This window comes from Sedimentitalea sp. XS_ASV28, from assembly GCF_041224545.1.
GTDB lineage: Bacteria > Pseudomonadota > Alphaproteobacteria > Rhodobacterales > Rhodobacteraceae > Sedimentitalea.
Map to the genome: position 1 here is coordinate 55,784 of NZ_JBGFGP010000163.1, position 54,836 is coordinate 110,619.

At 62.8% G+C, this 54,836-nt stretch carries 60 protein-coding genes, 1 tRNA gene and 1 riboswitch (2 of these 62 running past the window's edge); of the genes, 32 read left to right on the forward strand and 29 right to left on the reverse strand.

The features are described 5' to 3' along the window. The 4 genes from AB9K34_RS18330 to AB9K34_RS18345 form a co-directional block, all read right to left on the reverse strand. Positions 1–510 carry the 5' portion of a 50S ribosomal protein L11 methyltransferase gene (locus tag AB9K34_RS18330; RefSeq protein WP_369955872.1) on the reverse strand. 363 nt of this gene lie to the left of the window's left edge, so only the first 510 of its 873 coding nucleotides appear in the window; the start codon lies at positions 508–510; its stop codon lies beyond the left edge, outside the window. After that, positions 510–1,904 (reverse strand): MATE family efflux transporter, encoded by a 1,395-nt coding sequence (locus tag AB9K34_RS18335; protein ID WP_369955873.1) that lies wholly within the window; start codon positions 1,902–1,904, stop codon positions 510–512. Before AB9K34_RS18335 ends, AB9K34_RS18330 begins: the two co-directional genes overlap by 1 nt. A 9-nt stretch (positions 1,905–1,913) precedes the next feature. Further along, positions 1,914–3,146: an MFS transporter gene (locus tag AB9K34_RS18340; RefSeq protein WP_369955874.1), complete on the reverse strand. Its 1,233-nt coding sequence runs from the start codon at positions 3,144–3,146 to the stop codon at positions 1,914–1,916. A gap of 90 nt (positions 3,147–3,236) precedes the next feature. Continuing rightward, positions 3,237–5,573, reverse strand: coding sequence for a primosomal protein N' (locus tag AB9K34_RS18345; RefSeq protein WP_369955875.1), 2,337 nt, complete (start codon positions 5,571–5,573; stop codon positions 3,237–3,239). Positions 5,574–5,698: 125 nt separating this feature from the next. Between AB9K34_RS18345 and AB9K34_RS18350 the strand changes: the two genes are divergently transcribed. The 3 genes from AB9K34_RS18350 (at position 5,699) to AB9K34_RS18360 (ending at position 8,104) form a co-directional block, all read left to right on the forward strand. Continuing rightward, on the forward strand, positions 5,699–6,406 hold the full coding sequence (locus AB9K34_RS18350) for a DUF484 family protein (RefSeq protein ID WP_369955876.1): 708 nt from the start codon (positions 5,699–5,701) through the stop codon (positions 6,404–6,406). Next, the gene (locus tag AB9K34_RS18355) at positions 6,403–7,323 is read left to right on the forward strand and encodes a tyrosine recombinase XerC (RefSeq protein WP_369955877.1); all 921 of its coding nucleotides are present in this window, start codon (positions 6,403–6,405) and stop codon (positions 7,321–7,323) included. The genes AB9K34_RS18350 and AB9K34_RS18355 overlap by 4 nt, the downstream gene beginning before the upstream one ends. 70 nt (positions 7,324–7,393) lie before the next feature. Then, complete coding sequence (locus AB9K34_RS18360) at positions 7,394–8,104, forward strand: phosphatidylcholine/phosphatidylserine synthase (RefSeq protein WP_369955878.1); 711 nt, start codon at positions 7,394–7,396, stop codon at positions 8,102–8,104. A 12-nt stretch (positions 8,105–8,116) separates the two neighbouring features. Here AB9K34_RS18360 and AB9K34_RS18365 read toward each other — a convergent pair whose 3' ends face one another. The 7 genes from AB9K34_RS18365 to AB9K34_RS18395 all read right to left on the reverse strand — a co-directional run bounded on the left by AB9K34_RS18365 (position 8,117) and on the right by AB9K34_RS18395 (position 16,252). Next, on the reverse strand, positions 8,117–8,581 hold the full coding sequence (locus tag AB9K34_RS18365) for a hypothetical protein (protein ID WP_369955879.1): 465 nt from the start codon (positions 8,579–8,581) through the stop codon (positions 8,117–8,119). An 84-nt stretch (positions 8,582–8,665) separates the two neighbouring features. Beyond that, positions 8,666–9,118, reverse strand: a complete 453-nt coding sequence (locus tag AB9K34_RS18370; RefSeq protein ID WP_369955880.1) for a methylated-DNA--[protein]-cysteine S-methyltransferase — start codon at positions 9,116–9,118, stop codon at positions 8,666–8,668. 104 nt (positions 9,119–9,222) lie between these two features. Further along, on the reverse strand, positions 9,223–12,147 hold the full coding sequence (gene ileS / locus AB9K34_RS18375; RefSeq protein ID WP_369955881.1) for an isoleucine--tRNA ligase: 2,925 nt from the start codon (positions 12,145–12,147) through the stop codon (positions 9,223–9,225). A 339-nt stretch (positions 12,148–12,486) separates the two neighbouring features. Further along, positions 12,487–13,317, reverse strand: coding sequence for a class I SAM-dependent methyltransferase (locus AB9K34_RS18380; protein WP_369955882.1), 831 nt, complete (start codon positions 13,315–13,317; stop codon positions 12,487–12,489). A gap of 81 nt (positions 13,318–13,398) precedes the next feature. Then, positions 13,399–14,394 (reverse strand): YcjF family protein, encoded by a 996-nt coding sequence (locus tag AB9K34_RS18385; protein ID WP_369955883.1) that lies wholly within the window; start codon positions 14,392–14,394, stop codon positions 13,399–13,401. Next, on the reverse strand, positions 14,391–14,840 hold the full coding sequence (locus tag AB9K34_RS18390; RefSeq protein WP_369955884.1) for a GNAT family N-acetyltransferase: 450 nt from the start codon (positions 14,838–14,840) through the stop codon (positions 14,391–14,393). Before AB9K34_RS18390 ends, AB9K34_RS18385 begins: the two co-directional genes overlap by 4 nt. Further along, entirely contained in the window at positions 14,837–16,252 is a 1,416-nt protein-coding gene (locus tag AB9K34_RS18395) for a YcjX family protein (RefSeq protein WP_369955885.1), read from the reverse strand. Before AB9K34_RS18395 ends, AB9K34_RS18390 begins: the two co-directional genes overlap by 4 nt. A gap of 97 nt (positions 16,253–16,349) precedes the next feature. On the opposite strand from AB9K34_RS18395, the gene truA reads away from it, so the two are divergent. Further along, on the forward strand, positions 16,350–17,117 hold the full coding sequence (truA, locus tag AB9K34_RS18400; protein ID WP_369955886.1) for a tRNA pseudouridine(38-40) synthase TruA: 768 nt from the start codon (positions 16,350–16,352) through the stop codon (positions 17,115–17,117). 102 nt (positions 17,118–17,219) lie between these two features. On the opposite strand, the gene gcvP is transcribed toward truA, so the two are convergent. From gcvP to gcvT, 3 genes are all read right to left on the reverse strand, one after another. Continuing rightward, positions 17,220–20,069: an aminomethyl-transferring glycine dehydrogenase gene (gene gcvP, locus AB9K34_RS18405; RefSeq protein WP_369955887.1), complete on the reverse strand. Its 2,850-nt coding sequence runs from the start codon at positions 20,067–20,069 to the stop codon at positions 17,220–17,222. Between the two features lie 103 nt (positions 20,070–20,172). Further along, positions 20,173–20,532, reverse strand: a complete 360-nt coding sequence (gcvH, locus tag AB9K34_RS18410; RefSeq protein ID WP_369955888.1) for a glycine cleavage system protein GcvH — start codon at positions 20,530–20,532, stop codon at positions 20,173–20,175. Positions 20,533–20,552: 20 nt separating this feature from the next. After that, positions 20,553–21,677 (reverse strand): glycine cleavage system aminomethyltransferase GcvT, encoded by a 1,125-nt coding sequence (gene gcvT / locus AB9K34_RS18415; protein WP_369955889.1) that lies wholly within the window; start codon positions 21,675–21,677, stop codon positions 20,553–20,555. A gap of 149 nt (positions 21,678–21,826) precedes the next feature. Next, a riboswitch (glycine riboswitch) is annotated at positions 21,827–21,916 on the reverse strand. Between the two features lie 137 nt (positions 21,917–22,053). Between gcvT and AB9K34_RS18420 the strand changes: the two genes are divergently transcribed. Together AB9K34_RS18420 and AB9K34_RS18425 are read left to right on the forward strand one after the other, a co-directional pair. Next, positions 22,054–22,554: a hypothetical protein gene (locus AB9K34_RS18420; protein ID WP_369955890.1), complete on the forward strand. Its 501-nt coding sequence runs from the start codon at positions 22,054–22,056 to the stop codon at positions 22,552–22,554. Between the two features lie 204 nt (positions 22,555–22,758). Continuing rightward, positions 22,759–22,947 carry a hypothetical protein gene (locus AB9K34_RS18425; protein ID WP_369955891.1) on the forward strand — a complete coding sequence of 63 codons (189 nt, stop codon included), beginning with the start codon at positions 22,759–22,761 and terminating at the stop codon, positions 22,945–22,947. Between the two features lie 9 nt (positions 22,948–22,956). Here the strand turns inward: AB9K34_RS18425 and AB9K34_RS18430 are convergent, their stop codons facing one another. The 3 genes from AB9K34_RS18430 to phnF all read right to left on the reverse strand — a co-directional run bounded on the left by AB9K34_RS18430 (position 22,957) and on the right by phnF (position 24,482). Then, complete coding sequence (locus AB9K34_RS18430; protein WP_369955892.1) at positions 22,957–23,232, reverse strand: DUF1467 family protein; 276 nt, start codon at positions 23,230–23,232, stop codon at positions 22,957–22,959. Between the two features lie 30 nt (positions 23,233–23,262). Continuing rightward, positions 23,263–23,667 (reverse strand): methylmalonyl-CoA epimerase, encoded by a 405-nt coding sequence (gene mce / locus AB9K34_RS18435; RefSeq protein WP_369955893.1) that lies wholly within the window; start codon positions 23,665–23,667, stop codon positions 23,263–23,265. A 92-nt stretch (positions 23,668–23,759) separates the two neighbouring features. Beyond that, positions 23,760–24,482 (reverse strand): phosphonate metabolism transcriptional regulator PhnF, encoded by a 723-nt coding sequence (gene phnF / locus AB9K34_RS18440; RefSeq protein WP_369955894.1) that lies wholly within the window; start codon positions 24,480–24,482, stop codon positions 23,760–23,762. A gap of 81 nt (positions 24,483–24,563) precedes the next feature. Between phnF and phnG the strand changes: the two genes are divergently transcribed. Genes phnG through phnN form a run of 7 tightly spaced genes read left to right on the forward strand, consistent with a single transcriptional unit; the run spans position 24,564 to position 29,503 of the window. Next, the gene (phnG, locus tag AB9K34_RS18445) at positions 24,564–25,004 is read left to right on the forward strand and encodes a phosphonate C-P lyase system protein PhnG (protein WP_369955895.1); all 441 of its coding nucleotides are present in this window, start codon (positions 24,564–24,566) and stop codon (positions 25,002–25,004) included. Continuing rightward, positions 25,004–25,567: a phosphonate C-P lyase system protein PhnH gene (gene phnH / locus AB9K34_RS18450; RefSeq protein WP_369955896.1), complete on the forward strand. Its 564-nt coding sequence runs from the start codon at positions 25,004–25,006 to the stop codon at positions 25,565–25,567. Before phnG ends, phnH begins: the two co-directional genes overlap by 1 nt. After that, entirely contained in the window at positions 25,567–26,652 is a 1,086-nt protein-coding gene (locus tag AB9K34_RS18455; RefSeq protein ID WP_369955897.1) for a carbon-phosphorus lyase complex subunit PhnI, read from the forward strand. Before phnH ends, AB9K34_RS18455 begins: the two co-directional genes overlap by 1 nt. Then, the gene (locus AB9K34_RS18460) at positions 26,649–27,500 is read left to right on the forward strand and encodes an alpha-D-ribose 1-methylphosphonate 5-phosphate C-P-lyase PhnJ (protein WP_369955898.1); all 852 of its coding nucleotides are present in this window, start codon (positions 26,649–26,651) and stop codon (positions 27,498–27,500) included. Before AB9K34_RS18455 ends, AB9K34_RS18460 begins: the two co-directional genes overlap by 4 nt. Further along, positions 27,497–28,267, forward strand: a complete 771-nt coding sequence (gene phnK / locus AB9K34_RS18465; RefSeq protein WP_369955899.1) for a phosphonate C-P lyase system protein PhnK — start codon at positions 27,497–27,499, stop codon at positions 28,265–28,267. The genes AB9K34_RS18460 and phnK overlap by 4 nt, the downstream gene beginning before the upstream one ends. Before the next feature lie 10 nt (positions 28,268–28,277). After that, entirely contained in the window at positions 28,278–28,961 is a 684-nt protein-coding gene (gene phnL, locus AB9K34_RS18470; RefSeq protein ID WP_369955900.1) for a phosphonate C-P lyase system protein PhnL, read from the forward strand. Further along, complete coding sequence (gene phnN / locus AB9K34_RS18475; protein WP_369955901.1) at positions 28,958–29,503, forward strand: phosphonate metabolism protein/1,5-bisphosphokinase (PRPP-forming) PhnN; 546 nt, start codon at positions 28,958–28,960, stop codon at positions 29,501–29,503. The genes phnL and phnN overlap by 4 nt, the downstream gene beginning before the upstream one ends. Here phnN and AB9K34_RS18480 read toward each other — a convergent pair. Further along, positions 29,485–30,156, reverse strand: a complete 672-nt coding sequence (locus AB9K34_RS18480) for a DUF1045 domain-containing protein (RefSeq protein ID WP_369955902.1) — start codon at positions 30,154–30,156, stop codon at positions 29,485–29,487. The genes phnN and AB9K34_RS18480 overlap by 19 nt on opposite strands. 49 nt (positions 30,157–30,205) lie before the next feature. Here AB9K34_RS18480 and AB9K34_RS18485 point away from each other — a divergent pair, with 49 nt between their 5' ends. Next, a complete protein-coding gene (locus AB9K34_RS18485; RefSeq protein ID WP_369955903.1) occupies positions 30,206–31,348 on the forward strand; it encodes an alpha-D-ribose 1-methylphosphonate 5-triphosphate diphosphatase in 1,143 nt (380 codons plus the stop codon). A gap of 9 nt (positions 31,349–31,357) precedes the next feature. Here the strand turns inward: AB9K34_RS18485 and htpX are convergent, their stop codons facing one another. The 3 genes from htpX to AB9K34_RS18500 all read right to left on the reverse strand — a co-directional run bounded on the left by htpX (position 31,358) and on the right by AB9K34_RS18500 (position 34,101). Then, positions 31,358–32,275, reverse strand: a complete 918-nt coding sequence (htpX, locus tag AB9K34_RS18490; protein ID WP_369955904.1) for a zinc metalloprotease HtpX — start codon at positions 32,273–32,275, stop codon at positions 31,358–31,360. Positions 32,276–32,414: 139 nt separating this feature from the next. Further along, positions 32,415–33,377: an acetyl-CoA carboxylase carboxyltransferase subunit alpha gene (locus AB9K34_RS18495; protein WP_369955905.1), complete on the reverse strand. Its 963-nt coding sequence runs from the start codon at positions 33,375–33,377 to the stop codon at positions 32,415–32,417. 130 nt (positions 33,378–33,507) lie between these two features. Then, positions 33,508–34,101 carry a LysE family translocator gene (locus AB9K34_RS18500; protein ID WP_369955906.1) on the reverse strand — a complete coding sequence of 198 codons (594 nt, stop codon included), beginning with the start codon at positions 34,099–34,101 and terminating at the stop codon, positions 33,508–33,510. Positions 34,102–34,390: 289 nt separating this feature from the next. Between AB9K34_RS18500 and AB9K34_RS18505 the strand changes: the two genes are divergently transcribed. The 8 genes from AB9K34_RS18505 to parE all read left to right on the forward strand — a co-directional run bounded on the left by AB9K34_RS18505 (position 34,391) and on the right by parE (position 42,816). After that, a complete protein-coding gene (locus tag AB9K34_RS18505; RefSeq protein ID WP_369955907.1) occupies positions 34,391–35,191 on the forward strand; it encodes a hypothetical protein in 801 nt (266 codons plus the stop codon). Between the two features lie 16 nt (positions 35,192–35,207). Further along, positions 35,208–36,374, forward strand: a complete 1,167-nt coding sequence (locus tag AB9K34_RS18510) for a D-alanyl-D-alanine carboxypeptidase family protein (RefSeq protein WP_369955908.1) — start codon at positions 35,208–35,210, stop codon at positions 36,372–36,374. Beyond that, positions 36,371–37,009, forward strand: coding sequence for a dTMP kinase (gene tmk, locus AB9K34_RS18515; protein ID WP_369955909.1), 639 nt, complete (start codon positions 36,371–36,373; stop codon positions 37,007–37,009). Before AB9K34_RS18510 ends, tmk begins: the two co-directional genes overlap by 4 nt. Then, a complete protein-coding gene (locus AB9K34_RS18520) occupies positions 37,006–38,133 on the forward strand; it encodes a DNA polymerase III subunit delta' (protein WP_369955910.1) in 1,128 nt (375 codons plus the stop codon). Before tmk ends, AB9K34_RS18520 begins: the two co-directional genes overlap by 4 nt. Before the next feature lie 16 nt (positions 38,134–38,149). Then, the gene (locus AB9K34_RS18525; protein WP_369955911.1) at positions 38,150–38,956 is read left to right on the forward strand and encodes a TatD family hydrolase; all 807 of its coding nucleotides are present in this window, start codon (positions 38,150–38,152) and stop codon (positions 38,954–38,956) included. After that, on the forward strand, positions 38,956–39,753 hold the full coding sequence (locus tag AB9K34_RS18530) for an MBL fold metallo-hydrolase (RefSeq protein ID WP_369955912.1): 798 nt from the start codon (positions 38,956–38,958) through the stop codon (positions 39,751–39,753). Before AB9K34_RS18525 ends, AB9K34_RS18530 begins: the two co-directional genes overlap by 1 nt. Before the next feature lie 76 nt (positions 39,754–39,829). Continuing rightward, positions 39,830–40,762: an AEC family transporter gene (locus AB9K34_RS18535; RefSeq protein ID WP_369955913.1), complete on the forward strand. Its 933-nt coding sequence runs from the start codon at positions 39,830–39,832 to the stop codon at positions 40,760–40,762. Between the two features lie 98 nt (positions 40,763–40,860). Further along, entirely contained in the window at positions 40,861–42,816 is a 1,956-nt protein-coding gene (gene parE / locus AB9K34_RS18540) for a DNA topoisomerase IV subunit B (protein WP_369955914.1), read from the forward strand. Positions 42,817–42,823: 7 nt separating this feature from the next. On the opposite strand, the gene AB9K34_RS18545 is transcribed toward parE, so the two are convergent. Next, positions 42,824–43,633, reverse strand: coding sequence for a DUF3800 domain-containing protein (locus AB9K34_RS18545; RefSeq protein WP_369955915.1), 810 nt, complete (start codon positions 43,631–43,633; stop codon positions 42,824–42,826). Positions 43,634–43,845: 212 nt separating this feature from the next. Between AB9K34_RS18545 and AB9K34_RS18550 the strand changes: the two genes are divergently transcribed. The 3 genes from AB9K34_RS18550 (at position 43,846) to AB9K34_RS18560 (ending at position 45,520) form a co-directional block, all read left to right on the forward strand. Further along, positions 43,846–44,133, forward strand: coding sequence for a hypothetical protein (locus AB9K34_RS18550; RefSeq protein WP_369955916.1), 288 nt, complete (start codon positions 43,846–43,848; stop codon positions 44,131–44,133). Next, positions 44,130–44,711 (forward strand): hypothetical protein, encoded by a 582-nt coding sequence (locus AB9K34_RS18555; RefSeq protein WP_369955917.1) that lies wholly within the window; start codon positions 44,130–44,132, stop codon positions 44,709–44,711. The genes AB9K34_RS18550 and AB9K34_RS18555 overlap by 4 nt, the downstream gene beginning before the upstream one ends. A gap of 74 nt (positions 44,712–44,785) precedes the next feature. Further along, the gene (locus AB9K34_RS18560) at positions 44,786–45,520 is read left to right on the forward strand and encodes a VWA domain-containing protein (protein WP_369955918.1); all 735 of its coding nucleotides are present in this window, start codon (positions 44,786–44,788) and stop codon (positions 45,518–45,520) included. A 9-nt stretch (positions 45,521–45,529) separates the two neighbouring features. Here the strand turns inward: AB9K34_RS18560 and AB9K34_RS18565 are convergent, their stop codons facing one another. After that, positions 45,530–45,769 carry an Lrp/AsnC family transcriptional regulator gene (locus AB9K34_RS18565; protein ID WP_369955919.1) on the reverse strand — a complete coding sequence of 80 codons (240 nt, stop codon included), beginning with the start codon at positions 45,767–45,769 and terminating at the stop codon, positions 45,530–45,532. A 306-nt stretch (positions 45,770–46,075) separates the two neighbouring features. Here AB9K34_RS18565 and hisB point away from each other — a divergent pair, with 306 nt between their 5' ends. After that, positions 46,076–46,663 (forward strand): imidazoleglycerol-phosphate dehydratase HisB, encoded by a 588-nt coding sequence (gene hisB / locus AB9K34_RS18570; protein ID WP_369955920.1) that lies wholly within the window; start codon positions 46,076–46,078, stop codon positions 46,661–46,663. A gap of 4 nt (positions 46,664–46,667) precedes the next feature. Next, entirely contained in the window at positions 46,668–47,306 is a 639-nt protein-coding gene (hisH, locus tag AB9K34_RS18575) for an imidazole glycerol phosphate synthase subunit HisH (protein WP_369955921.1), read from the forward strand. Positions 47,307–47,315: 9 nt separating this feature from the next. On the opposite strand, the gene AB9K34_RS18580 is transcribed toward hisH, so the two are convergent. Beyond that, a complete protein-coding gene (locus AB9K34_RS18580) occupies positions 47,316–47,702 on the reverse strand; it encodes a DUF2147 domain-containing protein (protein ID WP_369955922.1) in 387 nt (128 codons plus the stop codon). A 130-nt stretch (positions 47,703–47,832) separates the two neighbouring features. Between AB9K34_RS18580 and hisA the strand changes: the two genes are divergently transcribed. Both hisA and AB9K34_RS18590 read left to right on the forward strand, forming a co-directional pair. Next, positions 47,833–48,555, forward strand: coding sequence for a 1-(5-phosphoribosyl)-5-[(5-phosphoribosylamino)methylideneamino]imidazole-4-carboxamide isomerase (gene hisA, locus AB9K34_RS18585; protein ID WP_369955923.1), 723 nt, complete (start codon positions 47,833–47,835; stop codon positions 48,553–48,555). Beyond that, complete coding sequence (locus AB9K34_RS18590; RefSeq protein WP_369955924.1) at positions 48,555–49,028, forward strand: DUF2867 domain-containing protein; 474 nt, start codon at positions 48,555–48,557, stop codon at positions 49,026–49,028. The genes hisA and AB9K34_RS18590 overlap by 1 nt, the downstream gene beginning before the upstream one ends. A gap of 8 nt (positions 49,029–49,036) precedes the next feature. On the opposite strand, the gene AB9K34_RS18595 is transcribed toward AB9K34_RS18590, so the two are convergent. Next, positions 49,037–49,489, reverse strand: coding sequence for a DUF302 domain-containing protein (locus AB9K34_RS18595; protein ID WP_369955925.1), 453 nt, complete (start codon positions 49,487–49,489; stop codon positions 49,037–49,039). A 122-nt stretch (positions 49,490–49,611) separates the two neighbouring features. Here AB9K34_RS18595 and hisF point away from each other — a divergent pair, with 122 nt between their 5' ends. Both hisF and AB9K34_RS18605 read left to right on the forward strand, forming a co-directional pair. Then, a complete protein-coding gene (hisF, locus tag AB9K34_RS18600; RefSeq protein ID WP_369955926.1) occupies positions 49,612–50,373 on the forward strand; it encodes an imidazole glycerol phosphate synthase subunit HisF in 762 nt (253 codons plus the stop codon). Continuing rightward, positions 50,370–50,690 carry a phosphoribosyl-ATP diphosphatase gene (locus AB9K34_RS18605; protein ID WP_369955927.1) on the forward strand — a complete coding sequence of 107 codons (321 nt, stop codon included), beginning with the start codon at positions 50,370–50,372 and terminating at the stop codon, positions 50,688–50,690. Before hisF ends, AB9K34_RS18605 begins: the two co-directional genes overlap by 4 nt. Before the next feature lie 181 nt (positions 50,691–50,871). Here the strand turns inward: AB9K34_RS18605 and AB9K34_RS18610 are convergent, their stop codons facing one another. Further along, a complete protein-coding gene (locus tag AB9K34_RS18610; RefSeq protein ID WP_369955928.1) occupies positions 50,872–51,501 on the reverse strand; it encodes an outer membrane protein in 630 nt (209 codons plus the stop codon). Between the two features lie 1,037 nt (positions 51,502–52,538). On the opposite strand from AB9K34_RS18610, the gene AB9K34_RS18615 reads away from it, so the two are divergent. Then, a tRNA-Arg gene (locus AB9K34_RS18615) sits at positions 52,539–52,615 on the forward strand. Positions 52,616–52,859: 244 nt separating this feature from the next. On the opposite strand, the gene AB9K34_RS18620 is transcribed toward AB9K34_RS18615, so the two are convergent. The 3 genes from AB9K34_RS18620 to AB9K34_RS18630 form a co-directional block, all read right to left on the reverse strand. Then, on the reverse strand, positions 52,860–53,090 hold the full coding sequence (locus AB9K34_RS18620) for a glycine zipper 2TM domain-containing protein (RefSeq protein ID WP_369956009.1): 231 nt from the start codon (positions 53,088–53,090) through the stop codon (positions 52,860–52,862). 278 nt (positions 53,091–53,368) lie between these two features. Next, positions 53,369–54,571 (reverse strand): winged helix-turn-helix domain-containing protein, encoded by a 1,203-nt coding sequence (locus AB9K34_RS18625; RefSeq protein WP_369955929.1) that lies wholly within the window; start codon positions 54,569–54,571, stop codon positions 53,369–53,371. Next, positions 54,568–54,836: the final stretch of a LacI family DNA-binding transcriptional regulator gene (locus AB9K34_RS18630; RefSeq protein WP_369955930.1), read on the reverse strand. Its footprint extends 757 nt past the window's final position; only the last 269 of its 1,026 coding nucleotides appear in the window; its start codon lies beyond the right edge, outside the window; the stop codon is at positions 54,568–54,570. The genes AB9K34_RS18625 and AB9K34_RS18630 overlap by 4 nt, the downstream gene beginning before the upstream one ends.

Consider the following 54,836-nt stretch of genomic DNA (forward strand, 5'->3'; position numbering starts at 1 on the left):
CCACACCCGCGCCGCCGCCATCGCCAGAACGGCCGTGCCGCATCCGATATCCGCGACGCGCTTTGCGTTGACACCATCTGCGATCAGGGTCTCAAGCGCCTTCAGGCATCCCAGCGTCGTGCCGTGATGACCCGTGCCGAATGCCATCGCCGCCTCGATCAGCAACGGCTCCACGCCTTCGGGCACCTTGTCCGCATCATGGCTGCCATACACAAAGAAGCGTCCTGCCCGAACCGGGGCCAGTTCGCGGCGCACATGGGCGACCCAATCGGTTTCCGGCAGCTCGGACACCACGAAAGGGTTCGCGCCAAAGGCGACGGCCAGCACCGCAAGCGCAGCCGCATCGGGCGCCCCCTCGAAATATCCCCCCACTTCCCAGAGACCGGACCCGTCCTCGACTTCGAACACCCCGACCCCGGTCGGCTCCGGCGACAGACGTTCCATCGCTTCGCCGAGGGCTTCGGCGTCTTTCTTGCCCTGCAAGGTCGTCAGCGCGGTAAAGGTTGGCATCATCGTCTCCTGAATCGATCCGCATGCGCGTAGGGGCGCGGCGGCGCGAGGTCAAGCGGCGGAACGGTGCGCCGCTGCAAGCCGACCACATAGCGCCATCCCCAGAGCCCTGCAAACAGACCGACAATCGTGCTTGCCGCAGCTTGTGCATAGATCACGCCATTCGCCCCGAACCACGACGCAAAGAGCAGCGCCATGGGCAGGGTCATCACCCCATCCCGTACCCAGTTGGTCAGCGTCGAGCGCGTCGGCTTGCCCAGGGAGTTGAAGGCCGAATTGGCGACAAACAACGCAGAGCCAAGCACGTAACCGCCCGCCCCGATGCCGGTAAAGGCGAGCACCACCTCGATCCCTTGCGGCGTCAGTTCGAAGAGCCCGGCGATGTGGTGGCCAAGGGCGGCCAGTATCGCCCATGTCACCAAGGTATAGCACACTCCGAATACCAGCGCGTCGCGATAGGTGCTGCGCACCCGGTCGTAGGCGCAGGCTCCGAAGTTCTGGCCGAAAATGCCCCCGATCGCCCCCGCGAGCGAGAATATCCCGCCAAAGGCAACAACCGTCAGCCGGCCAACCACCGCCCAGCCCGCCATCGCATCGTCGCCAAACGGGGCCATCACCGTCGTGGCAAAGAAATTGCCCACCGGTGTCGCCAGTTGGGTCAGGATCGCGGGCACGGCAATCGCAAGATAGGGGCGCATGGTATCGCGGATATCACCCATTGCCGGACGGGCCATAAGGTCGTGGGTGCCGATCGCGAACTTCAGCGCAAGCGCCAGCATCACGAGGCGGAACAGGGTGATCCCGTAAGCCGCCCCGTCAAGCCCGAGGCCCATCCCGTAGATCAGCACAGGGTCGACCACCATCGCCACCGCGCCGGACAGCAGCGTCACCAGCATCGAGCGCCGCCCGTCCCCCTCGGCGCGCAGCGCGCCATTGGCGATCAGGCTGACGGCCATGATCCCCAGCGACGGCAGTGAGATCGCCAGATACCTCGCGGCAAGCGCCGCCGTTTCTCCGGTCGCGCCGATCATCGCAACGATGTCATGCCGGAACAGGATGATCAGGGCGGCCACGATGAATTGCCACATCCCGGCAATCATCGCGGCGCTCGTCGCCTGCCGCCGCGCCATGTCGCGACGTCCGGCCCCGATGCTGCGCGAGATCAGTGCCGTCGAGGCAATCATCAGACCGATCCCCGAAGAGACCGAGAAGAACTGCACCGCAAAGGCGAAACCCACGGCGGCGAGCAGTTGCGGATCGCCCAGCTTGGCAATCCAGTAGAGGTTCGCCGCGTCCACCACAAAGACAAAGGTGATGCCCATGGCCCCGGCCATCGTCATGCGAACCACATGCCCCATGGTCGATCCGGTCAGAAAACGCCCCTTGCTCGCCAAGCCCGTCGCCTATTCCGCAGGCGCGGGCAGGCCGCGCGCAAAGATTGTTTCATTTCCGGGTTCGGGGTCGCGCGGGATCATCAGCGCCAGGCACAGCGAGATCATCGCCATTGCCGCCGCAAGGCCAAACACCGCCGCCGGCGAGACCACCCAGAGCAGGCCCAGCAGCACCGGCAGGAACACCGCCGCAATGTGATTTATGGTGAAGGCGACGGCCGCCGTCGGGGCGATGTCGCTCGGATCGGCGATCTTCTGGAAATAGGTCTTGAGCGCCAGCGCGAGGCCGAACAGGATGTGGTCGACAACATAGAGCGTCGCCGCCAGCGCCACGCCCCAGCCGAACCAGTAGAGCCCGCCATAGAGCGTGAAGACAATAGTCAGCCCGACATATTCCCAGATCAGCGTGCGGCGTTCACCGAACCGGCCGACCGCCTTGCCCAGGAACGGCGCGACCAGCATGTTGACGATCAGGTTGATCAGGTAAAGCCCGGTCAACTCGTGCACCTCGAACCCGAAGCGTTCGACCATCATGAAACCGGCGAAAACCATGAAGATCTGGCGCCGCGCACCCGACATGAACTGCAAGGCGTAATACAGCCAGTAACGACGGCGCAGCACCATCTTCTTGATCTGCGGATGCGGCGCCTCGAATTGCGGATAGGCAATCAGACACAGAACGGCCAGACCGAAAGTCACGCCGCCCGCAACCATGAAGACAAGGTTGTAGGTCAGGCCCAGCGGCTCCCACATGATCACGATCAACACGAAAACCAGCAGCGTGACTGCCGATCCGGCCGCCATGAGCCAGCCCAGGATCTGGGGCGCGCGCCCCTTTGGCAACCATTGCAATTGCAGCGACTGGTTGACCGTTTCGTAATAGTGAAAGCCGATGGAACTCAGCAGGGTCAGGAACAGCAGACCGCCCAGGCTCGGAAACCACGCGGTGAACGCCGTGGCCACCCCGAGTAGCGCCAGCGACACCAGGGCCAGAACCTGCTCGCGTACGAATATGATGATCGCGATGACCCCGACGGCCAGGAAACCGGGGATTTCGCGCACCGTATGCAAGAGTCCGATGTCCGCACCATCGAAACCGGCGATCTCGACAACAAAATTGTTGAGCAGCGCGTACCACGTATAGAATGACACGGGCATTGTCATCGCCATCACGAAAAGCAATGTCGTCGGGCGTCGCCAGAACGGCATCTGCCGCGCCTCGGATATCGGAACGTAGCTGGCCATGGATTTGCCATACGCCCGTTCAGCGGGATTGGCGAGACCAAATCCGCATGGCCGATCCGAGTGCGGTGGCACGGTGCAGGCGCGGATGCCTCAGTAAAAGCTCTGTGGGTCGATGTCGATGCTGAGGCGCAGATCACCCTTGAGGCGCAAGGCGCCGGTCCATCGCGCCAGGGCGTCCTGCAACGGCGCGCCCTTGGCGGCCTTGACCAGCAATCGCACCCTGTGCCGTCCGCGTATCCGTGCGATCGGCGCGGGGGCAGGCCCAAAGACCTGCGCCCCGATTTCGCGCAAGGGGGCGTCCGACCGCGCCAGCGCATTTCCAAGATCGAACACCTGTGCAACGTCCGTGCCCGACAGAATGATCCCTGCCATGCGTCCGAACGGCGGCACACCCGCCGCCTCGCGCTCTGCCGCCTCGGCCCGCCAGAACCCGTCCTCGTCACCGGACAGGATGGCGCAAATGACGGGATGCTCTGGCTGAAAGGTCTGCAACAGCGCGCTGCCGGGTTTGTCGGACCGCCCGGCCCGGCCGGCCACCTGACGCATGAGCTGAAATGTCCGCTCGGCGGCGCGCAGGTCGGATCCTTGCAGACCCAAATCGGCGTCGATGACCCCGACCAGTGTCAGCAGCGGAAAATTGTGCCCCTTGGCAACCAGCTGCGTGCCGATGATGATGTCGGCCTCGCCCCGGGCGATCTTTTCGATCCCCTCCTTGAGAGCGCGGGCGCTGGCGAACAGGTCCGAACTCAGAACCGCGATCCGGGCCTCGGGAAACAGCGCCGCCGCCTCTTCTCCCATGCGTTCCACGCCGGGTCCCACCGGCGCGAGCTTGTCCGCGACCCCGCAAGAGGGGCAGGTCGTGGGAATCGGCGTGGTCTCGCCGCACTGGTGACACATCAGGCGTTTCAGGAACCGGTGTTCGACCATGCGCGCGTCGCATTGGCGACAGCCGATCTGCTGCCCGCAGGCCCGGCATAACGTGACCGGGGCAAAACCGCGCCGGTTCATGAACAGCATCGCCTGTTCGCCCCGGGCGAGCCGGTCGGCAATGGCCGCTTGCAACGTTGGCGAGATCCAGCGCCCCGCCTGCATCTGTTCCGCACGCATGTCGATTGCCCGCATGTCGGGCATCACCGCCGCGCCGAACCGCGACGTCAGTTCGACCATGTCGTATTTGCCCGCCTGCACGTTCGACCAGCTTTCAAGGCTGGGTGTCGCGCTGGCCAGAACCACACGCGCACCACAGATCGCGGCCCGCAACACCGCCATATCGCGCGCGTTGTAGAGCACACCGTCTTCCTGCTTGTAGGAGGTGTCGTGCTCTTCATCCACGATGATCAGGCCCAGATCGCGAAACGGCAGGAACAGCGCCGACCGCGCCCCCACGACCAGTTGCGCATCGCCCTGCCCGACCATTTTCCAGATGCGCCGCCGCTCGGTCATTGTGACGCCGGAATGCCACTCGGCCGGACGCGCGCCGAACCGTGCCTCAACGCGGGTCAGGAACTCGGCAGTCAGCGCAATCTCGGGCAGCAGCACCAGCGCCTGTCGTCCGCGTTTCAGGGTTTCGGCCACGGCTTCGAGATAAACCTCGGTCTTGCCCGACCCGGTGACCCCCTTGAGCAGCGTCGTGCCATAGCGCCCGTCGTCGATAGCCGCGCCCAGATGCGCGGCGGCCGCCGCCTGATCCTTGGTCAACGCCTTGCCCCGCCGCGTCGGGTCCAGACCCGGCAAGGGCAGATCGCGCGGGCTGTCCTCTTCGCGCACCGCATCGAGCTTGACCAGCCCCTTGACGACCGATGGCGTGACGCCTGCCGTCTCGGCCAGTTCCCCGAGCGTGAAGGACAGACCGCCATAGTCGGACAGCGTATCCAGAACCCGTCGGCGGGCGTCGGTCATCCGCCCGGCCACACCGTTGCCCAACCGGTACACCTTGCGCATGGACGGCGGATCGCTCAGCCCCGGCGCCCGCGTCGCCAGCCGCAACATCGCCGACATGGGGGTCAGCGTATAATCCGCCGCGCGTCCGAGGAAAACCTGCATCTCCTCGCGCATCGGGGCAACATCGAGAACCCGGATCACCGGGCGGACCCTGCTGCGGTCGTAATCGCCGCTGCCCGCGCCCCAGACCACGCCCATCACCTTGCGCGGGCCCAGCGGCACCTCGACATAGGCACCGGCGAAGCAGCCCCCTTCGGGCGCCTTGTAGTCAAGCAGCCGGTCCAGTGGCTGCGTCGTCAGGACCGCAACCAGTTCACCCTGATCAAAAAAACTCCTGGTGGCCTTGGGGGGCGGCAACGGTTCCAACCTCGCTTGCGATTGCGCGGTATCGGGCCCGGAAGCCGACCGCATCACTGAATACGAGGTAAGGCCAAGCCACGCCAGCGCCAACCCGTCAAAAGCAAGCGATGGGTTTTTCTTTGCCATTCTGCGGCAGGGTCCGGGAAAACACCTTGGCCACAGTGCAAGAAATTTCGCCGAAATCAGGGCATTTTCACCCCATCACGGTCCGCGCCCGTGATATACGCGATAAAAAAACCGACGAGGCAGACATGAGCAGCACCCCAAAGCTGGAAGAAACCCTGCGCGATGCGATCATCGCCGAACCCGATGCGATTCTCGATGATCAGGCGGTGATGCAGGCGCTGATCGCAGCGGACGACCGATCGAAAGGCGACAACATCATCGACCTGCGCGGCGTCGCCATGGAGCGGCTGGAGGCGCGGCTTGACCGGCTCGAAGACACACATCGCAGCGTGATCGAAGCGGCCTACGAGAACCTGTCGAGCACCAACCAGGTGCATCGCGCGATCCTCCGTATGCTCGATGCGACCGAGTTCGAGACCTTTCTGCGCGATCTTGGCGGCCCGGTTGCCGGCATCCTGCGGGTCGAGGCGATCACGCTGGTGCTTGAAACCACGCAGAGCGATCACGACACCGCAGGCCGGCACCTAAACGGCACGCTTGTGCTGGCCGAACCGGGCTTCGTCGACAGCTATCTCGCACGGGGACGCAAAGGTGCCCCGCGTCAGGTCAGCCTGCGGACCGTGCGCGACGCCGATGTCAGGGTCTATGGCGACAAGGCCCCGGACATCGGCTCGGAAGCCTGCATGAAGCTCGATTTCGGACCCGACAAGCTGCCCGGCCTGCTGGTCATGGGCGCGGCGGAACCGACCCATTTTGCGCCGCAACAGGCGACCGATATCCTGGCGTTCTTTACCGGGGTATTCGAGAGAACCATGCGGCGCTGGCTGTCATGACGCTGATATCGCCGGCGTGTCGCGATGCGCTGCAAACCTGGCTTGACGGGCAACGGGCACTTGCAGGGGCGTCGGAAAACACCATCGTTGCCTATCGCGGCGATGTGGGGGATTTCCTGTCTTTCATGACGACGCATCACGGCAGTCCGCAAGGGTTGGGCGCGCTGGAGCGGATCTCGATTTCGGATATGCGCGCCTGGATGGCCCAAACCCGCGCCGATGGCGTCGGCGCCCGGTCGCTCGCCCGCAAACTCTCGGCGGTCAAGAATTTCTACCGCTGGCTGTCCGAGCGCGCGGGTTTCGAACCCACGGCCGTGCTCTCGACCCGTTCTCCCAAGTTTCAGAAGAAACTGCCAAGACCGCTGGCGGAGGACGCCGCAAAGGCGGTGCTGGACACGATCGAGTTGCAATCGGCGCAGGGCTGGGTCGGGGCGCGCGACGTGGCCGTGGTGACAATGCTTTACGGTTGTGGGCTGCGCATATCCGAAGCGCTCGGCCTCAGGGGCGCGGACAGCCCGCTGCCCGCCTCGCTGCGGATCGTCGGCAAGGGCGGCAAGGAACGCGTGGTTCCCGTGCTGGATGCCGCCCGCGAGGCGGTTGACACCTATGTCCGGCTTTGTCCCCACGCTCTCGAACAGGACGCGCCGCTGTTTCGCGGCGTGCGCGGCGGCCCTCTGCACGCGAGACTCATCCAGGGCGTGATGGCGCGCACCCGCATGCAGCTTGGCCTGCCATCCACCGCGACGCCGCACGCGCTGCGCCACAGTTTTGCCACCCACCTGCTGAGCGCCGGGGGTGATCTGCGCGCGATACAGGAACTGCTCGGGCACGCCTCGCTGTCAACGACCCAGGCCTATACCGCCGTCGATACCGCGCGCCTGATGGAAGTTTACGACCGCACCCACCCAAAGGCATGAAGGATCACAGCCGGAAAATATCGCAGGTTTTGCTTTGCATCGTCGCAACACATCCGGCACAAGCAGTGCCATGACTCCGAATATTCGCGCCCTTCTCGTTCACCTTTTCACCGCAACAGGTGCGGTTTTCGCCATGCTCGCGATGCTCGCCGCGGCACGGACCGAATGGAGCCTGATGTTCCTGTGGCTGGTGGTGGCCTTTGTCGTCGATGGGATCGACGGACCGCTTGCCCGCCGATATCAGGTCAAACATTATGCCCCGGAGTTCGACGGGGTGCTGCTCGACCTGATCATCGACTATCTGACCTATGTGTTCATCCCGGCCTTTGCATTGTTCCAATCCGGATTGATGGATGGCTGGACGGGCTGGTTCGCGATCATCGTCATCACCTTTACCAGCGCGTTGTATTTCGCCGACACGCGCATGAAAACCAAGGACAATTCCTTTTCCGGTTTTCCCGGATGCTGGAATATGGTGGTGCTGGTCATCTTTGCGCTTCATCCGAATTTCTGGGTCATCCTCGCCATTGTCACCGCACTCGCCATCACCATGTTCACGCCGCTGAAATTCGTTCATCCGGTGCGCACCGAGCGTTGGCGGTCGGTCACTTTGCCGATGGCTCTGGCGTGGACATTCTTTGCCGGCTGGGCGGCCTGGGTCGATTTTCATCCGCAGAGCTGGGCGCATTGGGGATTGGTTGTCACCTCGCTCTACCTGTTGTTCGCAGGTATCGCGCAGCAGATCATTCCCCCAAAATCCGACCACAACACCAACCCGTAGCCGCGCACCCCGTCACATCACGTCGTCCAGCGTGATCTCGCTCCCGTTGAAGGTAAAGCGATCACCTTTTCCCAGTCCGTCGATTGCCTTGTAGATGGGGCTCTGAGTCGAAATTCCCATATATGTCACACCATTGCATTCAAATTTGGTCGTTGACACCACGACGACGAAATGTCGCCCGTTGAATGAGACCACCGCGCCGGGTCGCACCCTGTCCGTTACCGAAAAATCGGTGTTTTCGATCACGTCGATCTTGGCGTGATGCGCATGAACCGGGTGATCGAACGCAGCCGCCAGATCCGCGTTTTCGCGTGCATCCGCGATATCGTCCTTGTCATGCGCCTCGCGGTCGTCGAGTTGCGCTTCGCGCAGGAAACTTTCGTAATGCGCTTTGGCTTCGGCCAGCTCGCCCTCTTCCAGCGTCATCAACTTGTCGCGCAGGGCCTTTTTCAACGCGGCCGGGTCTTGGTTGTTCATCGTCGGTTTCCTCTTGCTGAAAGGCATTCACGATAAAGTGGTCATCGTGGCGGCAACTTGCAATCGAAACAACGTGGCGGCCCGTCAGATAAGCAAACCCGCCGCCCCTTCGTGGCGCAAAAGGGCCACCTTGGTCTCGATCCCGCCGGCGCCGGAATACCCGCCCAGCCCGCTGGCGCCGAGAACCCGGTGACAGGGGATGATGATCGGGATCGGATTGCCGCCACACGCCTGGCCCACCGCCTGAGCCGGGGCCTTCAAATCGCGGGCGATGTCGCCATAAGTCCGCGTATGACCGACCGGGATCGCCCGCATCGCGTCGCACACGGAGTTCTGGAACGCGCTGCCCTCAACCCTGAGGGGCAGGTCGAACCCATTTTCAGGGTCATCGAAATAGGCGGCCAACTGGCGCGCCGCCTGATCCAGCAATGCGGAATGCTCTGTGCACGCCCCACCCCAGTCGATCCGCGTGATCGCGCCGTTCTCTTCGGTGATCGTCACCGCACCGGTCGGCGTCGGAACCGTCAGCCGACGCATCTCATGGTCTCCGCATCCTGCATGCGACCACATTGCCCCCGATTTATGCCGCGCACAACACGAGCGGGAATGGCGCCGGCCCCATAACGGGGCCGGTGTGCGTGTCAGCCAAGCGCGCTGTCACAGCGCCCACAGACGCCGGGATGGCTATGCGTGCCGACATCCGGCAGGATCTTCCAGCAGCGTTGGCATTTCTCGCCCTGTGCTGCGGCGAACACCACGGCGACGCCCGGCACATCGTCCAGCGCGAACGCCCCTTCCGGCGCCGCATCGGTGCTCAGTTCGATCTGCGACGCGATGCAGACATCGGCAAAGTTCACGCGCTGCAACATCTCGACCATGTCGGCGTTTTCCAGATAGACGACCGGCGCGGCTTCGAGGCTCGATCCGATAACCTTGTCGCGGCGCTGAAGTTCGAGCGCCGCAGTGACGACACGGCGGACCTTGCGGACCTGCTCGATGGTCGATGCGAGTTCGGGCCGCAGCCAGTCCTCGGGTGTGTCGGGCATGTCCTGCAGGTGGATCGAACTGTCTTCGCCCGGGAACCGTTCCAACCAGACCTCTTCGGTCGTGAACACCAGTATCGGTGCCAGCCAGGTGGTCAGCCGATGGAACAGCATGTCAAGAACGGTCAGCGCCGCGCGACGTTGCAGGCTGTCATCCGCATCGCAATAGAGCACGTCCTTGCGGATATCGAAATAGAACGCCGACAGATCGACCGTCGCAAAGGTAAAGACCTTTTGGAACACGCCCTGGAAATCGAATGCGGCATAGCCCGCGCGCACCTCGGCATCGAGTTCGGCGAGGCGGTGCGCCACCCATTGCTCCAGCGGCGGCATGTCGGCGGGATCGACCGGTTCGACATTGTCGAAATCACCCAGCGAACCGAGCATGAACCGCAGCGTGTTGCGCAGGCGACGATAGCTGTCGGCCACACCCTTGAGGATCTCGGGGCCGATCCGCTGGTCGGCGGTATAGTCGGTCTGGGCAACCCAAAGGCGCAGGATATCGGCACCGTATTGCCTGACCACCTCCTCGGGCACGATGGTGTTGCCAAGCGACTTGGACATCTTGATGCCCTTCTCGTCCAGCGTGAACCCGTGTGTGACCACGTTGCGGTATGGCGCGCGGCCGATTGTGCCGCAGGCCTGCAACATGGAGGAATGAAACCAGCCGCGATGCTGGTCGGTGCCTTCCATATAGACATCGGCAATACCGTCCGCGGTGCCATCCGCACGGTCGCGCAGGACAAACGCATGCGTCGAACCCGAATCAAACCACACGTCGAGCACATCGAACACCTGATCATAGTCCTCGGGCGCGGCGATTCCGTCCAGTACCTGCTCCTTGAACCCGTCCGTGTACCAGACATCGGCACCGTGCTCTTCGAACGCGGCCTTGATGCGGGCGTTCAGTTCGGCATTGCGCAGCAGATACTCCGGATCGGTCGGCAAGGCGCCCTTTCTGGTAAAACAGGTCAACGGCACACCCCAGGCGCGCTGGCGCGACAGCACCCAGTCGGGACGTGCCTCGATCATCGAATACAGGCGGTTGCGACCCGACGCCGGCGTCCATTTCACCAGTTCGTCGATCGAACGCAGGGCGCGCTCGCGGATGCTGTCGCCCATCTCGTTCATGCCGTCATCCAGCTTGCGGTCCACCGACGCAAACCACTGCGGCGTGTTGCGATAGATGATCGGCGCCTTGGACCGCCACGAATGCGGATAGCTGTGCTTGATCTTGCCGCGCGCCAGCAGCCCGCCGACCTCGGCCAGCTTGTCGATCACGGTCTTGTTCGCATCGCCCTCGCCGCCCTTTCGCGACAGGATGTAGGTGCCGCCAAAGAACGGCAGATCGGCGCGGAAGCTGCCATCGTCCATCACGTTGTAGGTGATGACCTGTTCCAGCATGCCGAGATCGCGGTAGAGTTCGAACTCCTCCATCCCGTGTGACGGCGCACAATGGACAAAACCCGTTCCTTCGGTATCGGTCACGAAATCGGCCGCGCGGAAATCGCGGATGTCATCCCATTCGCCGTTGGCCCCTTCGGCGCCTGCCAGCGGATGCTGCAACTGGATCCTGGCCAGATCGTCCTGGGTGACGTCACACAGGCGGCGATACATGGACTCGTCCAGCCGCGCACGTGCGAACACGTCGTCGGCCACCTTGTCGGCCAGCAGGTAGCGCTCACCGATCCTGGCCCAGCATTCCTCGGGACGGCCCGTCACTTCGTACAGCCCGTATGAAATGTCCTTGCCGTAAACCACCGCCTTGTTCGACGGCATGGTCCAGGGCGTCGTGGTCCAGATCACGACATAGGCATTGTCCAGCGTGGTATCGCCAGTGTTCACCACCTTGAACTTCACCCAGATGGTAAAGCTCTCCTTGTCGTGATACTCGACCTCGGCCTCGGCCAGCGCGGTCTTTTCGATGGGAGACCACATGACCGGTTTCGAGCCCTGATACAGGGTACCGTTCATCAGGAACTTCATGAACTCGTCCGCGATCACCGCCTCGGCGTGATAGTCCATCGTCACATACGGGTCGGCCCAGTTGCCGGTGACACCCATCCGCTTGAATTCTTCACGCTGGATGTCGATCCAGCCGGCCGCGAACTTGCGGCATTCCTGGCGGAAATCGATGACCGGGACCTCGTCCTTGTCGCGACCCTTCTTGCGGTACTGCTCTTCGATCTTCCACTCGATCGGCAGACCGTGACAATCCCAACCCGGAACGTAACGCGCGTCATATCCCATCATCTGATGGCTGCGCACGATCATGTCCTTGATGGTCTTGTTCAGCGCGTGACCGATATGCAGATGCCCGTTGGCATAGGGCGGGCCGTCATGCAGTGTGAACGGCGCACGCCCTTCTTTCTCGCGCAGGCGATCGTAGACCCCGATCCTTTCCCATCGTTCGAGCCAGGTCGGCTCGCGCTTGGGCAGCCCCGCGCGCATCGGAAAATCGGTCTTGGGCAGGTTCAGTGTCGATTTATAATCGGGCGTTTCGGTCGTCGTATCGGCGCACATGGGCGGCGTCCTCTGGATCAGTCAAGTCGGAAGGATTGAAAGCGGTCGGTGCGAACACTCAAACACCTTTGCCCGGCGTCTCAGGGTCAGAGCGCCGGGGATATAATTCGAATAATGATCCGTACCATGCGCATCATGATCCGGCTTATAGGGCGCGGCGAACGGATGGTCCAGAGTCTCCGGACGCGCCGCAGGCGCACAGCAAAAACGCGCACTTCGATCCGTTGCGCGATCTACACGTGGCTGAACCCGGCGCCGTACATGGCTGTCTCGGGCATGGCGTTCACCCCGGTGCCTGCCGCGCGGCTTGCAGGTCTCACGCCGGTTCCATGTTACGAGTCAGGAGCCAAGGCGCGCAATCATCTCGACCGGCGCAATCTGCCCGCCGTGCAAGGCTGCGACCATGTTGCTGATCTTGAGTCCTGCATCCGGTCCCATCACAAGGTGCAATCCCAGCACCGGCTGGCCTTCTACCTTGTTCTGTCGCGCCATCATGCGGGCAAAGAAATCCAGCGCGAATGCGCTTCGGTCGGTTTCCGACCGGATATTGAACCCTGCGTCCGTCAATGCGTCGCGATAGGCCTCTGGCGGGCAAAGTGCACTTTGTTCCGGACCACTCGCCCAGGGCACCGGATAGGAAAGCTCCGCGTCGTCCACCGCCATCACGTCAAATATGCCGAATACGCCGCCCGGCTTCAGAACCCGGGCAACCTCGGCGGCAAGAGCCGGCTTGTCCGAGATATTCATGCCGACGTGGATCATATAGGCGACGTCGAACTGATTGTCGTCAAACGGCATGTCCAGAATGCTGCCCTGTCGCAACTCGACAAGATCCGCCATCAGGGCCTGACCGGTCAGCGCATTGCCGGTGGCGACAAAATCCGCGCTGAGATCGAGACCGGTGACACGTGCGCCGCTGGTCTTGGCGACATATCGTGCCGGGCCGCCAAGGCCGCATCCGAGATCCAGCACCTTGTTGCCCGCTGAGACCTTCAGGTTTTCAAGCAGATGATGCGTGGCCCTGCGCCCGCCGATATGGAACTCGTCAAACAAAGCGAGGGTTTCGAGATCCAGCGGCCGACGCGCGCCGACCTCTGCCAGGGCGGCCTCGATACGGTCAAGCAGCGCAGTGCTGGAATAGTGTTTCGCAACTTCGGAAAGCTCCGTCACTGCACGTCTCCCGCAGAGTTTCATGCAATCATACCGCCACAAAGTGACCTAACGTCAACACACTAAATATTACCGGCAGCTTTATGCCTCTTTTGTACCGAACAGACCGCCGAGCGCGTTCTTGACGATCTTGCGCACCGAAGGCTTGCGTCTGGGCGAGAAGGGCAAGGGACGGCAGACTTCCATTGCAGCCGCCCCCACCCGCGCCGACAATGCGCCGTTCACCAGCCCCTCGCCAAAGCGCCGCGACAGCTTTGACAGGAGCGACCCGCCAAGCAACGGTTCGAGCAGGTCATCGCCCACCGCGACCGCGCCGGTCGCCACGAGATGTGTGAACACCGCGCGCGTCAGCCGCCAGCTTCCGATCAGACCCGAGCGTCCACCATAGATCTCGGCGATCCGCCGGATCATGCGCAGGTTCGCAGCGAGCGCGGTTGCCACATCCGCCAGCGCCAGCGGAACGAGCGCAGTCACTGCCGCGACCTGCCGGGCGGCGGCTTCGACTTCGCGGCTGGCGGCGGCATCCAGAGGCGCAAGCAGTTCGACCTCGGCAAGGTTGAGCAACCCGGAGGCATCGAATTGTTCGCCCATCCGCTCGCTCAGCGATTGCCGACCCCACCGCGTATCGTCGCGACCGGCGTAGAACGCGAGCAACCGCTTGGTGACGGCACGCGCCTGCTCCAGATCTTCTTCGGCCAGCGCGGCATCCGCGGCACGGTGCAGGCTGTCGATCCGGCCCAGCCGCGCGATCGCCGCCAGTTCGCGCAGCGCGATCACCAGGAGGACACCCAGCATGGCGACGAAGAGAACCGTGACAACGATGCCAAACACCGGCGCGCGCGCCAGCAGGCCGGTCACGAAATCCCACGCCGCAACGGAAACCATTGCGCCAATCACCGCCCCCGCAAGGCCCCAGAACCAGCTGGCGAGCCGCGAGGGCCGACGCGCGACCAGCCGGGCCGCCATCTGCATGGCCTGTCCGTCAGGTGCCGGCGTATCGGGCACCGGCGGCGCATCGGCCACCGATACGGGCGGTTCGCGGTCTTCCAGATCGATCAGAATCGGGCCCCTTGTCATGCCGCGATCTCCTTTTGCCAGACATAGGTCCGTGCGGCGTCGGGCGTCTCGTCCCACGGCACGACACCGACCGGGTCAACGGGCACGAACCCCTCTCGTGCGTAAAAGCGGCGCGCGCCCGTATTCGCCGCAGGCGTTTTCAGGTGCAGCCGCGAAACATTGCGTTTTGCCTCCTGCATGAGTTGCCGACCGATCCCCCGGCCCCGCGCTTCAGCCGCGGTATACAGCGCACATATTTCCTGACCGTCCCGCGCCAGAAACGCCCGCACGCCAGCGGCGTTCACCGCCACGGTCATCCAGTTGCGCGCGATCATCACGTCACAGCACCCGATCGCCTCTGCCGCAGAGCTCAGTTCATCACTCGCGACCTGTCGCAGCGACCGCCACAGGATATCCCCGGTTGCCCCCGCATCCAGCGGAGTTGCCGCGCGCAGAAAGACGTTCACAGCCGGTCACCGATCAGGAACTGCGCCGCGCGGTCAAGCCGGATATGCGGCGGGCCATCCCCCGGCCGCAACTGCAGCGGCGCCGGGGCAAAGGACATCACCTGATAGTCCGCGTCCAGCCATGCCTCTGCACCTTCACGCGCCGGGCCGAGCAATTGCGCCGGGTCCTGCGGCAATTCTCCGGGATAGAAGGCCGCGGCCTTGCCGGTATCGAGCAACCGCCCGCGCACGCAGTTCAGATCGCGCCCCTCGTGGCTGCGCACCTCTTCGGTGGTGGCACGCAGGGCGGCAATCGACATCGCGGCGGTGTCTGCCCCGGCGAACTGCGCGCGATCCCGCGCCTCGCGAGTCAGGGCCTGCATGATCGCGGTCAGACGGCCGTGTTGAAGGTGATGCAGGTGATCCGCCTTGGTCGCGGCAAACAGGATCTTCTCGACCCGCCGCCCCAGGAGCAGCCTGGTCAGAAAGGCATTCGTACCCGGGCGAAACGCCGCTAGGATGTCGGTCATCGCCCCGCGCATGTCCTCAACAGCGCGGGGTCCCTTGTGGATCGCACCCAGGGCATCCACCAGAACCACCTGCCGGTCGATGCGCGCGAAATGATCGCGAAAGAAGGGTTTGACCACTTCCGATTTGTAGGCCTCGAACCGCCGTTCCATCTCGCGCACCAGCGATCGGCGCGGGGCGCTTCCCTGCGCAGGCAGCGGCGCAAAGGTCAGCACCGGCGACCCGGCGAGATCTCCGGGCAACAGAAACCGCCCCGGCGTACAATCATAATAGCCCGCTGCCCGCGCTGCTTTCAGGTAGTCGGTGAATGCCCGCGCCAGGTTTTGCGCCACGGGTTCCTCAAGCGCCGACAGCGGGTCAACGGCGGCAAGCGCCCGGCGGTAATCCTCCGCAGAGGGGCGATCGCGCAATCGCTCCAGCGTCTCCTCGGACCATTGGGCATAGGATTTGTCGAGAAGTGCCAGGTCAAGCAGCCACTCGCCCGGGTAATCCACGATGTCCAGATGGATCGTGCGCGGCCCCTTGAACCCGGACAGCAGGCCGGTTGGGCGCACGCGCAGCGACAGGCGCAATTCGCTGATCGCGCGCGTGCTGTCCGGCCAGCGCGGCTCGCTCGCGGTCAGCGCGCCCAGATGGGTTTCATAGTCGAATCGCGGCACCGTATCGTCGGGCTGCGGTTGCAGGAACGCGGCCTCGATCCGTCCCTCCTGCGCGGCGGCAAGGCCGGGCATGCGTCCGCGATCCATGAGGTTGGCCACAAGTGACGTGATGAACACCGTCTTGCCGGACCGCGCGAGGCCGGTCACGCCCAGCCGGATCACCGGTTCGAACAGTGTTTCGCTGATCGTGTCGCCCACGCTCTCGACACTGCGCACCAGCCCGTCCGCTATCGAAGAAATCACCAAACCCGCACCCTGTCTCGCATTGTCAGCCCCAAGATAGGACGCGCGCGCCGGTGTTACCAGCCTTGCCGTTTGCCGCGGCGCGCGGTAGCAGCGCGCCATGCCGCGTTACGCTCTCAAAGTTGAATACCAGGGTGCGCCCTTTGCCGGCTGGCAAAGGCAGAAGGACCTGCCATCGGTGCAGGGTGCCATCGAGGCGGCGCTTGCCCGGCTCGAACCCCGCGGCCATACGATCGCCGCTGCCGGTCGAACGGATGCCGGGGTGCATGCGCTTGGCCAGGTGGCCCATTGCGACATGCTGCGGGACTGGGATCCTTTCCGCCTGTCGGAAGCCCTGAACTATCACCTGAAACCGGCCCCGATCGCGATTGTCGATTGCGCCACCGTAAGCGATGACTGGCATGCCCGGTTTTCGGCCATCGAGCGCCGCTATCTCTTTCGCCTGTTGATCCGCCGCGCGCCTGCAACGCATGAGGATGGTCAGGTCTGGCAGGTCAAGCATCCGCTGGATGCAGACGCAATGCAGGCCGGTGCCGACCGGTTGATCGGCCGGCACGATTTCACCACCTTCCGCAGTTCGATCTGTCAGGCGGCAAGCCCGATCAAGACGCTGGACGAACTGCGCATCGAAGAGGTCGACGGTTTGTCGGGTCGCGAAGTGCGGTTTCACGTTCGGGCGCGGTCATTCCTGCATAACCAGGTGCGCAGCTTTGTCGGAACGCTGGAACGTGTCGGCAGCGGCGCATGGACACCGGACGATGTCGAAGCCGCCCTGAATGCCCGCGACCGTGCCGCCTGCGGGCCTGTCTGCCCGCCACAGGGGCTGTACCTGGCCGCGGTGCGCTATCCTCACGACCCGTTTGGCTGACCGAACACCGAAGGTGCATCGGCGCGGCGCAGCACATCATGCACCACCCAACGGGCTGATTTTCAGGCCGCGCTGGATGATGCAGGTTCGTATCTGATCGCGCTACTCTGCGGCCTCGGCGTAATCTTCCATCGGCGGGCAGGTACAGATCAGGTGGCGGTCACCATAGACGTTGTCCACGCGGTTCACCGGCGGCCAGTACTTGTCGACCCGGAACGCGCCCGCCGGAAAACAGCCTTGTTCACGCGAATAGGGGCGATCCCAATCCTTGACCAGATCCTCCATGGTGTGAGGCGCGTTCTTGAGCGGGTTGTTGTCCTTGTCGATACGGCCCTCTTCGATATCGCGGATCTCTTCGCGGATTGCGAGCATCGCATCACAGAACCGGTCAAGCTCGGCCTTGGTTTCGCTCTCGGTTGGCTCGATCATCAGGGTTCCGGCGACCGGCCAGCTCATCGTGGGCGCATGGAAACCGTTGTCGATCAGGCGCTTGGCGATGTCATCCACGGTGACACCCGCACTCTCCGCATAGGGGCGTGTATCGATGATACACTCATGCGCCACACGGCCTGTCTTGCCACGATACAGGACGTCGTAGGCCCCTTCCAGCCGCTTGGCGATGTAGTTGGCGTTCAGGATCGCAACCCGCGTCGCCTGGGTCAGACCGTCTCCCCCCATCAGCAGGCAATAAGCCCAGCTGATCGGCAGGATCGAGGGCGAGCCATAGGGGGCCGCCGAGACGGGCCCTTCCTGTCCGCCCGTGGCCGGATGCCCCGGCAGATACGGCTCAAGATGCGCCTTGACCCCGATCGGCCCCATGCCGGGCCCTCCCCCGCCATGCGGGATGCAGAAGGTCTTGTGCAGGTTCAGGTGGCTCACGTCGCCGCCCAGATCGCCGGGACGCGACAGGCCGACCATGGCGTTCATGTTCGCGCCGTCGATATAGACCTGCCCGCCATGCTCGTGCACGATCTCGCAGACCTCGATGATGGTTTCCTCGAACACCCCGTGCGTCGAGGGATAGGTAACCATGCAACCTGCCAGGTCGTCCGCGTGTTTTTCCGCCTTGGCGCGGAAATCTTCCAGGTCGATGTCGCCGTTTGCCGCCGATTTCACCGGTACGACCTTCCAACCGACCATGTTGGCGCTGGCAGGGTTGGTGCCATGCGCGCTCATCGGGATCAGGCAGATGTTGCGGTGCGCTTCACCATTCGCGCGGTGATAGGCCGCAATGGTCAAGAGGCCGGCATATTCACCCTGCGCGCCCGAATTCGGCTGCATCGAGATCGCATCGTAACCGGTGATCTGGCACAGCTTGCTCGACAGGTCCGTGATCAGTTCGTGATAGCCCTGGGCTTGATCCGCCGGACAGAACGGATGCAGACGGGCGAATTCGCGCCAGCTCACCGGCATCATTTCGGCAGCGGCGTTCAACTTCATCGTGCAACTGCCAAGCGGGATCATCGCCCGGTCAAGTGCAAGGTCACGGTCCGCAAGGCGACGCATATAGCGCATCATCTCGGTTTCCGCGCGATTCATGTGAAAGATCGGGTGGGTCAGATATTCGGTCGTGCGATGCAGTTCGTCAGGCACCCGGTATTCCGGTTCGAACTGGTCATCCTTGCGGACTATGCCAAAGGCACGCCAGACCGCTTCGACATTCTCGGGCCGTGTGCATTCATCCAGGCTGATCCCGACGCGGTGCTCACCGACGCGGCGCAGGTTGATGTTTTCATCCACCGCAGATTTCAGAACCGCCGCCTGCAACGGCCCCACATCAACGGTGATGGTGTCAAAGAACGACTTGGGATCGACCTTGAAGCCCGCCTCTTCCAGTCCGCGGGCAAGGCGTACCGTCTTGCGGTGGATCCGCTGCGCAATGGCCTGAAGCCCCTTGGGTCCGTGAAACACCGCATACATCGACGCCATCACCGCCAGCAGCGCCTGTGCCGTGCAGACATTGCTCGTCGCCTTCTCACGGCGGATGTGCTGTTCCCGGGTTTGCAGCGACAGGCGATAGGCGCGGTTGCCGTGGCTGTCGACGCTGACCCCGACCAGCCGCCCGGGCATCGAACGGGCATAGTTCGACTTGGTTGCCATATAGGCCGCGTGCGGCCCGCCATAGCCAAGCGGAACACCAAATCTCTGGGTGCTGCCGACGGCGATATCCGCGCCCATTGCCCCCGGTTCCTTGAGCAGGGTCAGCGCCAGCGGATCGGCCGACATCACGGCAATCGCGTTGTTCTCATGCAGCGCCGCAATCTGGTCGGTGAAATCGCGCACATGCCCATAGGTGCCGGGATACTGGAAGAGCGCGCCAAATACCTTGTCCGCCTCGAGCTTGTCCGGATTGCCGACGATCACTTCGATTCCCAATGGCGCCGCGCGGGTCTGGATCACCGCGATGTTCTGCGGATGGCAATCGCGATCCACAAAGAACGCCCTGGCCTTGGATTTGGCGACCCGCTGCGCCATGGTCATCGCCTCGGCACAGGCGGTCGCCTCGTCCAGCAGCGACGCGTTGGCGATCTCGAGCCCGGTCAGGTCGCTGATCATGGTCTGGTAATTCAGCAGCGCCTCGAGCCGTCCCTGGCTGATCTCCGGCTGATAGGGCGTATAGGCGGTATACCAGGCCGGGTTTTCCAGAATGTTGCGCTGGATCGCCGGCGGCGTCATCGTGCCGTAGTAGCCCTGACCGATCAGGCTGGTCAGGACCTTGTTCTTGCCCGCCGTCAGGCGCATGTGGTGCAGCAATTCGCGCTCGGATTTGGCGCGACCGAAATCCAGCTTGTCTTTCTGCCGGATACCCTTTGGCACCGTGTCGTCGATCAGCGCGTCGATGCTCTCGGCGCCGACCGTGGCCAGCATCTCGTCCATCTCTTGCGGGGACGGGCCGATATGACGGCGATTGGCAAAATCGTAGGGCAGATAGTCGGTTGGCTCAAAAGGCATCGGGTGTCTCCAGAAAAGGCGGGGCCGGTCCCATTGGCGCCCCGTTCGTCATTCTCGTGCCGCAAGATGCGCGCCGGAAGAAAACTCCCGGCGCGCGGGATATTTATGCGATGAAATCCTTGTAGGCGGCTTCATCCATGTAATCCGCCATCGGACCGGTGTCGGACGGCTTGATCTTGAAGAACCATGCTTCGCCCTGCGCGTCCTCGTTGACCAGACCCGGATTGTCGGCCAGCGCCTCGTTCACCTCGACGATTTCGCCGTCCAGCGGGGCGAGAATATCGCTCGCCGCCTTGACGCTCTCGATCACGACGATCTCGTCATCCTTGCTGACCGCGCTGCCGGCCTCGGGCAGTTCCACGAATACGACATCACCCAGTTGTTCCGCCGCATGCTCGGTGATGCCGACAACGATCAGTTCACCTTCTTCCAGCAGCCATTCATGTTCTTCGGTAAATTTCATGTCCGGTTTTCCCTCTTGGACTAGCGCTTGAAATTGGCGGTCACGAACGGCAGCTTCGCGACCGTGAGCGGCAGGCGCTTGCCGCGCAGCTCGCCATATACTGTGGTGTCTGGTGTCGCGAGGTCGGCAGGCAGATAGCCCATCGCCACCGGCCCCCCAACGGTCGGGCCAAAGCCCCCGGATGTGATGGCGCCGATCTGCTCGCCGCCTTCGGCCTCGGCGAACAAGGCAACGCCCTCGCGCATCGGCGCCCGCCCCTGCGGCCGCAGGCCGACGCGCTTGCGATCCGGCCCCGAAGCGATTTGCCCCAGCACCGGCTCGGCCCCGGGGAAGCCGCCTGCACGGTCGCCTCCGGCACGGCGGATTTTCTGGATCGCCCAGGTCAGCCCGGCCTCGGCGGGCAGAGTGGTTTCATCGATGTCATGGCCATACAGGCACAGCCCGGCTTCCAGACGCAGGGAATCCCGCGCGCCCAGGCCAATGGGCGCAACCGCGTCATTGGACAACAGGGTGCGCGCCAGCGACTCGGCATGGTGTTCGGGAACCGAGATTTCAAAACCGTCCTCACCGGTATAGCCCGACCGCGAGATCCAGCAATCCACGCCATCCAGTTCCAGGGTCGCGACATCCATGAATGCCATCTCGGCGACACCCGCGTTCAGCCCGGCCAGCACGGCCTCGGCCGCCGGCCCCTGCAACGCGAGCAACGCACGGTCGGTGACAGGTGTCACAGAAACCGCCGGTTCCAGAGCCGCCTTCATGCGTGCGATATCCGCGTCCTTGCAAGCGGCATTGACCACCACGTAAAGGTGATCGCCCCGGTTGGCGAACATCAGGTCATCGAGGATGCCGCCCGCGTCATTCAGGAACAGACCGTATCGCTGCCGCCCTTCGGGCAGGCCCGCCACATCCATCGGAACAAGTTTTTCAAAAGCAACGGCGATGTCGGCCATCGGCGCGCCGGACAGGATCACCTGCCCCATGTGGCTGACATCGAACAGCCCGGCGCTTTGCCGTGTGTGGCTGTGTTCCGCCATGATCCCGTCGGGAAACTGCACCGGCATGTCATATCCGGCAAAGCCAACCATACGTGCGCCCAGCTCGACATGCAGCGCATGCAGCGGCGTGTGTTTCAGATCGGTCATACCTGCTCCTGTCACAGGCCGATGCGATTATGTAGAATCATCCCGGCACCCCAAACCCGCGCGACATGGCGCGGCACGATGCCCCCTCTGTCCTTTCGCCTGAGATCGCTATCCCTTCGGCGGACGCCAGGCGTCACTCTCCAGAGTTCGATAAGCAGACGGTCCTTTCGCCTGAGAGTTTCCGGGGCGGTTGCTCCTTCGGCACCGGACGATTCGCCCGGTTCTCCCGCATGCTTTCGTATACCGTAACGTCACCGCGAATATCCGGCAACCCCCTGCTTGCGACCTGCCCGGGACGATTGCCGGATCGCGCAAATGCGCTCCTCCGCGGCATAATCCGGTTGCCGTAGGCGCGTTTGGGGGCAAGGATGCCCGCATGACCGCCCTCGCGCCCAAGAAACGCCGCCCGGCGACCGCGCTGATCGCCTTTGTCCGCGCTCTTTCCATGGAAGAGCCGGTGGCGCTTGCCGAGGTTGACGCGCTCGTCGATTCTGTTTGCGCCGATCCCGCCGAGCGGGCCGCGCTCGTGTCGGCCTTGCAGCAGGTCAACCACGACGAGGTGACCTTTGTGCTGTGCGATCTGATCGGGCGGCGGATCGCACGACTGCGCGAACGCGAAAGCGGCCTGCGCGACCTTGACGAGGTGATCGGCGTCTGGACCCAGCGGCTGAGCGCCGGGGCGCTTCTGGCGGCGGCGGGCGCGGCGATTGCCGGTGCCCTGATCGGCACTCCCGCCATTGCCGCGCTGGCGGTGCCCGCCGTCGGGGGAATCGCCGTGGCGCTCGGCAGGTTGCGGCTGCGCCGGGGGCAGGCCGCAATCGGCCGCGAGCGTGAGGAAACCGAGCATTTGCTGCGAAACGTGCAGGATTCGCGGTAAGGCGGAGCGGTCGTAAAGAATCCTTTTTTCGCAATGCGCTACGCCTTATTCTCGCGTCCGGGACAGCGGGTGTTCCGGTATATCTCGCGCGATTCGGGGTAAGCCTGCTGGTTTCGACACGAATTCCGGGCATATTCGGGGCTGTCGATAGTGGAAATCCTGTCCGGGATCGCCTATATTGGGGGTCAGAGAAGGAGTTCTGTGATGTTTGAGACTCTTGGTTTGGATGGCCTGATACTGGGAACCAGCGTTTGCGCGGGTCTTATTGGCCTGGGTGCTGCGTCGTACATGAGCTTTCGCGCGCGTCAGGCGGAGACGGTGCCGGATGTCAGTAAAAGCGTCAAATCGGCGCCTTATCACCGCCTTCACAACATTTTGCCGATCGAGCGCTGAAACGGCGCTCTAGCCCTCCGGCCCCATCCTGTTGAACCAGTCGAAATCGCGCACGCTGATCACGCCGGACAGGATGATGGCAACGACCACCCCCCATATAACCAGCGCCACGCCCGTGGTGATCAACGCCTTTTTCCTGATATTGTGAATTTCAGGCGCCCCGGCGTGGGTGCCCGGTTCGACCTTTCCCATGTCGCCCTGCGTTCGCAGACGGATCGGCAGGGCGATAAAGAAGGTCATGAACCAGATGATCGCGAACAGAACGATTGCCGATGCGATGGACATGCGAGACTCCTGTTTTCAGTAAGCTGTCGCTCAGACCTGTTCCAGTTCGACAAGACAGCCGTTGAAATCCTTGGGGTGCAGGAACAGCACGGGCTTGCCGTGGGCGCCAATCTTGGGATCGCCGTCGCCCAGCACCCGCGCACCCGTCGATTTCAGATGATCGCGCGCTGCGAGAATGTCCTCGACCTCATAGCACACATGATGGATGCCGCCCGAGGGATTCTTGTCGAGAAACCCCTGAATCGGGCTGTTGTCGCCCAGCGGGTAAAGAAGTTCGATCTTGGTATTCGGCAATTCGATGAATACCACGGTCACCCCGTGATCGGGTTCGTCCTGTGGCGCGCCAACCTTGGCACCAAGAGCACCGGCATATTGCGCTGACGCGGCCTCAAGGTCCGGTACGGCGATGGCAACATGGTTCAGGCGTCCGATCATGAATCTTTCCTCATCTGCTTTGGTCACGACCTTATGCGTCGCGCGCCGGGCAAGGGCAATGGGACCAAATCGCCCATTTGGCACAACACGCGTCAGAGATCGACCGTCAGCGTCACCCGGTCGCCGCAAAACCACGTCCGGCCGTATTCCACCGGTGTCCCGCCGCCATCGACATTCACGCTTGTCGTCCGCAACAGCGGATCGCCTTCGCGGATTTCGAGATGCAGGGCCTGCGTCGCATCGGCCAGCACCGCGGTCAAGCGCGTTGAGGCGCGGGTATAATCGGGAATGCCGACGCGGCGCAGTGCTTCGGTGACACTGCTGGTCTCAGCCAATGCCGCGTCGATTCCCGCCAGTCGCTGCATCGGAAACACGCTTTCGAACACCGCGATTGGCACGCCATCCGCCAGCGACAGGCCATGATAGGCGCACACCTCGCTGCCTGACGCAATTGCAAGCGTCTCAGCTTCGGTCGTTGTTGCGGCGCGGATTTCAATCTGCAACACGCGCTTGAGAGGGATACGCCCCGCCGCCAGCAGGTTTTCGTGAAATCGCACGCGCTGGCTGATCGGATAGCTCGCCGGAGTCGCGGCCACAAAGGCGCCCGACCCGCGGCGGGTGCGGACCAACCCGGCCTCGACAAGATCGGCCAGGGCGCGGCGTACCGTATGCCGATTGACCCCGAACCGCGCCGCCAGCGTCGCCTCGGTCGGCAGTTTGTCCCCCGGACCGTACCGGCCCTCTGCGATGTCACTGCGAAGTGCATTTGCGATGGCGCGCCAGACCGGTGTGCGGGGGCGATCATGTTCATACAAAATTCACAAATCCCTGCTGTCGCGAATCGTCGTCTCTGCTATGATGTGTCTAGTTGTATAGTAACAGACGAAGTTGTCGAGATGAAGGATACAAAACGCCAGACCTGGATGAGCCTCCTGGCCAAGGCGGATGCAGGCCGTGTTCCCGAATTGCTCGGACAGGCCGGACCCCACCCGGATTTCGAATGGCTGCGCGCCCCGGAAATCGGCAGCGTGATGGTGCAGGGCCGCACCGGCGGAACCGGCGCACCATTCAACCTGGGCGAAATGACCGTGACGCGCTGCACTCTGCGACTGAGCAGCGGCGAGGTCGGTCACGCCTGTCTCAAGGGACGCCGCAAGGGTGACGCAGAAGCCGCCGCCGTGGTTGACGCTCTGATGCAGACATCGGCCGCAGCCCGGATGCGCAGCGAGGTCCTCGGCCCGCTGGCAGAAGACGCCGCGAGGGCCAGACACTGCCGCGCCGCCAAGGCAGCAGCAACCAAAGTCGATTTCTTCACGATGGTCAGAGGAGAGGATTGATGCGGACAGACACCCTATCCGGCGGCTTCACCGATCCGTCCGTCCAGTCGGCGCACGCGTTTCGCGGCGTCATGGAGGCGATGGCGCGTCCCGGCACGATCCAGGACATCGACGGAGCAGAGCCTCCTGCGCCCTTGTCCAGGGCCGCGGGCGCGGTTCTGCTGACACTGTGCGATACGGAAACACCCATCCATCTGGCTGGCGCGACCGATTGTGACGCGGTGCGCAGATGGCTTGCCTTTCATACGGGCGCGCCCTTGTCAGGACCGTCTCACTGCATGTTCGCGGTTGGCGCATGGGGGGCGCTTGCGCCCGTGTCCAGCTATCCGGTCGGCACCCCGGAATATCCGGATCGTTCGGCAACACTGATCGTCGAATGCGCAGAGCTTGCAGCATCTGGCGCGACGCTCCGGGGCCCCGGGATCAGGGAGACCGCGCGCCTGTCGTTACCGGACACAGAATTCTTCCGGACCAATCGCGCACATTTCCCGCTGGGGCTTGATTTCATCTTTACCAGCGGCAGCCAACTGGCGGCTCTGCCCCGCACAACCGAGGTATCCTGATGTATGTTGCTGTCAAAGGGGGCGAACGTGCGATTGAAAACGCGCATGCCTGGCTCGCCGAGGAACGAAGGGGCGACACGGATGTTGCGGAACTCGACATTCAGCAGATACGCGAACAGCTGAGCCTCGCGGTCAACCGGGTCATGGCAGAGGGATCGCTGCATGATCCCGACCTCGCCGCGCTCGCGATCAAGCAGGCACGCGGCGACCTGATCGAGGCGATTTTCCTGATCCGTGCCTATCGCACCACCCTGCCCCGGTTCGGTATGACCAAACCGATCGAAACCGCCGAAATGGCCTGTGACCGGCGGATCAGCGCCACGTTCAAGGATGTTCCCGGCGGTCAGATCCTCGGGCCGACCTTCGACTACACCCATCGTCTGCTGGACTTCAAGCTGGCCGCCGAGGGCGAACCGGTGACGGCGGAGCAACGCGATGCCGACCCCGCCCCGGTTCCGCATGTCACCGAATTCCTGAACCGCGAATCGCTGATCGAAGAGGCCCCGCAGGACGACACGCCCCCGCCCGACCTGACCCGAGAACCGCTGGAACTCCCGGCGGCGCGCGCGTTGCGGCTTCAGGCGCTCAGCCGCGCGGATGAGGGGTTCACGCTCTCCATGGCCTATTCGACCCAGCGGGGCTATGCGCGCAACCACGCCTTTGTCGGAGAACTGCGCGTCGGGACCGTTCCGGTCGAAATGGAAATCCCCGAGTTGGGTTTCGCGGTCGAGATCGGGGAAATCACCTTGACCGAATGCGAAACCGTGAACCAGTTCAAGGGCTCGCGCACCGAGCCGCCGCAATTCACCCGGGGTTACGGCCTGGTTTTCGGTCATTCCGAGCGCAAGGCGATCTCGATGGCGCTGGTCGATCGCGCCCTGCGATGGGAGGAACTTGGCGAAGACAACTCGGGCGCCCCGGCGCAGGATGCCGAATTCGTCCTCTACCACGCCGACAATATTCAGGCGTCCGGTTTTCTCGAACATATCAAACTGCCCCATTACGTCGATTTTCAGTCCGAACTGGAACTGGTGCGCAAGATGCGGCGCGAAGCGAATGCCCAGACGCGGGAGGCAGCCGAATGAGCGGGTACAATTTCGCCTATCTCGACGAACAGACCAAGCGGATGATCCGCCGCGCGATTCTCAAGGCGCTGGCTATCCCCGGTTACCAGGTGCCATTCGCCAGCCGCGAAATGCCGATGCCTTATGGCTGGGGCACCGGGGGCGTTCAGGTTTCGGCCGCGGTGCTGACGCCCGAGGATCGTTTCAAGGTGATCGACCAGGGGGCCGACGACACGACCAATGCGGTCTCGATCCGGCGCTTCTTCGAACGGACCGCCGGTATCGCCACGACCACCGCGACGAGTCACGCGACGGTGATCCAGACCCGCCACCGCATCCCCGAAGAGCCACTGCGCGAGGGGCAGATCCTGGTCTATCAGGTCCCGATCCCGGAACCGTTGCGCTTTCTTGAACCGCGCGAAAGCGAAACCCGCAAGATGCACAGCCTCGCGGAATACGGCTTGATGCATGTCAAGCTCTACGAGGACATAAGCCGCCACGGCCATATCGCGACGACCTATGCCTACCCGGTCAAGGTCGAGGAGCGCTATGTGATGGATCCGTCGCCAATCCCCAAATTCGACAATCCGAAACTGTCGGACTGCGCGGCGATCCAGCTCTTTGGCGCAGGACGCGAGCAGCGGATATATGCGCTGCCGCCTTATACCACTGTGACCAGCCTCGATTTCGAAGATCATCCGTTTGATCCGTCCAGGGCCGATCACCCCTGCGGTCTCTGCGGATCGGTTGAGACCTATCTGGACGAAGTGATCATGGACGATGCCGGCGGCCGGATGTTCGTCTGTTCCGACACAGATCATTGCGAGACCCGTCAAAATGCCGGCTATCGCGGAAAGGACGCAGGATGACCCCGCTGCTTTCAGTGCAGGGCATGACCCGCAGCTACGGCAACCACCTTGGATGTTCGGACGTGTCGTTCGATCTCTACCCCGGCGAGGTCATGGGCATTGTCGGCGAGAGCGGGTCGGGCAAGTCCACCCTGCTGAACTGCCTGGCGGGGCACCTGACGCCGGATGCCGGATCGGTGATCTATGACACCCGGGGACACGGCCCGCGCGACACCGTGACGATGTCGGAACCCGAACGTCGGATGCTCGGCCGGACCGACTGGGCCTTTGTCCACCAGCGTGCCAGCGACGGGCTGCGCATGGGGGTGTCGGCAGGCGGCAATGTGGGCGAGCGCCTGATGGCAATCGGCAACCGCCATTATGGCGACATTCGCGGACACGCAATCGACTGGCTGGACCGCGTCGAGATCGACGCGGGGCGCATCGACGACCGTCCGGTCACGTTTTCCGGCGGCATGCAGCAGCGGCTTCAGATCGCGCGAAACCTCGTGACCGGACCAAGGCTTGTTTTCATGGACGAACCGACGGGCGGGCTGGATGTCAGCGTGCAGGCGCGGCTGCTTGACCTGTTGCGCGGGCTGGTCCGCGACATGGGGCTTTCGGCGATCATCGTCACCCATGATCTTGCGGTCGTGCGACTTCTGGCGGACCGGCTGATGGTGATGAAATCGGGGCGCGTGGTGGAACACGGGCTGACCGACCGGGTGCTTGACGATCCGCAACACGCCTATACGCAGTTGCTCGTCAGTTCGGTATTGCAGGTGTAAGGACACGAAGATGATCGAACTCAGAAATGTTTCCAAGACCTTCACGCTGCACAACCAGGGCAGTGCCGTCATCAACGTGCTTGCGCATGTCGATCTCAGCGTCCGGCCCGGCGAATGTGTCGCGCTGACGGGGTCATCCGGGGCGGGCAAATCCACGCTGATGCGGATGATCTATGGCAACTACATGGCCCGGAGCGGCGCAATCCGCGTCGGAGGCGTCGATCTGGTTCAGGCCGAACCGCGCGAGATCATCCGCATCCGGCGCGAGACACTGGGCTATGTCAGCCAGTTCCTGCGCGTCGTGCCCCGCGTTCCGACACTGCAGGTGGTCGCCGAACCGTTGCGCGTCATCGGAACGCCGGCAGACCGCGCCGAGGCACAGGCCCGCGATCTGTTAACCCGGCTGAACATTCCCCGGCGCCTCTGGTCGCTTTCGCCGACAACCTTTTCCGGCGGCGAGCAACAGCGGGTGAACATCGCGCGGGGTTTCGTGCATCCCTATCCGGCGCTGCTGCTGGATGAACCCACGGCGAGCCTCGATCCGGAAAACCGCGACATCGTTCTCGGCCTCATTGAAACCGCGAAACAGCGCGGTGCGGCCATTGTCGGCATCTTTCACGACACCGATGCCAGAAACCGGGTCTGCGACCGCGAGATCGATGTCGGACAATTCACGCCGGAGCAGGCCGCATGAGCGCCGCGGCCCTCATCGCCGTTGTCGGTCCCTCCGGTGTCGGCAAGGACAGCGTGATGTCCGGCATCGCCGCCGCGAAACCGGCGTTCCGGCTGGTGCGCCGCGTCATCACCCGCGCTCCCGGTCTGGGCGGCGAAGACTATGATGCGGTCACCGGATCGGAATTCGCAAAAATGGCACGCAATGGCGCATTCTGCGTGAACTGGCAGGCGCATGGGTTGCACTATGGCGTTCCCGCCGATGTGTTGGCGGATGTCCGCTCCGGGGTCACTTGCATCGCGAATCTCTCGCGGACCGCGCTGGTGCAGGCGGATGGCATCTTTCCCCGCCTGCGCGTGCTCAACATGACGGCCAGCCCATCGGTGCTGCGCCAGCGTCTGATCGCACGCGGGCGCGAATCCGAAGATGAAATCGACCGTCGGCTCATACAGGCTGCGAAACCGCTGCCAGATGGTCTGGATGTGATCGAGATATGCAATGACGGATCGCTGGAGCATACCGTTGACATGGCGCTGGCAGCACTTCAGCCGGTGAGGGTGTAGCATTGGATCAATTCGAAATGCCCATCCTTCCGCTCGCCGACGAGAGCAATGGCATCCATCACAAACGGGGCGGGCAGATCCGGCATATGCGCGGTGGCGGTTTCGTGCCACTGAGCCACCTCGTCAGGAGCCAGACGACCGGTCAGCGTCATGTGAAAGCGGAACTCTTCCATCACGTAGGGATACCCCCAGCGCGTCAGCAACGCGTCCTGTCGTTCGGTCAGGCGCGCGCGGCGGCGGCGCGACAGCTCTGCCGCATCCGGGGGCGCGCGCCAATCGTCGAGCGCGCGAACGCAGGTTGCAGCCACCCGTTCGATGCCGCCCGTATCCCCGACAGGGGTCAGGGCCAGGAACCGCCCGATCCGCGACAGGTGCAGACCCTCGCAGCGCGCCGGAGCACAAGTTGCCGCCATAGCCTGCACCGCCCTTGCCAGCCCGTCCGGATCGCACCCGTCAGCCAGCCGGAATGGCGGCTTGAGCGTGCCGTGAAACCCGTATTTGCGCGGTGTCCGCGTGATCGTGGCAAGCCCGGCAATACCCGGTTGTGCCACCGCGCTGCCGGTTGCCAAATCCCATCCCAGCCAACGCGCCCCAAACTCGGCCAGCGCGCCATGGGGCGGAACGAAGTAGATCGCAAAGCGAGTATATGACATGAACTCTCCTATCGTACCGACATCCCTGGCATCCGCCGGTAAAGGTTCCATGTCAGAGGAGCTTTGTCTTGCCAATGCCCGACTGGTTCTGAACGACACGGTGGTGACGGGGTGCCTCACGATCAGGGACGGCGTGATCGATACCATCTCGGAAGGCGACACGGTTGCCGATGGCGCAATCGACTGCGATGGCGATCTTGTCATTCCAGGACTCGTGGAACTGCACACCGACAATCTGGAGCGCCATATCGAACCACGTCCGAAAGTGGATTGGCCCCACCTGCCCGCGATTCTCGCCCATGATGCGGAACTGGCCTCGACCGGGATCACAACGGTGTTCGACGCGCTGCGCGTCGGTTCGATCCACGGCGGCCAGATGCGATATGCGCCCTATGCGCGCACCCTCGCGAACGAACTTCTGGCCGCGCGCGCCGCGGGCCATCTCAGGGTCAGCCACTTTCTGCACCTGCGTGCCGAGATCTGTTCGGAAACGCTGCTCGAAGAGCTGGCGGAGTTCGGCCCCGAGGACCGCGTCGGCATCCTCAGCCTGATGGATCACACGCCGGGCCAGCGGCAATTCCGCGATCTGGCGGCGCTCAAGACCTACCTGTCGAAAAAGCGCGGTTTTGACGACGCCGAATTTGCCGAGCATGTGGAGAACCTGAAGGCGCTGCAAGATGCCAACGGCCAAAAGCATCAGGCCGGGGCGGTCGCCGCATCGCGACGGCTGGGCGCGGTTCTGGCGAGCCATGACGATACCACGGCGGATCAGGTGGCGGTGTCGCGCACGCAAGGCGTCGCCTTTGCCGAATTTCCCACCACCCACGAGGCGGCTGCCGCCTGCCGCGCGCATGCCGTCGCGGTGATGATGGGGGCGCCCAACATCATCCGGAACAGGTCGCATTCCGGCAACGTCGCCGCCCTGGAACTGGCCGAGGCGGGATTGCTCGACATCGTCTCGTCCGACTATGTCCCGTCGGCTCTGCTTCTGTCCGCGTTCCGGCTGGCCGAGGTCTGGCAGGATCTGCCACGCGCGATTGCCTGCGTCACCCGCAACCCGGCGCGCGCTGCAGGCCTCACCGATCGCGGCGATCTGATGCCGGGGCAACGCGGTGACGTGCTGCGCGTGGGCATGGCCGGAACCACACCGATGGTGCGTGCGGTCTGGTGTCGCGGGCAGCGGATCGGCTGAGGCCGGGGGTCAGGACCAGGGCCCTCTGGGGCCGGCGGGCCTGCGCACCTTCGGCACACGGCTTTGGGCCACCGCAGGTTCGGGCGCGCGCCGTGTCTGGCCCGCCATCGCCCGCAGTGCCGCGATGCGGTTCTCGGTCGCAGGATGGGTGGTGAACAGGTTGTCGCGCTTGTGCGCATGCAACGGGTTGATGATGAACATATGCGCCGTCGCCGGGTTGCGTTCGGCGGCGTCATTGTCGATCCGCGCCGCACCCATCGCGATCTTTTCCAGCGCCGAGGCCAGCCAGAGCGGATGCCCGCAGATTTCGGCCCCCGCCTTGTCGGCGGCATATTCCCGCGTCCGGCTGATTGCCATCTGCACCAGGGTCGCGGCAAGCGGCGCGAGAATCATCATCAAGAGCGTACCCAAAAGGCCCAGCCGCTCGCGCGAGCCGCCAAAGAACAGGGCGAAATTGGCCAGCATCGAGATCGCCCCGGCAAATGTCGCCGTAACGGTCATGATCGCGGTATCGTGGTTGCGGATATGGGCCAGTTCATGCGCGATCACCCCGGCCAGTTCCTCGCGGCTCAGGCTGCGCAGAAGTCCGGATGTCACCGCCACCGCCGCGTTGGCAGGATTGCGGCCGGTGGCAAAGGCATTGGGTTGCGGTGTGTCGATCAGATAGACGCTGGGTTCCGGAAGGCCGGCGTTCCGGGCCAGTTCGGCGGTCAGCGCATGAAGACCCATCGGGTCCCCCGGCGCCACCGGTTGCGCACCATGCATCCGCAGGACCATGCGGTCCGAGTTCCACCACGTAAAGACATTCATCGCGGCCGCAACGACCAGTGCGATCATCGCACCGCCCCAGCCACCGATCAGATACCCGACGCCCATGAAGAGCGCGGTCATCGCCGCCATCAACATCGCGGTCTTTACATAGCCCATTGCCGTCTCCGGAACCTCATTCATTTCCAACGCATGAGATATGGGGAGGCTTGCGCAATGTGCAAGCAGGGGCGGCACGCCGTTCCCCGGGCATCTGAAAGAACACGCCCGGCATAGACGACAGACCCCGAGGCAGTTATCAGGCGGCCAGCCCCCTGGCACCCATTTCAAGATATTTTTTCCGGCGATCCGCGATCAGCGTCGCCCTGTCCTTGTCGCCAAGTTCACCGAGCATCGCGGCAATGTTCTTTTCGACCGCGGCAATCGCCGCTGTCTTGTCGCGATGTGCGCCGCCCTTGGGCTCGGGGATGATCCGGTCGATCACGCCCAGTTTCTTGAGGTCGGGCGCCGTCAGGCGCAACGCTTCGGCGGCCTCGCGCATCTTTTCCGAGTTCTTCCACAGGATCGAGGCACAGCCTTCGGGCGAGATCACCGAATATACCGAGTATTCGAGCATCGCGATCCGGTTCGCCGTGGCAAAGGCAACCGCCCCGCCCGAACCGCCTTCGCCGATGATCACGCTGACCAGAGGGACGCCGATTTGCAGGCAGGCTTCGGTGGACCGGGCAATCGCCTCGGATTGTCCACGTTCTTCCGCGCCCTTGCCCGGATAGGCGCCGGTCGTGTCCACCAGCGTCACCACCGGCAGGTTGAACCGGTCGGCGAGCTGCATCAGGCGCACGGCCTTGCGATAGCCCTCGGGGCGCGCCATGCCGAAATTATGCTCGATCCGCGATTTGGTGTCGCTGCCCTTCTCGTGTCCGATCACCATCACCGGCCGGTCGTGAAACCGGGCAAGACCGCCCATCACCGCAAGGTCATCGGCAAAATTCCGATCACCCGCCAGCGGCGTGAACTCGGTGAACAGGGCCTTGACGTAATCCTTGCAATGGGGCCGTCCCGGGTGGCGGGCCACCTGGCACCGGCGCCAGGGCGTCAGGTCGGAATAGAGATCGTCAAGCAGCTTGGCCGCCTTCTGGTCCAGCGCCGTCGCCTCGTCCGCAACATCCATCTCTTCATTCGCGCGCGCCAGCGCACGCAGCTCTTCGGCCTTGCCTTCGATTTCGGCGAGGGGTTTTTCGAAATCCAGATACTGGGTCATAGTCGCGCTCCCGTGATTGATGCGTATATGACCAAAGGCGCGGGGGTTTGCAATTGCCGGAGATCACGGTTGCCGCGTTGCGGCGTTCAAACCGGTGAATTTGCGCGTCACGACCTGCCCCTGCCCCCGGTCAGGGCCAGAGCACGGGATAGAGCGAGGCCACGAGCAGTACGGCCATGGTCCAGTTGAACGCGACGAGGCGGGTTCGGTTGGTGAGAATATGCGCCAGTTGCTGGCCCAGCAGCGTCCAGCTGCCCACGGAAGGCAGGTTGATCGTGCCAAAGACCAGCCCCACCAGCACGACCGAGCCAAAGCTCTGCGTCGGGGTATAGGCGCTGATCGCGGTCAGCGCCATGGCCCAGGCCTTGGGGTTGACCCATTGAAACGCCGCCGCCTGAAGAAAGGTCATGGGCCGGCCCACCTCCGCAGTTTCATCGGTAGGTGCGGCGGTGGCAATCTTGTAGGCAAGAAACAGCAGGTAAACCACGCTGATCCCCTTGAGCAGGTCATACGCCACCGGAAACGCCTCAAACAGCCCGATCAGCCCCGCGCCCAGCAACAGGATCATCACCACGAACCCCAGCCCGACGCCCAGCATATGCGGGATGGTGCGACGAAAGCCGAAGTTCGCACCCGATGTCATCAGCATCAGGTTGTTCGGCCCCGGTGTGATCGACGAGACGAAGGCAAAGAGCGCGAGCGCCAGAAAAAGGTCAATATCCATGACTATTTCCATACAGCAAAACGATACGCCGGTGTTATTCGGTTTTGTGCGGCACCGCATCACGCAACCAGATGAATCCGCCCAGGCCGATTGACTTGCCTGTGCATTTCATCACGGTTTCACGTGTCCGCGAGTTCAGGGGAATTCTTGCCAACCCTTTGCCTGTGGACTTTCAATGCCCCGCTTGCCAAGCTATGATGCCGCAAAAATGGCGGTTTGCGCCAAAGCAGTATGACCGGAAAACCGGCCGGGGCGCATGAAACGCCTGTTTGCAGGCAAGGAATTTGGCATGAACCGAATGAAACCTGGCCTCGGGCCATCCTTTCGTTTGACCGGGGCAGTCCTGATCGCGGCGGCACTCTCGGCCTGCGGTGATGACGGTCTGTGGCTGAAGAGCGCCGGTTCCGAGACCGAAAACACCGTGACCAGAACCGACACAAAGGGCGCTCAGCGCGATATCGAAGCCCCCGAGGTGTTTGACATCTCCGAAGCCGGCCTGTGGGATGGTCGCCCTTCGCTCGGTGGCATCTGGGTGGCGCATCCGGATGTGACCGATCCGCATCGCGTCATCATCCGCAACACGTCGAACGACACCTCGGTTGTCGGCGCGTTGTTCCGGCGGGAGCGCGATATACCCGGCCCGCGCATCCAGGCGTCGTCAGACGCGGCCGAGGCCCTGGCCATGTTGCCCGGCGCACCGGTCAATCTGCATGTCACCGCGCTGCTGCGCGAGCCCGTTGCCGAAGAGGCCGAGGCCGAAACCCCACAAACAGAGGCGCAGGACAGCCATGCGACCGGACGTGTCGACGACGACATCGTTGCCGGTGCAGTCACCGCCGTCGAGCCGGATGCGCCCGCGCCCAAGGAAAGGAAATTCCGTTGGCCCTGGTCCAGATCCCGGAATGACGACGCAGCGACCGACAGCGTGATTACCCCGCTCGACGCGCCCGCCGATGTTCTCGAAACGCCGCTGGAACCGACGGAAGACTCCGCCGCCCTGCCGGATCGCGACCGCAACGGCATATCTGCCCCCGCCGGGCACCGGTCCGCGCAACTCCGGCTCGCGCAAACCAAGCCCTCCATCACCTGAGCAGGGAGACTTCCCCGTGAAACGTCTTATCAAATCCGTCCTGGCCGTTGCGGTGCTGCTGACGCAGCCGATTGCAGCACATGCCTTTGATACCTCCGCCGCCGCCTATGTTCTGGACCAGACCACAGGCACCGTTCTGTTGTCGAAAAACGCGGACGAACCGCTGCCGCCCGCCTCGATGTCCAAGCTGATGACGCTCTATGTCGCGTTCGAAGCCATCCGCGACGGGCGGCTGACCCTGGACGAACGCCTGCCGGTCTCCAGCCACGCGATGAGCTACAAGGGTTCGACCATGTTCCTGGACACCAATGACAGGGTGCGCGTCGAGGACCTGTTGCGGGGCATCATCGTGCTGTCAGGCAACGATGCCTGCGCCGTCATTGCCGAAGCCCTCAGCCCTGACGGCACCGAGCCGGGATTTGCCCGTTACATGACCGAGCGTGCGCGTCAGATCGGCATGACCAATTCGACCTTTACCAATTCGAACGGCTGGCCCCAGGCCGGGCATCGCATGTCGGTGCATGACCTCGCGGTTCTGGCCAACCGGCTTATCAGCGACTTCCCCGAGTTCTACCCGCTTTTCGCCGAACGTGAATTTGCCTTTGACGGCCGCGCCCCGTCAAACATCCGCAACCGCAACCCGTTGCTGACCCTCGACATCGGCGCGGACGGGCTCAAGACCGGACACACGCAAGAGGCGGGATACGGACTTGTCGGCTCGGCCAAACAGGGCGACCGCCGGGTGATTTTCGTGATTTCCGGTCTCGACACCGAAGCCCGCCGCGCAGAGGAGGCCGAAGCCATTGTTAACTGGTCGTTTCGCCAATTTGCCGAAAAAACCATCGCAAGAACGGGAACGCCGGTCACGCAAGCCGAGGTCTGGATGGGCGGACAGCCCACGGTAGACCTGGTTCCCGCCGAAGACATGACAATCCTCTTGCCGGTTCTTGGCAGCGGCAACCTGAATGCCGAAGTGGTGTATAACGGCCCCATCAAGGCACCGATCGCCCAAGGCCAGGAACTTGCCGAACTGGTGATTTCGCCCGAGGGATTGCCGGAAACCCGCCTGCCCCTGGTGGCAGGACATGCGGTGGGCAATGGCGGCTTCATCGTGCGGGTCAGGACCGCGGCGCAATACCTGATCACTCAGTTCCTCAATGGCCCCCAGACGGAGGCAATGTGACCGGCCGGCAGGCCGGGAACGGCGTCTTTCTGACTTTCGAAGGTATTGACGGGTCGGGCAAATCGACACAGGCACGGTTGCTGGCCGAGCGGTTGCGCGACGATGGGCACGACGTGGTGCTGACCCGCGAGCCGGGCGGGTCCACCGGTGCCGAAGAAATTCGCCGCCTGGTGCTCGAAGGCGATCCCGACCGCTGGTCGGCTGAAACCGAGATCCTGCTGTTCACCGCCGCCCGCCGCGATCACATGGAGCGTACGATCCTGCCCGCTCTCGCGCAGGGCAGGATCGTGATCTGCGATCGGTTTGCCGACAGCACCCGCATGTACCAGGGGCTGTCACGCGGCGACCTGCGCGGGCTTGTCGATACGCTGCACGACCTGATGATCGCGCGCGAACCGGACATGACCGTGCTGATCGACATGGACCCCGAGACCGGGCTGCGCCGCGCCCGGGACCGTCAGGGCAGCGAAGAGCGGTTCGAGGATTTCGGACCCGAATTGCAACACAGGATGCGCGCGGGCTTCCTCGGACTGGCCACGGAATTTGCCGAACGTTTCCGCGTCGTTGACGGCAACCGGCCCATTGAAAGCGTGGCCCGCGATGTCGTTGCCGCGACCAGGGCGCTGCTGACATGACCGACAGTCCACCTCCGCCCGATCAGGTTCCGGGCGCTCCACACCCCAGGGAATGCCCCCGCCTCATCGGTCAGGATACAGCACAGGCCACATTTCTCGACGCTTTCGCCGCCGGTCGGCTGCATCATGGCTGGCTTCTGACCGGACCGCGCGGAATCGGCAAGGCAACGCTGGCCTGGCGGATTGCGCGCTTCCTGTTGGCAACGCCGGACGTGAACAGCGGCGGATTGTTCGATGCGCCGCCACCGCCCGACACGCTTGATATCGACCCCGAGCATCCCGTTGCCCGACGGATCCTCGCAGGTGCCGATCCGGGCCTCGCCGCGATCACGCGCAGTATCAACGAAAAGACCGACCGCATGCGCAGCGAGATCGTTGTGGACGATATCCGCAAGCTCAACCGTTTTTTCGGCCTGTCCGCGGCAGATGGCGGGCGGCGTGTGGTCATCGTCGATACTGCCGACGAGATGAACGTATCGGCCGCCAATGCCCTGCTCAAGATGCTCGAAGAGCCACCCGCCCGCACCACGCTGCTGCTGATTTCGCATCAACCTTCGGCGCTGCTTCCGACCATCCGATCGCGATGCCGGACACTGCGGCTTGCCCCCCTCGGCCCGCCCGACATGCAAGTGGCGCTGGCTCAGGCAGGGGCGGACATCCCCGCCGGCTCGGATCAGGCTACACGCCTCGCGGCACTGGCCTCCGGGTCCGTGGGCGAAGCGCTTCGGATCGTCACGCATGACGGCCTCGGGCTTTATGCCGAACTCTTCGTGATTCTCGATTCGCTGCCCAGGCTCGATCGCCAACGGGCGCTGGCGCTTGCGGACCTCGCGGCACAACGCGGCGCGGGCGAGCGGTTCGAACTCCTGCTGACGCTGATCGACACGGCGCTTGCGCGGCTCGCCCGCACCGGAGCCACCGGGACGGCCCCCTTGCCCGAGGCTGCCCCCAACGAGGCCGCCATCCTGACCCGGCTTTCGCAGGATAACCGAAAAGCCCGCGCCTGGGCCGGGATTGCGACCACGATCACCCAGCGCGCGCGACATGGTCAGGCGGTCAACCTTGACCCTGCCGCGCTTGTCCTAGATACGGTTTTCAAGATGCAGGAAACCGCCGCGGGCTAGGCCCGGACCAAGGGCCATGACAGACACACCCCAGATTACCGACAGCCATTGCCACCTCGATTTCCCCGATTTCGACGGACAGCTTGACGAGATAATCGCCAGAGCCGGTGCTGCCGGTGTCACACGCATGGTGACCATCTGCACGAAGCTGGCCAATGAACCGGCGGTGCGGGCCATTGCCGAGGCCCATGCGCCGGTCTTCTACGCCGCCGGCACCCACCCGATGAGCGCGGCAGACGTCCCGCTGGTGAGCGTCGACGACCTCGTGGCGCTGGCGGATCATCCCAAATTCGTCGGCATCGGCGAAACCGGACTCGATTATCACTACACCGCCGACAGCGCCCGGATTCAGCAAGAGAGCCTGCGCGTTCACATCGCCGCCGCGCGTGACACCGGACTGCCCCTGATCATCCACGCCCGCGCAGCCGATGAAGACATGGCGCGCATCCTGACAGAGGAATACGCAAACGGCGCCTTCACCTGCGTGATGCATTGCTTTTCGTCGTCGGCGGCGCTTGCTCGCGCAGCACTCGATCTCGGGTTCTACCTGTCGATGTCGGGCATTGCCGCCTTCCCCAAGAGCCAGGAGTTGCGCGACATCTTCGCCGCCGCCCCGCTCGACCGGATACTGGTGGAAACCGATTCGCCCTATCTGGCACCGCCGCCGCATCGGGGCAAACGAAACGAGCCGGCCTATACCGCGCAGACCGCCCGGAAAGGCGCCGAGGTTTTCGGGCTCGACTACGCCGAATTCGCCGCCCGGACACAACAGAATTTTGATCGCCTGTTTACCAGGGTCGCGCGCTACGAGGCCGCTGCCTGATGGCTGATATCCGGTACACCATCCTCGGCTGCGGATCGTCCGGCGGCGTGCCCCGCCTTGGCGGACATTGGGGTGATTGCGATCCCACCAATCCGAAAAACCGCCGCCGCCGCTGTTCGCTGCTGGTCGAGAGGGACGGGCCCGGCGGCACCACCGCTGTGCTGATCGACACCTCGCCCGACCTGCGCGGCCAACTCCTCGACAGCGGCACCGGGCGCCTTGACGGAGTCGTCTACACCCATGCGCACGCCGATCACGTCCACGGGATCGACGACCTTCGCATGATCGTCTTCAACATGCGCACGCGCCTGCCGGTCTGGGCCGATGGCGATACCCAGAACGCCCTGCTCTCGCGGTTCGGCTATGCGTTCGTGCAACCCGAAGGCTCGCCCTACCCGCCGATCCTCGACATGAAAACCATCGACGGCGCGTTCCGGATCGACGGGCCGGGTGGACCCATCCCCTTCCTACCCTTCCGCGTCGGGCATGGTTCGATCGATTCTCTGGGCTTCCGCATCGGCAACGTCGCCTATCTGCCCGATGTCGCAACCGTCTACGATGACGCATGGCCCGCGCTCGAAGATCTCGATTGCTGGATCGTCGATGCGCTGCGGCGTGCGCCTCATCCCACCCATACGCATCTCGAACAGTCGCTCGGCTGGATCGAACGTGTCGGTGCCAGGCAGGCGGTGCTGACCAACATGCATATCGACATGGATTACGACACCGTGATGGCCGAAACCCCCGACAATGTCATCGCCGCCCATGACGGCCTGACCCTGCGCTTCCCGCTGTGAGCATCCAGCCCTTCATCTTTGTCCAAATACTCCCGCCGGAGGCTCCCCTCCTTCACCGCGGCCACGGCACTCGCTGATGTTCCAGACACTGATCACCGTCATCCTGCCCGTTTTCCTTGTCATCGGCTCCGGCTACCTGACAACGCGGTATCGCTACTTTTCGCTCGACCAGATGGAAGCGCTGATGCGCTTTGCACAGGCGTTTGCAATTCCCTGCCTGCTGTTTCGTGCCATCGCCACGCTGGATCTCTCCAGGGGGCTCGACATAGGCCTGCTGATCAGCTTCTACAGCGGCGCCCTGATCTGCTTCCTGCTCGGCATTTACGGTGCCCGCTTCCTCTTCGGCCGCGACTGGGAAGACTGCATCGCCATCGGCTTCTGCTGCCTGTTCTCGAACTCCGTTCTCCTGGGGCTGCCGATTACCGAACGGGCCTATGGTGCGGACAGCCTCGCCGGAAACTATGCCATTATCGCCTTTCACGCGCCGTTCTGTTACGGGCTTGGCATCACCGCGATGGAGATCGTCTCAAATCGCGGGGGCCGCGGTATCGATACCGCGCGCGCGACGCTAAGAGCGATGTTCAAAAACGTGCTGATTCTCGGGATCGCGCTCGGCTTCCTGTTCAATCTCAGCGGTCTCACCATCCCCGAGGTCGCGGACGATGCCCTGTCGATCATCACCCGTGCCGCCCTGCCCTGCGCCCTCTTCGCGCTTGGCGGATTGCTGGTGCAATACCGCCCCGAAGGCGACCTGCGCACCATCGCCTATGTCTGCGTCATCGCCCTGATGATGCATCCCGCGCTGGTCTGGCTGTTCGGCCGGGCGTTCTCGCTGCCGCAGGACATGTTTCGCTCGGGCGTTCTGAACGCGGCGATGGCACCGGGGGTCAATGCCTATATCTTCGCCAGCATGTATGGCCGCGCCAAACGGGTCGCGGCCTCCTCGGTGCTGATCGCGACCGGCACATCCCTGTTCAGCATCTGGATGTGGCTGACACTGCTGGGCTGAGATCACCGGCACATGACACCGCGACCAGCCGTCACCTTCGCCCTTCCCCATTGCCCGCCAACTTGCCATAATACGCAAAACAACAACAGAGCAGCGGTATGAACGATCTCCTGACGCCCTCGGGCCCCTCCGATTACGATGCCTCCTCGATCGAAGTGCTCGAAGGCCTGGAACCGGTGCGCAAACGTCCCGGCATGTATATCGGCGGCACCGACGAGCGGGCGCTGCATCACCTCGTGGCAGAGGTGCTCGACAACTCCATGGACGAGGCCGTGGCCGGGCACGCCAACCGTATCGAGGTCGAACTGCACGAGGATTACGCCGTCACCATCCGCGACAACGGCCGTGGCATTCCGATCGACCCGCACCCGAAATTCCCCGGAAAATCCGCTTTGGAGGTCATCCTCTGCACCCTGCATGCGGGCGGCAAATTCTCGGGCAAGGCTTATGAAACCTCGGGCGGTCTGCACGGGGTCGGTGCCTCGGTGGTAAACGCGTTGTCGGATTCCATGGTGGTGCAGGTCGCCCGCAACAAGGAACTCTACGAACAGCGCTTCTCGCGCGGCATTCCGCTCGGGCCCGTGGAAAAGGTCGGCGCCGCCCCCAATCGGCGCGGCACCACCGTCACTTTCCACGCCGACGAGGAAATCTTCGGCCACCACCGTTTCAAGCCCGCCCGCCTGTTCAAATCGATCCGCTCCAAGGCCTATCTTTTCTCGGGTGTCGAAATCCGCTGGAAATCCGCCATAGACGACGGCGAGACCCCGACCGAGGCGAGCTTCCATTTCCCCGGCGGCCTCTCCGACTACCTGACCGAAACGCTCGGCACGGCCAGCACCTATGCCGACAAACCGTTCTCCGGCACCGTCGACTTCAGGGAAAAATTCGACACTCCCGGCAAGGTCGAATGGGCGATCAACTGGACGCCCTCGCGCGATGGGTTCATCCAGTCCTACTGCAACACCGTCCCCACACCCGAGGGCGGCACCCATGTGGCGGGCTTCTGGGCCGCCATTCTCAAGGGAATCAAGGCCTATGGCGAGTTGGTCAGCAACAAGAAGGCCGGCCAGATCACCCGCGACGACTTGATCACCGGCGGCTGTGCGCTGGTGTCCTGTTTCATTCGCGAGCCTGAATTCGTCGGCCAGACCAAGGACCGTCTCGCCACGACCGAGGCGCAGCGGCTGGTGGAAAATTCGGTCCGTGACCATTTCGACAACTGGCTCGCCGCCGATACAAAATCCGCCGGGGCGATCCTCGACTTCCTCGTCCTGCGGGCCGAGGAACGTCTGCGCCGCAAACAGGAAAAGGAAACCGCCCGCAAATCCGCCACCAAGAAACTGCGCCTGCCGGGCAAGCTGACCGACTGTTCGTCAAACAGCCGCGAGGGCACGGAACTGTTCATCGTCGAGGGCGACAGCGCGGGCGGCTCGGCCAAGATGGCACGCGACCGCAAGACACAGGCGTTGCTGCCCCTGCGCGGCAAGATCCTCAACGTGCTCGGCGCGGCCAGTTCCAAACTGGGATCGAACGCCGAGATCAACGATCTGACGCAGGCGCTTGGTGTCGGGCTGGGCAGCAAGTTCAACGTGGACGACCTGCGCTATGACAAGGTCATCATCATGACCGACGCCGACGTGGACGGCGCGCATATCGCGTCGCTGCTGATGACCTTCTTCTTTACCCAGATGCGCCCGATGATCGACGCCGGGCACCTCTATCTCGCCTGCCCGCCGCTGTTCCGGCTCACGCAGGGGGCAAAACGTGTCTATTGCACCGACGAGACCGAGCGCGACGCCTGGCTGGAAAAGGGTCTGGGCGGCAAGGGCAAGATCGATGTCTCGCGCTTCAAGGGTCTTGGCGAAATGGACGCCAAGGACCTCAAGGAAACCACGATGGACCCGAACTCCCGCAAACTGATCCGTGTCACCATCGACGAAGACGAACCCGGAGAAACCGGCGATCTGGTGGAACGGCTGATGGGCAAGAAGCCCGAGATGCGATTCCAGTATATCCAGGAGAACGCGCGGTTCGTGGAGGAGTTGGATGTTTGAAGTGGGGTTATCGATGTTTCATCGCAACTCTCGGCATAGCCCGTAGGCTTTCGATTTTTGATCGCACATCCGCATCAAATTTAATGCTCTCTATTGAATGAATGCACTTTAACCCGGCACCCAGCACTTTCCCGCTGACATCAGCACCAAATCTTGATTGTAGTTCAGCAATATATCTTGGCTCGGGAATATTATAGTTGTTGGGTGTCTTGTTTACACACTGATAAACCGCGTGCGCAGCTAAGTCTGCGTACTTCAGCAGAGGCTCTTCGTGCTTTGCTCTTTCAACAAACCCGAAGGGATTGAAACACTGAATATTCTTCGCTTCGGCATGCTGCGGATCGTCCTTTATTTTCCCGACATATCGCCGAAGCGCATCGAAATCATGATTGCGTCCTTCGAAGACTACATCAGGATCACTATCGAAAAGCCCTTTTCCTCTGAGATATCCGCCTACTCTTTCAAGCAGATATTGGGTGCATTTGTTATAGAACTTATGCGGTTTCCAAGAAATCTCTTCAGCATAGGCTTCCAGTGTGGCCTTTTTTGAGACCACCGCAAAGAATCGGAGGTTCAGCTCAACTGATTTTCTGGAAAAATAGACAGTTTGCGAGTGGTTTAAATCTGTTGCGTGTTTCCAATGCCTGCCAAAAGTATCTTCAAGTTCTTTAAGCATTTTTTTTGCCAAAATCTGCGTGGCCTCTGGCATCACACATGCGGCGAGAACGAAGTATGGTGACGCTCCGTTCCCCGTGCCTTGGCGTACTTTTTTCAAACCGGTATCGCCGCTCTCATCAATGAAAACTGTGCATCGCATATTGAAGATACAACATATGCAGTTTCTTCAGTGCAAGACAATTTCGATAGGTCTTACTTCGCATTAACCACGCCCCAAACTAATGCAGTTCAGCCGCCCCTTCGATCCTGCAACAGTGCGCCGGGTCTCTGGCGCGGCTTTCTCGCGAGGCAGCGACAGCAAACACAAACTGCAATCTTGCGTCCGGCGTTTTGCGACGTAAACTCCGCCGGATGAATTTTGTTCTGGATCATCAGCTTGCCCTGCGCTTTGCCTGCTTTGTCCTGGGCTGTGTCAGCACGTCCGCAATCGATTATGCGCCTGCGGGATCGCGGGCGTGGAAGCTGGCCGACCTGCTCTGGGTGGTGCTGGGTGCGGTAACCGCCGTTCTCGCCGGGTTTTGCACGTCCGACAGGTCCCGGCTCGACCGGCAGATCGGGATCGCCTATGCGCTGACCGATGCGTTCGACCGCAACGCCGCGCCGTTCCGGCTTGGAAAACCCATGGCCGGGCTCAGATGATCCGCACCCGCGTCCTTCCCTCTCTCTTCGCGGTCACGCTGCTGACAACCGGGGCGCGCGCCGAACCGGTGGATTGGGCCAATGTCGACGGGTGGGATGTGGCCTATTACCCCGGCTCCAAGGGCTGTCAGGCCTTCACGCTGTTTGACGAGGAAACCGCGTTCTTCATCGGCTTTGACGGCAAGGGCGGCAATCCGGCGCTGGATGTCACGCTGCTCAACTCCGCGTGGGACATGATCGAGCATGGCGAGGAATATCCCGTGCGCCTGCGGTTCGGAGATCAGGCGGCATGGACGCTGAACATGGATGGGGTGGTGCTGAACGGATATCCGGGATTTCACATCCTGATCGATGCCGATACCCCCTCGGCCCGCCAATTCACCCGGGAATTCAAGCGCGAGCGCGTCATGTTGTGGCGGCGCGCGGGCCAGACGCTCGGGACCTTCTCGCTCTCCGGGTCGAACAACGCCTTCACCGCGGTGCGCGAATGCCATGAATTTCACCGCAAGGCGCGCGACGCCCGCTCCGCCGCGTCACGGGAACGCAGCCCCCAAACCAACGACCCGTTTGCATCCTGACCCCGTTGCATCGGGACCAATGTGTAATGGACGTTCGATGCGCGTCTCGCGATATTTTGGGCCGGAGGTTCCGCATGAAGCAAAAGATCGTCACGCTCGCGCTCTGCGCCACGCTCGCCCCGGGCGGCACCGGCACCGCCTGGTCGCAGGAGCGCTGCAATGCCGACGCGATGCTGGTTTTCGATGCCTCAGGATCGATGGCAGAGATGGGTTACAACGGGATAGACATGCCGCGTATCGTCGACGCGCGCGCTGCGCTGCACAAGGCGCTGCCCGACATCACACCTTTTCGCAATGTCGGGCTGATCACCTACGGGCCGGGCGCCGATGAACAGGCCTGTAGCCATGTCGCCCTGCGCCTGTCCCCGGTGCCGGATGCCTCGGCGCGGATCCTCGCCGAGATCGACGCGATCGAACCGGACGGCAACACCGCGCTCAGCCGCGCCGTGGCCGAGGCCGCCCGCGTTCTTGGCGCGCCGGAACGTCCCGGGGTCGTGGTTGTGGTCAGCGACGGCAAAGAGACGTGCGGCGGTGCCCCGTGCCAACTGGCCGCGGAACTGGCAAGGAGCGCCCCGTCTCTCGTGGTGCATGTGATCGGGTTCAAGGTGCGGGGCAGCTTTTTCGGATGGGAGGGTGGCGACGGCAATCCCGATTTCGACGTCCCGTCCAGCCCCTCACGCTGTCTCGCGGATCGCACCGGCGGGCTGTATCTCTCGACCGAAACCGTCGATGAACTCGTGCAGGCGCTTCGACAGACGCTGAGCTGTCCGGTGATCAGCGATGCAGGCGCGCGGCGCACGCGCATATGAGCGCAGCGGTCAAAAGGCCTTGAAGGTCATGGTGGTCAGCGACCGTTCGATACCGGGTATGTCGAGCAAATGATCGTTGATGTATTTCCCGACATCTTCGCTCTCGGGAATATAGAGCTTCATCAGCAGGTCGTAGTCACCGCTCGTGGAATAAAGTTCAGAGTGGATTTCGCGCAGGGCGATTTCCTCGGCCACCTTGTAGGTGGTGCCGGGCTTGCAACGGATCTGGACGTAGACACAGGTAGACATGGGCGGGCCTTGCTTGATTGTGGAGACAGGCTGGCACGGGGTGCGAACAGGTGCAATCCCCCTCGGCAGTGCAGACTGGCGAAATAATTACCGGGCATCCGGCGTGGCGAAGTGGGATCGGGAAACCCCCTTTACGGATCGACATCACATTTGCCGGTGGGTCGAGTGCGTTTCATCGGAAACGACCTTTCGCACGCCGGCACACACAACATCGCCCCGTTTTCGGGGTCGGCGCAGGTCGGTGACGGCTTTACCTGCCCGGTCCAGCATCTATAAGGACCGGGCAACCGGCAGCGAGGACCAAGGATGCGCAACGCGACCGTAACCCGTAAAACGGCGGAAACCGATATCTCGGTGACTCTGGATCTGGACGGATCGGGAAGCTACGACAACCAGACGGGCGTCGGCTTTTTCGATCACATGCTGGACCAGCTTGCCCGGCACTCGCTCATCGACATGACGATACGGGCCAAGGGCGACCATCACATCGACGATCATCACACGGTCGAGGATGTCGGTATCGCACTGGGACAGGCCCTGACCGAAGCGCTTGGCGACAAGCGCGGGATCCGGCGCTATGGCGCCTGCCTGCTGCCGATGGATGATGCGCTTGTGCGCACCGCGCTGGACCTGTCCGCGCGCCCCTATCTGGTTTGGAACGTGGCCATGCCCACCGCCAAGATCGGCACTTTCGATACCGAACTCGTGCGCGAGTTCTTCCAGGCATTCTCGACGCATGGCGGCATCACGCTGCATGTCGATGCCCTGCACGGGTTGAACAGCCACCACATCGCCGAGGCGGCCTTCAAATCCGTCGCCCGCGCGCTGCGCGAAGCCGTCGAACCCGATCAGCGCAAAGCAGATGCCGTCCCGTCCACGAAGGGCACGCTGTGACGTCATGCTGACCGCCATCATCGATTATGAAAGCGGCAACCTGCATTCCGCCGAAAAGGCTTTTCAACGGATGGCCCGCGAAGTTGACGCCGGCACAGTCGTGGTCACGTCCGACGCGGATGAGGTTGCGCGCGCCGACCGCGTGGTGCTGCCCGGTGATGGGGCCTTTCCGGCCTGCGCCGCGGCATTGCGGGGGCATTCGGGGCTGTTTGACGCGCTGGTCGAAACGGTCGAGACCCGTGGCCGACCATTCCTCGGAATTTGCGTCGGCATGCAACTGATGGCCAGTTGGGGGCGCGAATACGAGGACACGCGGGGGCTCGGCTGGGTCGATGGCGAAGTCGTGCGGATCGCCCCCTCAGACCCGGCCCTCAAGGTTCCACATATGGGTTGGAACGATCTGATCATCGACACCGACCACCCGGTCTTTGATGGTGTGACAACGGGCGATCACGCCTATTTCGTCCATTCCTACCAGTTCGACGTTTCAAATCCCGACGATCGGCTGGCGCACGTGGAATATGGCGGCGACGTCACGGCGGTCATCGGCCGGAACACCATGCTGGGCATGCAGTTCCACCCGGAGAAAAGCCAGGCCACCGGTCTGCGGCTCATCTCGAACTTTCTGCGCTGGTCGCCCTGAGCGGCGGGATCAGTTGATCCGGCTCCAGGTCTGTTTCGAACAGATCAGACCACCGGCCACGCAGCCGCGCAGGGCCAGCGAGTTGCCGTTCAACTGCATCTTGCCGACATAGATCTTGTCGTTGGACGGTCGCCACACCTTGCCCGCATAGGAACCGTCGCCGCCCGGCACCATGTCGATCACCAGCGTCTTGCCGATATTCGGCGAGGCGTATTCGCCATCGCTGTTGAATGTCCGCGCGATGACACCGCAGATTGCGGCGCCGCACATGCTCATATCGACATAGGCATAGGAGCCGTCGTCCACCTCGGTTTTCCACGTGCCTTCGGCGGGATCGGCCAGCGCCATCCCGGCCAGACCAAGCGCGATCGTGACGCCCAGAAGCAGCTTCTTCATCGTGCAATCCTCCCATATGCGGATACTCTGCTCACCGCGCGCGAGTCTGGCAAGACTGACCTTGGGTCGCATTGCATTCCCGCGCTGCACCATGCCATATCGCGCCGACTCTCCAGTGAAAGGCCGCAACATGCTTCTCTATCCCGCCATTGACCTCAAGGACGGACAGGCCGTGCGGCTTGTGCGCGGTGAGATGGACAAGGCCACTGTATTCAATGACGATCCTGCGGCGCAGGCCCGCGCCTTTGTCGACGCCGGTTGCGAATGGCTGCACCTTGTCGATCTGAATGGCGCCTTTGCGGGCGAGCCGGTCAATGCCGCGCCGGTCGAAGCGATTCTCGCGGCCTGTGACGTGCCGGCGCAACTTGGCGGTGGTATCCGCGACATGGCAACGATCGAAAGCTGGATCGAAAAGGGTCTGGCGCGGGTGATCCTCGGCACCGTCGCGGTCGAGAATCCCGATCTCGTGCGCGAAGCGGCGCGGGTCTTTCCGGGCAAGGTGGCGGTCGGCATCGATGCGCGCAACGGCATGGTGGCAACCAAGGGCTGGGCAGAGGAAACCGATATCGAGGTGACCGATCTCGCCAGATCCTTCGAAGATGCCGGTGTCGCCGCGATCATCTATACCGACATCAACCGTGACGGCGCGATGCAGGGGCCGAATATCGAGGCCACCGCCGCGCTCGCCCGCGCCGTTTCGATTCCGGTCATCGCCTCGGGCGGTGTCAGTTCGCTCGCGGATCTGATCGCTCTGCGGGATTGCGGCGCCAAGCTGAACGGTGCGATTTCCGGACGCGCGCTCTATGACGGAGCGCTGAACCTGCAGGACGCGCTGGCCGCGCTCAGAGACTGATGCTGTTTCCGTCGGTCGAAACAGTTCCGCTGCCTCCGGACAGTGCACTCTGGGCACTGCATCGCCCCGGCGACTTTATCGACGGTTATCGCGTGAAGGCTACCTATCCACCCCGCGCGGCGGCGCAAATCGCGATGAAATTTCCGCTCTGGGTCCGCGCCCTGCTTGCTCTGCGTCAGATCATCATGTGGCCGTTCGGCCTCAGAGGGGAAGGCTCCGGCAAGGACAGCATCGCGATCTTTCCGGTCTGCAAGGACACCGAACAGGAACTCGTGCTCGGCTTTGACGACAAGCACCTGGATTTCCGGATCAGCATCCTGTCGCGCGATGGCCATGTCCATTGCGCGACATGGGTGCATCGTCACAACTGGCTCGGGCGCGCCTATCTGGCGGCGGTCATGCCGTTTCACGTTTTCATAACGAAACACATGCTGGCGCGCGTCGCCAAACACGCCAGATCAGCGCACCGGTAAGCCGCTCATCACGATTCTGCCGCCTTGCCCGTCAGCTTGGCCAGCGCCCCCTGCATCATGCCGATGGCCGGCAGATTGTCGTCGATGGCCAGATCATCGAGCATATCCTCGGGATCCTCGTAGGCGAACCAGACCTGCCCGTCGGCATCCGCATAGGCCAGCACCTTGAGCGGCAGAAACAACCCGGCCAGCGGATCGGCCTGCATCACCGGCGTGCCCAGCTTGGGATTGCCAAAGATCAGCACCTGCGCATCGCCCAGTTCCATTTCGACCTTTCTTGCACCGGCGGCGTGATCGACGCGGGCAAAAACCGTTGCACCGGCCCCTTCGACGGCGGCCTGAAGCGCATCCATCGCCGCGTCCACGGTCTTGTCGGTCCTGACCTTCACCAGGTCATCGGCCATCGCCTGCCCCGCGCCAGACAGGGCCATCGCCGCCGCCAATATGGTGTTTCCTCGCATGTCGATCTCTCTCCTGTTGGGTTGTCCCGCGTGCATGTCTTCACGATACCGCGCGGGGGTCCAATCACATCTCTGGTATCGGCACGGCTTTGCCTTTAGGAGATGGACCAAAAGGACCGGACATGCTCAAGACCCGCATCATACCCTGTCTCGACGTCGCCGATGGCCGCGTGGTCAAGGGGGTCAACTTTGTCGATCTCGTCGATGCCGGCGATCCCGTCGAATCCGCCCGCGCCTATGATGCCGCCGGCGCCGACGAGCTGTGCTTTCTCGACATTCACGCGACCCACGAAAACCGCGGCACCATGTTCGACGTGGTCCGGCGCACCGCCGAGCAATGCTATATCCCGCTGACCGTGGGCGGTGGCGTGCGCACCCGTGAGGATGTGCGCGATCTCCTGCTGGCCGGGGCCGACAAGGTGAGCTTCAACTCTGCCGCCGTCGCCCGCCCCGACGTGGTCGCCGAGGCCGCCGACCAGTTTGGCAGCCAGTGTATCGTCGTGGCCATCGACGCCAAGACAGTCAGCCCCGGCAAGTGGGAAATCTTCACCCATGGCGGCCGCAAGCCGACCGGCATCGACGCAGTGCAGTTTGCCCGAACCGTAACCGCCAGGGGGGCGGGCGAAATCCTGTTGACCAGCATGGATCGCGACGGCACCCGCGCGGGCTTCAACCTTCCGCTGACCCGCGCCATTTCCGATGCGGTCGACATCCCGGTGATCGCCTCGGGCGGTGTCGGCACGCTCGATCACCTGGTCGAGGGCGTGACCAAAGGCGGCGCGAGTGCCGTGCTCGCCGCATCGATCTTTCACTTTGGCGATTACACCATCCGCGAGGCCAAGCAGCACATGGCAGACGCGGGCATCCCGATGAGGCTGACATGAGCGTTCTGACCGATCTCGCCGCCACGATCGCCGCACGCAAGGACGCGGATCCCGAAAGCAGCTGGACCGCCAGACTGTTGGCAAAGGGGCCGGAAAAATGCGCGGAGAAGTTCGGCGAAGAGGCAGTCGAGGCGATCATCGAAGCGGTCCGCGGCGATCGCGGCGCCTTGACCAAGGAGGCGGCGGATGTGCTTTTTCACCTGCTGGTCATGCTGCAGGCACGGGATGTGCCGCTGGACGATGTGCTGGCCGAACTGGCCCGCCGTCAGGGCACCAGCGGGATTGCGGAAAAGGCATCTAGAGCGTTTCGCGATTAACTTGAAACATCTCGCATCAACTAACGCGTTGAAATCTTTGATTTCAGGCAGCGTTAGGTGTTTCAGGTTTATCGCGAAATGCTATAGGCCGCGCCATTAGACCGGACAACGCATGAAAAAGGCCATTGCAGGTCTCCCTGCAATGGCCCTTTCGAAGTCAGGTTCTGACCTCTCGATCGGATCAGAAGCGGTAGGCCGCCTTGAAGTAGATCGAGTTCAGATCGACATCACCGCCGTTGGAACCGGCACCGTCGAACGTCTGGTACATGTATTCCGCACCAACGGTCCAGTTGTCACCCACGCGCCAGTCATAGCCGATACCGACCACATAGCTGTTGGAATCGAAATCAAGCACCGAATCCGGGCTGTCGAAATCCGCATAGGCGAAGCCGACGTTACCATAGAGCATGCCGTTACCCAGTTCGTAACCGGCCAGCAGCTTCAGGCGCGCAACGCCGTCGAGCGACGTGGTGGTGCCGGTGTCTGCGTCGGTCACCGAGATGTCGGTGAGGTCGTACTGGAATTCGGGACCCATGTACCAGCCATTGCCAAGCGACCAGAGGTAACCTGCGGTGATACCGCCGATGACATTGTCTTCGTCAAAATCGCTGATGGTGTTGGAATCGATGTTGAAATCGCTGAACGCGTATCCGAGTTGTCCACCAAGGTAGAAGCCTTCCCAGAACGGTGCTTCGACGACCGGGGCCGGAACCGTGATAACCGGATCTACCGGTGCGGGCGCCGTGTTGCCTGCAACCGCAACGCCTGCGGCGGTGGACATGAGCATAGCGAGTGCTGTTGTTCTAATCATTACTGTTGCTCCTTCGGAGTAGTTGTATTGTCTTTCAAACCGGACGCTTGTGATTGGTCTCTGCCGGCTCAGTACGCGTACATAGAAGCCATTTGGCGCCGTACAAGGCGTTTCAGAAAAAAGTTCGGCCGCATGAGCCAATCTTGGCTCACGGGTGTAACAACACCGGCAAAGTTCTGTCACGCAACGCTATTTCCGACACGATTGCGTGAACATGACTTGACGTTTTTACCCCCAAATCGCGAAATCAATCACGGTTTGCTGCACTCTGAATCATTGTCGTGAGCACCCATTTCGCACGCAACAGCGCATTTGGCGTCGCAAACTGAAATCTGCACCTTGATGCCACGCGATTCGCATCGGGGCGGCACCGGACAACCTCGTTAATCGACCATCCTGCGGGCACGTCCGGTTTGAATTCACGCTTCTCCGAAGGTCAGCGCCTTCACATCACGCCTCGGAAGACTATCGCTGCCATTGCGTGGAAGTTCTGGTCAAACGGCTTCGGCGCGCTGTTGACGTTTGGGGGTTATCGGTGGTGACCTTGCATATCTCTTTGGTCTTTCAACGCTTCGCCCATATATGGCTGCGGCCGTTGCCCAAGCTGCGACGGACTTACCCCCGACCTGAGCCAGATCGGCCAGATCGCTGTCTCGCCTTCGGCTGACGGACGATTGCGATCGTTACGCAAGCCCCAAGTACGGTCACACAAGTTTCCCGTGGAAGGCATCAACCTCATGGCCTTTACCCGCCAGATCCGCTGATCTCCACGGTCAAGGTCCGGCTATTCGTCAGGCAGACGCCCTTGCCAGGATGCGCAATCCCCATTTGTTCTGCATTGAAAGATCAATGTCCGCCCCCCAGTTATCTGCTCGCGCATCAGCGAATCCCGCATCATATCAAATTGGATTTCGTCCTTAAGCGTCAGTCCCTTAGCCAAAACTCTCGCGGTGCAATTGATGATGTCGAACGGGCTGCGTCAAACCGCGACAGGTCCATTGTACCTCGGCGGCCATTCGTTTAAATGATGACGCACCGGCCTCGTAGCACAACTGGATAGTGCAGCGGTCTTCTAAACCGCAGGTTCCGCGTTCGAGTCGCGGCGAGGTCGCCACCAATCAATACTCTGGTAACTGCATACCGACAAAATTGTTCGCTGTAACCACTCGGGTTCTGAGCGGTCGGAGACGTGGAAAAAGACTTTACGGAGCATTTCCGTACGTGCTGCGTGGACAATGCTGTCGCACAGCTCAGCGACTGACATGAAGTCGCAACGAGGCCCACCAAGACGGATCTGATAATTTCCTGTAAGCGATTGCAGAGCGGGAATACCCCGCAATCGCGCATAACGAACTCGATCAGCAGCCTGCTGCGTTGTTCGCCGCCATGCCTCCTGCGACGGCGCCGCCTGCGGTCAGGATGTCCTTGCCGCTGCCGCCGCCGAACTGGTTGCCAACGGCGCCGCCAAGCACAGCACCCGCAACTGTGGCCCCCGCGCATCCGATCTGCCTTTCCTGAGCCGGCGTCGTATCGCAAGCCTGCAACAGCCCCATCGTCGCAATGATTGCCAAAATACTGCTTTTTTTCATCGGTTTCACCACTATTATTGTATTGTTTCACGTCTAGCCTGTGCGTGAAATATATCCGCTTGCCGATTCCCGGTAAAGAGAGGTGCTACCCGACCGCCCCGCGACATCGGCATCTTCTCGCCGTTCATCACATCGCGCGACAGTGAAAAATCGTTCCACCAATCCGCTCTGTTCGGTCGGCTCTGGTGTACATGAGATCATACCGGCACATCGGCCAGGCACCGTGTATACCCGCGGTCAGCCGGGGAGGCGCTGATCAGCGAAGGGAGACTTGCGTTTTATCCCGGCTCTCGCAGCCATCCCTCTGCCATCCGGATGTCATCGAGTTCGGCAAACCGGCGCACGCGGTCAAGCTCGGCCATCAGGCGCCGCGTACGCGCGTCTGACCAGCGCACCCCGCGCTCTGGCCAAAGCGCAGTGACGCAAAGGCTCTGACACTCTCTCTGCGCCTTGACATCGATGCGCCCGATCAGGCGGTCACCCTCAAGCAACGGGAACACGTAATATCCGTATTTGCGCAAATCCGCGGGAACGAAAACTTCGATGCGGTAATGGAACCCGAACAAGCGTTCGGTCCGGCTGCGATCGCGCAAGGCTGGATCAAACGGGCTGAGGATGCGCATACGACCCGGCGGCACAGGGACGTCCTCTGCCCCGTCGAACACATCCGGTCGTGCAAGACACCGGCGCGATCTGCCATCATGTCCTTGAATATCGACTTCTATCAGGCTGCCGCGCTCCAGTGCACGTGCACACCAATCACGCGCCTCTTGCGTGGTCACCGTGTCCCAGAAGCGGGCAATTTCTCCGGATGTGGCAAAGCCGAGCCGGTCGATCGCCGCATGACAGAGCCAATCGATCGTGTCGCCGGGCTCGGGGCTCTCTGCTGCAACATCCATGACCCGCTCGGTCAGATCATAGCGTTTCCGGAACCCATCGCGCCCGATGACCACCAGCGCCCCGCTGCGCCACAGATATTCCAGCGCAGTCTTCGATGGATGCCAGTCCCACCAGCCTCCGCTCCCCTTTTTCTCATCCTGGCCGACATCCGACGAACAGACCGGGCCATGATCGCGGATATGTTGCAGAACGGAGCGGAATTGCCGCTCAAACCCCTCCCGACGCCCGCTGCGCCATTGTCGTTTCAGTCGCACCGCGTCGCGCCGGAACCGCAACTGCCAATGCGGATAGAACGCCATCGGTATGACCGCGGCGTCGTGGGTCCAATGCTCGAACAGCATCCGGTCGCGTTCATACAGCCGTTTCAGGTTGCCCGGCCGATAGGTCGGACGTCGCGCAAACAGAATCATGTCATGGGCACGGGCCAGGGTGTTGATGCTGTCCAGTTGAACAAAACCCAGCCGGTGGATCAGATCATAAAGGTTCTGTCCCCGGGCCGGGCCAACCGGCTGCTCGGCAAGCGCGTGCCGGTCAAGAAACAGTCGACGTGCAGCCCGGTTGCCAAGTGTCGGCGCGCTCATCGGCGCTTTAGCGTATCGCCATATGCAATGGTTGGCGTCAGGGTGATATTGTCGGCATGATCGCCCTCCGGATCGGCGAGGCGATCGGCGATGATCCTGGCCGCGGTCCGACCGATTTCCAGCCGGCAGGCATCCATCGTTGCCAGCTTGCGCGGCAAACCCTGCAGCAGTTCGACACCGTTGAAGCCCGCCAACCCGATCTGTCCGGGCACGTCGACGCCCTGCTCGAGCAGGTATAGCAGCCCCCCCGCGCCGATCATGTCGT

Bases quoted from the DNA above. Each gene is read 5' to 3' on its own strand.
- AB9K34_RS18460 (WP_369955898.1), top strand. From the start codon at position 26,649: ATGAGCGGGTACAATTTCGCCTATCTCGACGAACAGACCAAGCGGATG.
- AB9K34_RS18340 (WP_369955874.1), bottom strand. From the start codon at position 3,146: ATGGCCAGCTACGTTCCGATATCCGAGGCGCGGCAGATGCCGTTCTGG.
- gcvH (WP_369955888.1), bottom strand. From the start codon at position 20,532: ATGAAATTTACCGAAGAACATGAATGGCTGCTGGAAGAAGGTGAACTG.
- hisA (WP_369955923.1), top strand. From the start codon at position 47,833: ATGCTTCTCTATCCCGCCATTGACCTCAAGGACGGACAGGCCGTGCGG.
- AB9K34_RS18350 (WP_369955876.1), top strand. From the start codon at position 5,699: ATGAGCAGCACCCCAAAGCTGGAAGAAACCCTGCGCGATGCGATCATC.
- htpX (WP_369955904.1), bottom strand. From the start codon at position 32,275: ATGGGCTATGTAAAGACCGCGATGTTGATGGCGGCGATGACCGCGCTC.
- AB9K34_RS18520 (WP_369955910.1), top strand. From the start codon at position 37,006: ATGACCGACAGTCCACCTCCGCCCGATCAGGTTCCGGGCGCTCCACAC.
- AB9K34_RS18580 (WP_369955922.1), bottom strand. From the start codon at position 47,702: ATGAAGAAGCTGCTTCTGGGCGTCACGATCGCGCTTGGTCTGGCCGGG.
- AB9K34_RS18365 (WP_369955879.1), bottom strand. From the start codon at position 8,581: ATGAACAACCAAGACCCGGCCGCGTTGAAAAAGGCCCTGCGCGACAAG.
- AB9K34_RS18555 (WP_369955917.1), top strand. From the start codon at position 44,130: ATGATCCGCACCCGCGTCCTTCCCTCTCTCTTCGCGGTCACGCTGCTG.
- AB9K34_RS18485 (WP_369955903.1), top strand. From the start codon at position 30,206: ATGTCAGAGGAGCTTTGTCTTGCCAATGCCCGACTGGTTCTGAACGAC.
- phnK (WP_369955899.1), top strand. From the start codon at position 27,497: ATGACCCCGCTGCTTTCAGTGCAGGGCATGACCCGCAGCTACGGCAAC.
- gcvP (WP_369955887.1), bottom strand. From the start codon at position 20,069: ATGCCTTTTGAGCCAACCGACTATCTGCCCTACGATTTTGCCAATCGC.
- AB9K34_RS18550 (WP_369955916.1), top strand. From the start codon at position 43,846: ATGAATTTTGTTCTGGATCATCAGCTTGCCCTGCGCTTTGCCTGCTTT.
- phnL (WP_369955900.1), top strand. From the start codon at position 28,278: ATGATCGAACTCAGAAATGTTTCCAAGACCTTCACGCTGCACAACCAG.
- AB9K34_RS18505 (WP_369955907.1), top strand. From the start codon at position 34,391: ATGAACCGAATGAAACCTGGCCTCGGGCCATCCTTTCGTTTGACCGGG.
- AB9K34_RS18530 (WP_369955912.1), top strand. From the start codon at position 38,956: ATGGCTGATATCCGGTACACCATCCTCGGCTGCGGATCGTCCGGCGGC.
- AB9K34_RS18385 (WP_369955883.1), bottom strand. From the start codon at position 14,394: ATGACAAGGGGCCCGATTCTGATCGATCTGGAAGACCGCGAACCGCCC.
- AB9K34_RS18610 (WP_369955928.1), bottom strand. From the start codon at position 51,501: ATGATTAGAACAACAGCACTCGCTATGCTCATGTCCACCGCCGCAGGC.
- phnH (WP_369955896.1), top strand. From the start codon at position 25,004: ATGCGGACAGACACCCTATCCGGCGGCTTCACCGATCCGTCCGTCCAG.
- AB9K34_RS18425 (WP_369955891.1), top strand. From the start codon at position 22,759: ATGTTTGAGACTCTTGGTTTGGATGGCCTGATACTGGGAACCAGCGTT.
- AB9K34_RS18590 (WP_369955924.1), top strand. From the start codon at position 48,555: ATGCTGTTTCCGTCGGTCGAAACAGTTCCGCTGCCTCCGGACAGTGCA.
- parE (WP_369955914.1), top strand. From the start codon at position 40,861: ATGAACGATCTCCTGACGCCCTCGGGCCCCTCCGATTACGATGCCTCC.
- hisH (WP_369955921.1), top strand. From the start codon at position 46,668: ATGCTGACCGCCATCATCGATTATGAAAGCGGCAACCTGCATTCCGCC.
- hisB (WP_369955920.1), top strand. From the start codon at position 46,076: ATGCGCAACGCGACCGTAACCCGTAAAACGGCGGAAACCGATATCTCG.
- AB9K34_RS18480 (WP_369955902.1), bottom strand. From the start codon at position 30,156: ATGTCATATACTCGCTTTGCGATCTACTTCGTTCCGCCCCATGGCGCG.
- AB9K34_RS18625 (WP_369955929.1), bottom strand. From the start codon at position 54,571: ATGAGCGCGCCGACACTTGGCAACCGGGCTGCACGTCGACTGTTTCTT.
- AB9K34_RS18545 (WP_369955915.1), bottom strand. From the start codon at position 43,633: ATGCGATGCACAGTTTTCATTGATGAGAGCGGCGATACCGGTTTGAAA.
- gcvT (WP_369955889.1), bottom strand. From the start codon at position 21,677: ATGACCGATCTGAAACACACGCCGCTGCATGCGCTGCATGTCGAGCTG.
- AB9K34_RS18455 (WP_369955897.1), top strand. From the start codon at position 25,567: ATGTATGTTGCTGTCAAAGGGGGCGAACGTGCGATTGAAAACGCGCAT.
- AB9K34_RS18370 (WP_369955880.1), bottom strand. From the start codon at position 9,118: ATGCGTCGGCTGACGGTTCCGACGCCGACCGGTGCGGTGACGATCACC.
- truA (WP_369955886.1), top strand. From the start codon at position 16,350: ATGCCGCGTTACGCTCTCAAAGTTGAATACCAGGGTGCGCCCTTTGCC.
- AB9K34_RS18500 (WP_369955906.1), bottom strand. From the start codon at position 34,101: ATGGATATTGACCTTTTTCTGGCGCTCGCGCTCTTTGCCTTCGTCTCG.
- AB9K34_RS18430 (WP_369955892.1), bottom strand. From the start codon at position 23,232: ATGTCCATCGCATCGGCAATCGTTCTGTTCGCGATCATCTGGTTCATG.
- ileS (WP_369955881.1), bottom strand. From the start codon at position 12,147: ATGTGCGCCGATACGACGACCGAAACGCCCGATTATAAATCGACACTG.
- AB9K34_RS18525 (WP_369955911.1), top strand. From the start codon at position 38,150: ATGACAGACACACCCCAGATTACCGACAGCCATTGCCACCTCGATTTC.
- phnG (WP_369955895.1), top strand. From the start codon at position 24,564: ATGAAGGATACAAAACGCCAGACCTGGATGAGCCTCCTGGCCAAGGCG.
- AB9K34_RS18620 (WP_369956009.1), bottom strand. From the start codon at position 53,090: ATGAAAAAAAGCAGTATTTTGGCAATCATTGCGACGATGGGGCTGTTG.
- AB9K34_RS18495 (WP_369955905.1), bottom strand. From the start codon at position 33,377: ATGACCCAGTATCTGGATTTCGAAAAACCCCTCGCCGAAATCGAAGGC.
- mce (WP_369955893.1), bottom strand. From the start codon at position 23,667: ATGATCGGACGCCTGAACCATGTTGCCATCGCCGTACCGGACCTTGAG.
- phnN (WP_369955901.1), top strand. From the start codon at position 28,958: ATGAGCGCCGCGGCCCTCATCGCCGTTGTCGGTCCCTCCGGTGTCGGC.
- AB9K34_RS18420 (WP_369955890.1), top strand. From the start codon at position 22,054: ATGACCGCCCTCGCGCCCAAGAAACGCCGCCCGGCGACCGCGCTGATC.
- AB9K34_RS18595 (WP_369955925.1), bottom strand. From the start codon at position 49,489: ATGCGAGGAAACACCATATTGGCGGCGGCGATGGCCCTGTCTGGCGCG.
- AB9K34_RS18345 (WP_369955875.1), bottom strand. From the start codon at position 5,573: ATGGCAAAGAAAAACCCATCGCTTGCTTTTGACGGGTTGGCGCTGGCG.
- hisF (WP_369955926.1), top strand. From the start codon at position 49,612: ATGCTCAAGACCCGCATCATACCCTGTCTCGACGTCGCCGATGGCCGC.
- AB9K34_RS18355 (WP_369955877.1), top strand. From the start codon at position 6,403: ATGACGCTGATATCGCCGGCGTGTCGCGATGCGCTGCAAACCTGGCTT.
- AB9K34_RS18565 (WP_369955919.1), bottom strand. From the start codon at position 45,769: ATGTCTACCTGTGTCTACGTCCAGATCCGTTGCAAGCCCGGCACCACC.
- AB9K34_RS18605 (WP_369955927.1), top strand. From the start codon at position 50,370: ATGAGCGTTCTGACCGATCTCGCCGCCACGATCGCCGCACGCAAGGAC.
- AB9K34_RS18535 (WP_369955913.1), top strand. From the start codon at position 39,830: ATGTTCCAGACACTGATCACCGTCATCCTGCCCGTTTTCCTTGTCATC.
- AB9K34_RS18360 (WP_369955878.1), top strand. From the start codon at position 7,394: ATGACTCCGAATATTCGCGCCCTTCTCGTTCACCTTTTCACCGCAACA.
- AB9K34_RS18560 (WP_369955918.1), top strand. From the start codon at position 44,786: ATGAAGCAAAAGATCGTCACGCTCGCGCTCTGCGCCACGCTCGCCCCG.